The following is a 56,372-nucleotide window of genomic DNA, read 5'->3' on the forward strand; positions in this document are numbered from 1 at the left end:
GTAGCGAAAGACGGGTGAGAATCCCGTCCACCGAATGCCTAAGGTTTCCTGAGGAAGGCTCGTCCGCTCAGGGTTAGTCAGGACCTAAGCCGAGGCCGACAGGCGTAGGCGATGGACAACAGGTTGATATTCCTGTACCACCTCTTTATCGTTTGAGCAATGGAGGGACGCAGAAGGATAGAAGAAGCGTGCGATTGGTTGTGCACGTCCAAGCAGTTAGGCTGATAAGTAGGCAAATCCGCTTATCGTGAAGGCTGAGCTGTGATGGGGAAGCTCCTTATGGAGCGAAGTCTTTGATTCCCCGCTGCCAAGAAAAGCTTCTAGCGAGATAAAAGGTGCCTGTACCGCAAACCGACACAGGTAGGCGAGGAGAGAATCCTAAGGTGTGCGAGAGAACTCTGGTTAAGGAACTCGGCAAAATGACCCCGTAACTTCGGGAGAAGGGGTGCTTTCTTAACGGAAAGCCGCAGTGAATAGGCCCAAGCGACTGTTTAGCAAAAACACAGGTCTCTGCGAAGCCGTAAGGCGAAGTATAGGGGCTGACACCTGCCCGGTGCTGGAAGGTTAAGGAGAGGGGTTAGCGTAAGCGAAGCTCTGAACTGAAGCCCCAGTAAACGGCGGCCGTAACTATAACGGTCCTAAGGTAGCGAAATTCCTTGTCGGGTAAGTTCCGACCCGCACGAAAGGTGTAACGATTTGGGCACTGTCTCAACCAGAGACTCGGTGAAATTATAGTACCTGTGAAGATGCAGGTTACCCGCGACAGGACGGAAAGACCCCGTGGAGCTTTACTGTAGCCTGATATTGAATTTTGGTACATTTTGTACAGGATAGGCGGGAGCCATTGAAACCGGAGCGCTAGCTTCGGTGGAGGCGCTGGTGGGATACCGCCCTGAATGTATTGAAATTCTAACCTACGGGTCTTATCGACCCGGGAGACAGTGTCAGGTGGGCAGTTTGACTGGGGCGGTCGCCTCCTAAAGTGTAACGGAGGCGCCCAAAGGTTCCCTCAGAATGGTTGGAAATCATTCGTAGAGTGCAAAGGCATAAGGGAGCTTGACTGCGAGACCTACAAGTCGAGCAGGGACGAAAGTCGGGCTTAGTGATCCGGTGGTTCCGCATGGAAGGGCCATCGCTCAACGGATAAAAGCTACCCCGGGGATAACAGGCTTATCTCCCCCAAGAGTCCACATCGACGGGGAGGTTTGGCACCTCGATGTCGGCTCATCGCATCCTGGGGCTGTAGTCGGTCCCAAGGGTTGGGCTGTTCGCCCATTAAAGCGGTACGCGAGCTGGGTTCAGAACGTCGTGAGACAGTTCGGTCCCTATCCGTCGTGGGCGTAGGAAATTTGAGAGGAGCTGTCCTTAGTACGAGAGGACCGGGATGGACGCACCGCTGGTGTACCAGTTGTTCTGCCAAGGGCATAGCTGGGTAGCTATGTGCGGAAGGGATAAGTGCTGAAAGCATCTAAGCATGAAGCCCCCCTCAAGATGAGATTTCCCATAGCGTAAGCTAGTAAGATCCCTGAAAGATGATCAGGTTGATAGGTTCGAGGTGGAAGCATGGTGACATGTGGAGCTGACGAATACTAATAGATCGAGGACTTAACCATATAATATGAAGCAATGTTATCTAGTTTTGAAAGAATATAAAAACTTGTTGACTTTAAAAGTTAAATAAGTTAAAATGATTCTTGTCTTAAATGAATATAGTCTGGTAATGATGGCAGAGAGGTCACACCCGTTCCCATACCGAACACGGAAGTTAAGCTCTCTAGCGCCGATGGTAGTTGGGACCTTGTCCCTGTGAGAGTAGGACGTTGCCAGGCAAAATGGAGGATTAGCTCAGCTGGGAGAGCACCTGCCTTACAAGCAGGGGGTCGGCGGTTCGATCCCGTCATCCTCCACCATATATGTCGGAGGGGTAGCGAAGTGGCTAAACGCGGCGGACTGTAAATCCGCTCCTTCGGGTTCGGCAGTTCGAATCTGCCCCCCTCCACCATTCTTAATTAATGGGCTATAGCCAAGCGGTAAGGCAACGGACTTTGACTCCGTCATGCGCTGGTTCGAATCCAGCTAGCCCAGCCATTAAGAGCCATTAGCTCAGTTGGTAGAGCATCTGACTTTTAATCAGAGGGTCGAAGGTTCGAATCCTTCATGGCTCACCATTTTAAATAAATATGCGGGTGTGGCGGAATTGGCAGACGCACTAGACTTAGGATCTAGCGCCTTTGGCGTGGGGGTTCGACTCCCTTCACCCGCACTTTTAATAAAATAACTCAAACATGTCTTGCGGAAGTAGTTCAGTGGTAGAATACAACCTTGCCAAGGTTGGGGTCGCGGGTTCGAATCCCGTCTTCCGCTCCAATTTTCAATATGACATGCCGGGGTGGCGGAACAGGCAGACGCACAGGACTTAAAATCCTGCGGTGGGTGACCACCGTGCGGGTTCGACCCCCGCCCTCGGCACCATATGCGCCCGTAGCTCAATTGGATAGAGCGTTTGACTACGGATCAAGAGGTTAGGGGTTCGACTCCTCTCGGGCGCGCTTTTATTAACGGGAAGTGGCTCAGCTTGGTAGAGCACCTGGTTTGGGACCAGGGGGTCGCAGGTTCAAATCCTGTCTTCCCGATATTCCCAAAAACATGGGGCCTTAGCTCAGCTGGGAGAGCGCCTGCCTTGCACGCAGGAGGTCAGCGGTTCGATCCCGCTAGGCTCCACTTTATTTATTATATGTCTCGGAGGTATACCCAAGTTCGGCTGAAGGGATCGGTCTTGAAAACCGACAGGCGGTGAGAATCGCGCGGGGGTTCGAATCCCTCTACCTCCTCCATTTTCTTTTTAAATGGTTTAGATACGTATAATAATAAAATTTTTATTTTTTCCTTCATGGAGGTATACCCAAGTTCGGCTGAAGGGATCGGTCTTGAAAACCGACAGGCGGCGAGAGTCGCGCGGGGGTTCGAATCCCTCTACCTCCTCCATTTTTTGAAAAACATTATATTGTCGCGGGGTGGAGCAGCACGGTAGCTCGTCGGGCTCATAACCCGAAGGTCGCAGGTTCAAATCCTGTCCCCGCAACCAAATGGTCCCGTGGTGTAGTGGTTAACATGCCTGCCTGTCACGCAGGAGATCGCCGGTTCGACCCCGGTCGGGACCGCCATTTATGTTGGCTCGGTAGCTCAGTCGGTAGAGCAGAGGACTGAAAATCCTCGTGTCGGCGGTTCGATTCCGTCCCGAGCCACCATTTTTTTATGCCGACTTAGCTCAATTGGTAGAGCAACTGACTTGTAATCAGTAGGTTGGGGGTTCAAGTCCTCTAGTCGGCATCCTTTAGGGGCATAGTTTAAAGGTAGAACTGAGGTCTCCAAAACCTCCAGTGTGGGTTCGATTCCTACTGCCCCTGTAAAAGTGTATGGGCCTATAGCTCAGCTGGTTAGAGCGCACGCCTGATAAGCGTGAGGTCGATGGTTCGAGTCCATTTAGGCCCACCATATATTATTCCGCAGTAGCTCAGTGGTAGAGCTATCGGCTGTTAACCGATCGGTCGTAGGTTCGAGTCCTACCTGCGGAGCCATGGCCCGTTGGTCAAGTGGTTAAGACACCGCCCTTTCACGGCGGTAACACGGGTTCGAATCCCGTACGGGTCATAAAAAAAAGAGTCAGCAATATGCTGACTCTTTTTTATTTTGTGGAATCCTCCTTTATCAACTGATTTTCCTGAAATAAATAAAGGGATTTAGGAAAAGCTATGGTATGTATAAAAAGGAGGAGATAAAAATGACACGAGTGAGAGACTTTATGAGTACTCATGTTGTACATTGTACACCGCTAGACAATGTATATGAGGCTGCTGTAAAGATGAAAGAAGAATCGATTGGATTGATTCCAGTTGTTGAAAATGAGCAAGTTGTTGGGCTTGTTACGGACCGAGATTTAGTTGTTCGTGGGATTGCTGAGAAACATCCTGGATCTAATAAAATTACAAATGTAATGACAACAAACATTGTTTCAGTTTCTCCAGATGATTCTATTGAAAAAGCTACAGAGTTAATGGCACAGTATCAAATTAGACGATTACCAGTAGTTGAGGGTGGTCAACTCGTGGGGATGCTAGCACTAGGTGATTTAGCTATAAGAGAATCGGCAGATGATCAAGCTGGATTTGCTTTAAGTGAAATTTCGGAGCATACGGAATGAAGAGAGTCGTTCATTAGTGGAATAAGTTACGTATAAAAATCAGATGCATTATTCTAGTATATATGGATTAAACTAATATGTTAGCATGATGTATCTGAGACATTATATAATATAAGTATACAGTTAGTAATTTCGACAGTTTATTTAAATTTGTCATTCCTAATTTTAAATAAGAGAAAAAATGATATACTGATAGATATAAGTATTATGAAAGATTTCGAATATAACAATATTCATCGTTAATGATGTAATAATGGATTAATATTTCCTATGTAGACAAAAGGGAAGGGGAATTATATGAGGGCTGTACAGCGCGATCCAAATTGGAATTTGGTTACAGATACATATATAGAACCAAATAATTTCGCTGAATTATTTTCTTTACTTGTACCTTGTCATCCAAAAGGTGAAGGGAAAGAACGAACTATATTAGTGTGGAAAGAAAAAGAATTTTATAAAGAAGAAAATTTAGCGGCATTTATCGTATATGGAATGGATAAAGTAAAGAATTTACCGCAGTTTCATAAAGATGAAATTCCAACTCTAGTACGTATTCTTCGCTTATGCCAAGAGATTGGTTGGTATGAAGAAGCAAATACATTTATGATAACTCAAGGACTAGCTGAGTTTGTTCACACTTCATTGGAATATGAAACGTGGGATCTTTTGACGCAAGCGGTTGCTTTAAACTATTTAATTATTAAATATCGTATTGGTGAATTGACTGATGGGGATGTAGAAATTTGGGACAGGGTTAAATTTAATGAGAAATGTATAACGGATTGTAAACATCTATTATCTCATAAAGAAGTATTGGAATTTACATTCTTTTATATGTGTAAGAGAGCTAAATTACTATCAAAAGAGCAATTAAATAGTGATATGATGAGTCTAGCGATGTATTGTAATACGTTTGTGTATGACTTATACACACATGACTTATTACGAAAATATCGTAAGTGTACAGACTTCCTATCATATTATGGACCTAGTCAAGCGGTGTTAGCTTGTCAAAGAGCTGTACTTTCTCAAATTTCAGATCGATTAGACCCATTGAAAACTACTCATGTAGATGATTATTTATATGTAATGAAAGAAATGATGGAGCATATGACGATAGGAATAATGGATCGATATGATCATTTTATCGGAAAGTTATTATCATATGTGCCATTTTTCGAAATGATTCAAGTTCCGCAACATGCATATTATTGTGAAGAATTGCTGTATATTTGTAAGGGCATTGAATATAAAGAAGAAATATTACGCAATTATATATTTATACAATTACATGATTGTTTACCATCATTCTTTAAATTATTTCTTAAAAATAAGCGTTATGCAACAATTCATGACATTCTGTTCTATTGGTGTGATGATGAACAAAGAATGAGCTTAGAGAAAAAATATAATCTTAGCTTTATTTATGAAAAATATGCTTGTGGATAAAGAGCATTTTCTATATAAAAAATTTATATAAATTAAAAAGGATCTCAAGTTTATGTGAGATCCTTTTTTTATTAGTAAAGCAAGGAGAACGCAATTAAGACGAGAACTAACATTCCATAAAGGAGAAATTGTGCCGTATTGCTTCCTTGTATACCAAAAAAAGTATTTATTTTTGTGTATAAATTCAATATATATTTTATCGGATTATCTTTGAAAGATCGGTACACAGTGTCTCCTCTTTCTAAGCTTTTTGTTCGTGTTTTTTGTTAGTAGGGACATGAATGTATCTAGCTATGAATAATAAAACAGCCATAAAGAATACAGGAAATACGGTAGATAAATAAAAACCATTACTAATAATATTTGTTATTAGGGCACTTAATAGAAAGATGGCATTATATATATGAGCAATTTTTTGTTTTAGTTGTACTTGAAAGGATTCCATCATAATTTCTAAAGCAACAAAAGCAATGATAATAGATAAAAATACAGTGTTTGTATTGTAAATGATTAAACAACAGATTAAACCTAAAAAGGCTAAGTATTCAATTAAGAGAGGTATATTGATATTGCGTTGCATACAATTTACCTAACTAAATATGGCAGTGGGTTTACTGCATTTGTTTTTTCAAAATTCCATTCTCCATTGTGTAATTCAAAATGAAGATGTTGCCCGTATGAATGACCTGTATTTCCCATATGACCTACTAATTGTCCAGCTTGTACTTGATCACCAGCTTGTACAGTGCGATCTTTCATGTGTGCATAGACTGTTGTATATAATTTCCCGTTTATTTGATGGGCGATGAACACAACATTGCCATAGCTAGCTGAATAATATGATTTCACAACCTTACCTGCCGCTGCCGCCTGGATAGAGACATTACCCTGAGCTGCAATATCTATACCATAATGCATTTGTTCCCAACGTATATCAAAGGTTGAGCTAATTCTTCCTTGAGTAGGGAATTTGAAAACTGCTGGAATGGAAGTAGTTTGAGCCGTTTGAGCTGTTTGAGCTGTTTGAGCTTGTGATTGCATTTGATTTTGCACCACATAATGTTTCGCCACGTATCCGTATCCTGTGCCAAAACGAATCTTATACCAAGTTCCTACAGTTTCCACTACTTGTACTTGTGTACCATTTTGTAATGAACCAAGTAGCGCACTACTTGTACTAGCGTTGCCACGTACATTAAGTTTAGGTGTTGCAACTGTGTATTTCGTATTATTTTGAACTGTGATACCTTTTACTAAAGGCTGTGAACCATTAGACACGAACGCTTTTTGTACGTAACCTGTTTTGCCATTATGTAAAATTTTATACCACTCGCCTTGTTCTTCTTGAATGGTAACGTATTTCCCATTTGGTAATACATCTAGAATTGAAGATTCTAAATTAGGTTCAGCACGAACGTTTAATGCATTGGCATTAACGATGTATTGATTATTAGATTGAAGTTTGTTTTTTAGTAGAATAGCATCTTTTTGTACGTAACCTACTTTATTATTAACAGATACTTTGTACCAGCCATTAGTTGTTTCAAGTATGTTCACTTTCGTATTAAAGCGAATTGTATCAATTGAAGAGCTATTTGCGTTATCTTTTGTATGTAAGGCTACTTGATCGACTTTGACATAACCAGTTTTCACATTAGATAATTGTTCAGCGTTGGCTGTTTGTACATTTGTTTCTCCCATAGAAGGAAGTAAAGAGGCAATTGCGACAGTAGTTGCTGTTAAAGCAGTAGCTTTCATATTCATATAATAGAGACCTCCTCTAGTTGTATAGTTGTAATTTTATTATAGTATAAAGATATAATATAGTGGGTGTATTCACATAAATGTAATATGAAATCAATATAAAAATAAATTTTTTGAGGATAATGATTCCTTTTTATCCAATTAATTAGGATAATAATTTCTAAGATAGAATATAAGTATTATATAGTTTTGATATTTTGTTGACAATTGAGAAAATTAAAACAGTTGATGATGTCTTATTACGATGTTATACTGACAGTGATAATTTTATAGTTTGCTAGGAGAGCTGGTGTTGCCAGCTGAGAGTAGGCCGTAAGCCTTTGATCCTTTTCATTACCTGATCTAGATTATGCTAGCGTAGGGAAGCAATTCGGACACTAATAATGAGTCCCCGTTTCTTTGCGTATAGAAACGGGGCTTTTTTGTTAAAAATTTCATATTGAAACCACTAGGGGTGCTTGTTGTGCTGAGAGAGGAATAATCCTTAACCCTTATAACACCTGATCTAGGTAATGCTAGCGAAGGGAAGTGGAGCAACGAATAAATTATAATTTTATTTGCTGTAACCACTTCTTATTTAGAAGTGGTTTTTTATTTAGATATATAAATTGAAAGGGGATAGCGAAATGAAATTTTGCGATAGATTATTAGAAACTGTACAACCAGTTTGGGAGATGAGTCATAATCATCCGTTTGTAGTAGGTATGGGAGATGGCACGTTAGAAAAAGATAAGTTTCAGTATTACATTATTCAAGATTATTTATATTTGTTAGATTATGCAAAGCTATATGCGATTGGTGTTGTAAAAGCAACGAATCCACAAGTAATGGGGAAATTTGCTGAACAAATTGATGGCATATTAAATGGAGAAATGACAATCCATAAACAGTATGCAAAAAGACTTGGAATTTCTATAGAGGAGATAGAGTCTGCAAAGCCATCTGCTAAAAATTTAGCGTATACAAATTACATGATGTCTGTATCTCAAAATGGCACACTTGCGGAATTAATAGCGGCACTTCTTCCATGTATGTGGAGCTACTGGGAAATTGGAAAGCGTTTAAATGATATTCCTGGAGCAAGAGATCATGAGTTCTTTGGTGAGTGGATTCAAGGATATAGTTCTGAAGAATACGGTAACCTTTGTATTTGGTTAATCGATTTATTAAATGAAATGGCAGTTGGAAAGTCTGAAAAAGAGCTAGATCGATTAGAGGAGATTTTCCTATATTCCAGCCGATTTGAATATTTATTCTGGGATATGTCCTATCGTAAGGAGATGTGGGGATTTGAGGAGCAAGAACATACTACAGTTTCATAATGTTTCTTTTCATTATGATGAGAAACTAATCATCAATGAATTAAATGCTTCTATACAAGATAAAGAGTTTGTAAGTATTATCGGACCGAGTGGATGCGGGAAAAGTACTTTATTTCGCCTTATTACAGGTTTAGAAGAAGCGAGTACTGGACAGATAGAGCTGACAGAAACAAAGAGCCATCCTGTAGGGTATATGCCCCAAAAAGATATGCTCCTGCCATGGAGAACAATTATTGAGAATGCTGCCCTGCCGCTAGAGTGCCAAGGTGTACAGAAGAAAGAAGCGCAAATAAAGGCAAAGGAACTGTTACATAAATTTGGCTTACAAGGGTATGAGACAAAATATCCGAAAGATTTATCTGGTGGTATGAGGCAACGCGTATCTTTCATTCGAACTTTATTAACAGGCGGGGAGATATTGCTGTTAGATGAACCGTTTAGCGCGCTGGATGCTTTAACGAAGGCATCTTTGCAAGAATGGATGTTTGAACAATGGAAAGAGTGGGAAAAAACAATTTTATTTATCACTCATGATGTGGAAGAAGCGTTGTTTCTTTCTAATCGAATTTTAGTAGTAGAGCAGCAACCGATAACTACTTTAACCGAGAGGGTTGTACCGCTTGATCGTAATCGAACAAGAAAAGATTTATATAAGCCTGAAGTGTTAGCGCTTAAAGATGAGCTTCTTAGTATGTTACAAAGGCAGGTACTTGTATGATGAACCGGTTGAAGGAGTTGTTACCTGCCCTTACACTTTCTAGTATTTTACTTGCCTTTTGGGAAGTAGGCGCAAGAATCGTAGATGAAATGTACATTTTACCGTCACCGTCTGCAATTGTGATGAAGATATGGAAACTAAAAGATATATTATTTACGGTTCATTTGCCGGCAACTTTATCGGTCGTTTTAATAGGGGTGGCTATTTCTATCGTACTTGGGATAGGGCTAGCGATGTTAATGAATGCGAGTAATTGGATGGAGAGAGCATTTTATCCATTATTAGTTGCCTCACAAACGATTCCTATTACAGCGCTTGCTCCGCTTTTCGTTTTATGGTTTGGATATACGATTTGGAGTAAGGTCGTTGTCACGGTTTTAATTACGTTTTTCCCAATTGCGGTCAATACGTATGATGGACTACGCAGTACGAAAAAAGAATGGGAGGAGCTCTTAGTTACGTATGGGGCAACGAAAAAAGATGTTTTTCTTAAATTAAAGTTACCATCTGCTCTTCCTTATTTTTTCTCAGCTTTAAAAATTGCAGTTCCGCTTAGTGTAATTGGGGCAGCAATCGGTGAATGGCTCGGTGCACAAGCTGGGCTTGGATATTTCAGTAAAAGAATGATGACGCAGTTAGACGGAGCAGGTGTATTTGCACCCATTGTATTGTTATCATTATTAGCTATTTTCTTCGTCATACTTATCTCAGTATTAGAAAAGAAATTTATTAGTTGGAGGAAGTATTCATGAAATTTTTAAAACGCATCTTTGTGTTGACATTATTAGTTGCAATGATTACTGGATGTTCTAGTAATTCAGCGTCAGATAAGGGTAAAAAGGAAAAAGAAATAACGGTCATGCTTGATTGGTACCCAAATGCGGTACATAGCTTTATTTATGCAGCAATTGAAAAAGGCTATTTTAAAGAAGAAGGAGTAAAGGTGAATATAAAATTCCCTTCTAATCCGACTGATCCATTAACTTTAGCAGCTGCAGGAAAAGTAACGGTTGGCTTATATTATCAGCCAGATGTTGTCATGGCAAAAGCAAATGAACAAATTCCAGTGAAATCAATTGGAGCTGTCGTACGTTCACCATTAAATCATGTTGTATCGCTGAAATCAGCAGGCATTCAATCGCCAAAAGATTTAGAGGGGAAAACAGTTGGCTATTCTGGAACACCTTTAAGTGAGATGTATTTAAAAACGATGGTAAAAGAAGCTGGTGGTAATCCAGATAGAGTGAAAGTAGTCGATGTTGGCTTTGATTTAGTACCGGCATTAATTACGAAAAAAGTGGATGCGGTAACAGGGGCATATATTAACCATGAAGTACCTGTTATGCGTCATGAAGGTCATGAACCAGCGTACTTTAATCCAGCTGATTACGGTGTACCGAATTATCATGAGCTTGTATTTGTAACAGGTGATAAAACGTTGAAAAAAGATAAAGAAGCGTTACAAGCCTTCTTACGTGGTACGAAAAAAGGCTATGATTTCATGAAGGAAAATCCAGATGAAGCATTAAATATTTTATTAAATCATCAAGAAAAAGAAAACTTCCCACTTGTACCAGAAGTTGAAAAAGAAAGTATGAAAATTTTATTAGAGAAAATGGAAACGAAAGATGAGCCATTCTTATCAGATTCAAAAGAATCATGGGAGAAACAAAATAAATGGCTGAAAGATAAAGGAATGACGAAAGAAGTCGTTCCGGCCGATGAGTTATTCGAAAATATTTTAAAGTAGGCGAATGAATATGAAAAATGAGCTTCATGTAATCTCAAATGGTCACATGTCATTCGAAGAGTTAGTGAATGTAGCGATGCAAATTGAAAGTGAGATTGATTATTTGCATATTCGTGAGCATGAGAAAAGTACGAAGGATTTGTATAAAGGTGTGGAAAGTCTTTTGAAGAAAGGCTTTCCGGCATCAAAAATAGTGATAAATGATCGAATTGATATCGCAATTTTATTAAACATTCCACGCGTGCAGCTCGGATATCGAAGCGCAAATGTAAGGTCAGTGAAAGAAAAGTTTTCTTATTTGCATGTCGGCTATTCTGTACATTCTTTAGAAGAGGCGATTGATGCATTTAAGAATGGAGCGGATTCACTCGTCTATGGTCATGTATTTCCGACAGATTGTAAAAAAGGTATACCAGCGAGAGGGCTTGAAGAGCTTTCAGACATTGCAAAGTGTTTATCCATACCGATTACAGCAATTGGCGGAATTACCACGGAAAATACCGGGGATGTTCTTACTAACGGTGTCAGTGGTATTGCTGTTATGTCCGGGATTATAAGTAGTAGTAACCCGTATAGCAAAGCGAAGTCTTATAAGGAATCAATAAGAAAGTGGGCGGAAAAACATGTGTAAGAAGTATGATGTAGCGATAATTGGCGGTGGTGTAATTGGTAGTTCAGTTGCACATTTTCTAGCAGAAAGAGGACATAAAGTAGCGATTATAGAGAAGCAAAGAATTGCATCTGAAGCCTCGAAAGCAGCCGCTGGTTTACTTGGGGTTCAGGCAGAATGGGATGAATATGACCCACTATTTGAACTTGCGAGAGAAAGCCGTGCTATATTTCCACAACTTGCAGCAGTTTTACGTGAAAAAACAGGCATCGATATTGGGTATGAAGAGAAAGGCATTTATCGCATTGCCCAAAATGAAGATGAGAAGGAAAGAATTCTTCACATTATGGATTGGCAGCAGAAAACAGGTGAAGATTCTTATTTTCTAACAGGAGACCTTTTACGAGAGAAAGAGCCGTTTCTATCGGAGTCAATTATAGGTGCTGTATATTATCCAAAAGACGGTCATGTTATTGCACCGGAGCTTACGAAAGCATTCGCACATTCCGCATCATTCTCGGGTGCTGATATATATGAACAGACAGAAGTGTTTGATGTTCGTATTGAAAATAATAAAGTGACTGGGATTGTGACGAGCGAAGGTATTATAGCATGCGAGAAAGTTGTTATTGCGGGTGGTTCATGGAGCACGAAGTTACTAGGTCATTTTCACCGCGAATGGGGTACATATCCAGTTAAAGGAGAAGTAGTAGCGGTAAGAAGTAGAAACCCACTTTTAAAGGCGCCTATTTTCCAAGAAAGGTTTTACATTGCACCAAAGCGCGGCGGGCGTTACGTAATTGGAGCAACGATGAAGCCTCATACGTTTAATAAAACTGTGCAACCAGAAAGTATTACTTCTATATTAGAGCGTGCGTATACGATATTGCCAGCTTTAAAAGAAGCAGAGTGGGAAAGCACATGGGCAGGGTTAAGACCACAATCGAATCACGAAGCTCCTTATATGGGAGAGCATGAAGAAATAAAAGGTTTATATGCTTGTACTGGGCATTATCGAAACGGTATTTTATTAAGTCCTGTTTCTGGTCAGTATATGGCTGATTTAATAGAAGGAAAGCAGGAGAATCATTTGCTAGATTCATTGCTTTCTAAAACAGTTTAGAAAGGGGATGGAAGTTTGAATTTAAAAATTAATGGTAACCAACTTGAAGTGCCAGAGAGTGTAAAAACAGTGGCTGAGCTACTTACACATTTAGAGTTAGATAACAGAATTGTAGTAGTAGAGCGTAATAAAGATATTTTACAAAAAGGTGATCATACAGATACATCTGTTTTTGATGGAGACCAAATTGAGATTGTAACTTTCGTAGGAGGCGGTTGATTATGTTAAACATTGGACCATTTTCATTTCATTCTAGACTTTTATTAGGAACAGGGAAATTCCCTGATTTTGATGTACAGCAAAAGGCAATTGATGTATCTGAGGCTGAGGTTTTAACGTTCGCAGTACGTCGTATGGATATATTTGATGCAAAGCAGCCTAATTTATTAGAGAAACTTGATGTGAAAAAATATAAGTTATTACCGAATACAGCTGGAGCAAAAAATGCTGAAGAAGCTGTTCGTATTGCAAAATTAGCAAAAGCTTCGGGGCTTTGCGATATGATCAAAGTAGAAGTTATTGGTGATGATAGAACGTTATTACCTGATCCAATAGAAACGTTAAAGGCATCTGAAATGTTACTAGAAGAAGGATTTATCGTACTTCCGTATACATCTGATGATGTTGTATTAGCACGTAAATTACAAGAACTAGGTGTGCATGCAATTATGCCAGGAGCATCACCAATCGGTTCAGGGCTTGGTATTGTAAATCCGTTAAATTTAAGCTTTATTATTGAACAAGCGACAGTACCAGTTATCGTTGATGCTGGTATTGGTAGTCCAGCTGATGCGGCATTTGCAATGGAATTAGGAGCGGATGGCGTGTTATTAAATACAGCTGTGTCAGGAGCAAAAGATCCTATTAAGATGGCATACGCAATGAAATTAGGTATCGAGGCAGGGCGCATTGGCTTTGAAGCGGGGCGTATTGCATGTAAACGTTGTGCAACTGCAAGTAGTCCTTTAGAAGGAATGAGCGTAGTTGAATAATCGATATTCTCGCCAAGAATTATTTTCTCCAATTGGAGAAGAAGGGCAACGAAAAATAAGAGAAAAGCATGTACTCATTATCGGTGCAGGTGCATTAGGTAGTGCAAATGCAGAGATGTTTGTAAGAGCAGGTGTTGGCACAGTAACGATTGTTGATCGAGATTATGTCGATTGGAGTAATTTACAAAGGCAACAATTGTACGCAGAGAGTGATGTAGAAAATAATCTACCGAAGGCTGTAGCGGCAAAAAAACGTCTAGCAGAGATCAATCGTGAAGTAAGAGTAAAGGCTCTCGTTCAAGATGTAACAGCTGAGGAATTAGAAGAACTCGTTACAAACGTAGATGTAATGATTGATGCAACTGATAATTTCGAAACACGTTTTATTGTGAATGATATAGCGCAAAAACATTCTATTCCATGGATTTACGGAGCATGTGTAGGGAGTTACGGCCTTTCTTACACAATTCTTCCTAGTAAAACGCCATGTTTATCTTGTTTATTACAATCGATTCCGCTTGGCGGGGCGACATGTGATACAGCGGGCATTATATCACCTGCTGTATCTCTCGTCGTTTCTCATCAAGTAACGGAAGCTCTTAAATTGTTAGTGGAAGATTATGAATTACTTCGAGATGGACTTGTGTCGTTTGATGTGTGGAAGAATGAATATTCATGTATGAATGTGCAAAAGCTTCGTAAGCATAACTGTCCTTCGTGCGGAGAGAATGCGATATACCCGTATTTAAATAAAGAAAACACATCTAAAACAGCAGTTTTATGCGGGAGAAATACAGTTCAAATTAGACCACCTCATAAAGAGGAAATGGATTTTGAACGATACAAAGAGCTGCTGAAAGATCGCGTAAATGATTTAAATGTAAATCCATATTTATTATCATTTTCAGTTGAAGAAAAGAGATTAGTTGCTTTCAAAGATGGGCGTGTACTCGTACACGGAACGAAAGATATAAGTGAAGCAAAAACAATTTATCATCGCTATTTTGGATAGAAAAGGATGAGTGGGATGAAAGTAAATAAAGCTTTAACAATTGCAGGATCGGATAGCGGCGGCGGTGCCGGTATTCAAGCAGATTTAAAAACATTCCAAGAGCTTGGTGTGTATGGGATGACGGCAATTACGGCAATTACTGCTCAAAATACGCTTGGTGTGCAAGGGGTATATCCAGTTCCATTAGAAGGTATTAAGGAACAGCTGAATTCAATTGGTACGGATTTAACACCAGATGCTGTGAAACTAGGAATGTTATTTAGCAGTGAAATTATTCAAATTGTAGCAGAACATATTAATAAGTTTGGGTGGAATAATATTGTACTAGATCCTGTTATGATTGCTAAGGGCGGTGCATCATTATTACAGCAGGAAGCAGTACAAGCATTAAAAGAATATTTATTACCAGTAGCAACCGTTGTAACACCGAATGTTCCTGAGGCAGAAGTGTTAACAGGGATGGAGATTCATAATGTTGAAGAAAGTAAGGAAGCTGCGAAAGTACTGCATGAATTAGGTGCGAAATACGTGCTTATGAAGGGTGGCCATGCAGAGTATCAAGGTAATGAAGTAATTGATTTACTCTTTGATGGTGAGCAATTTATCGAATTTAGAAGTGAACGAATTCCTTCAAAGCAAACGCATGGAAGTGGGTGTACATTTGCTTCAGGGGTTACAGCAGGACTTGCGAAAGGATACTCGATTGAACAGGCAGTTCAAGAAGCTAAACGATTTATTAGTATAGCAATTGAAGAGCCTTTGAATATTGGAAGTGGTCATGGGCCGACGAATCATTTTGCATATAAAGTGAATAAAACGCGTGTATAAGTAAGTGGAAAGTCAGTTTTGTAACTGGCTTTTTTTCTGTTTACTTTTTCCAATTACAGGAGTAATATATCAGCCAGAATACATTTTTGTAATACGCTGAGTCCAATTGTATGGAGCGGAGGAACCAATTTGTGCAGTGCCACTAGGGGTGAATCTTTCAATTTTGAAAGTAGGGCTACTCTCAAAGTCCGAATCCGACAGCTAACTTCGTAAGCGTCTTGAGAGAGGACGGTGCCATGATGGATACATCACTTCATCGATCTGATTAGTATAGGGGAATATCAATCTATGTTTGAGTTCTTTTATGCTAAGGAGGATGAGGTACATGGAATTAACACTTATTTGTGTTGGAGAAGAAAGCAAGGTAAATAGTTTAAGAGATTTAGTAGCATTTCAACATGAGTTAATTATTTTTACAGCAAATGAAGAGATAGCTGCTGAAGTTAGGAATTGTGGGTTTGATTGGACTTATAGCTGTAGTAAGGCGCAAGATTTTACTAGTATTTATGAGTGTATTAAGAAGGTGATTTTACTAGGGGATGAGCTTCCAATCATTAGTTTCTTCACAGAACACATTCGCTTTTCTTTTCAAGCACCTATTACTGTTGTTACAAGGAATAAACGATATCCAGCGAGGCTCTATGAAACAATTGGAGCTACATTTGTCGTGTTTACGAATTGTGATAATATTTCTTTTTTATTTTTTGAATAGGGCGGGGGAAAAAAGATGAAGGTGTTGTTACTAGGAGATATAGCGAATCGTTGGGCGGTATCAGTAGAGCGAGTTCAAGAATTGGTGGTGCTTGACCCTATTTTTCCAATGCCCTATATCATATTGCCATCGAAAGACGCTTTATATTTAAAAACAGATGTTATCGAATATGAGCAGCTACATGCAGAATTGTCACAAGTTTATATTCGCGGGAGAAATTTGCGCGCGTTTTTGCGTGGAGAATAAATAGTGAAAAAAAGAGCGAATGCTAAGTGCAACAAGCTATGCACTTCATGTCATGCGCTCTTTTTATTTCGTATTTAAAAGATTATTTTTGTGAAAAAGAAAGAAAAGACGAGAAAACAGATGAAATCATATTAATAACACTCAATGTAAGCGTTTAAATAGATGGATATTTTCTTATTTTCAGTAATTTAGCTCTTTACAAGTTAAATATAGAGGAGTATATTTACTCTCATAAATCATTCATAAAATTTCCAAAAAACCTAAAATCGCTGAGTTCCAGAAATGGAGCGGGGGAACCAATTTTGTGCATCGTCACTTGGGGTGAATCTTTCAGTTTTGAAAGTAGGGCTACTCTTTAGGCCCGAATCCGACAGCTAACCTCGTAAGCGTTTAGAGAGGAGGTTTACTTTGTGTTGTTCATTTCGAACACTAAGTAGAGCTTAGTGTTCTTTTTTTGATAATTTAATGGTAAATTTTTACAGGAAAGAGGGGTAGCTATGTTAGATGTTGTAATGATCGGGATTTTTGTTGTGTTAGTCGCATCGATGGTAAGTCTTGCAAGTTGGTCAGATAAAGTTGTGAAAGAAGGGAAGCAATCATGACGGTTGCCTTATCGGTTATTGTTGCAGCAATTACGATGTACTTAGTGTATGCATTATTAAATCCAGAAAAGTTTTAATTAGGGGGAATCATTCATTATGATTTGGGTCGCAGTTGTTATTACAATGCTGTTGTTTATTCTTGTGGCAAAGCCAATGGGGATTTATTTAGAGAAAGCCTTTCAAGGTAGTAAAAAGTTAGATAAAGTATTCGGGCCTTTTGAAAAACTTATTTTTAAAATTACGGGTGTAAAAGAATACAATCAAACGTGGAAACAGTACGCATTGTCATTAGTTTTATTAAATGGATTTATGATTGTTGTCGTATATTTCATTTTCAGACTACAAGGAGTATTGCCATTAAATCCAGCACACATTGAAGGGATGGAGCCTACGCTCGCTTTTAATACAGCAATTAGTTTTATGGCTGATACAAACTTACAGCATTATAGCGGTGAAAATGGCTTATCTTATTTATCACAATTAATCGGAATTACATTTTTAATGTTTGCAGCACCAGCAACGACGTTAGCACTTGTAATGGCGTTTATAAGAGGGCTTGCTGGGAAGGAACTTGGTAACTTTTTCGTTGATTTTACGAGAGCACTAACGAGAGTATTTCTTCCTATCGCATTTATTGCGGCACTAGTCTTTGTCGCACTCGGTGTACCACAAACGTTAGACGGGGCCGTTACAGCACAAACAATCGATGGGGCAAAGCAAAGTATATTACGTGGGCCTGTTGCATCATTCGTGTCCATTAAGGAACTCGGAAATAACGGCGGTGGATTTTTCGGAGCAAACTCTACACATCCTTTCGAAAATCCAGGGCAAATGAGTAATATTTTACAAATGATGCTTATGATGTTATTGCCAACAGCACTTCCATTTACGTACGGACGAATGGTAGGAAATAAAAAACAAGGTCGTATCCTTTTCGTATCACTATTCATGGTGTTTTTACTAGGATTTATAACGATTACTACATCTGAATTACATGGGAATCCAGCGTTAAATGGAATGGGCATCGAACATGTACAAGGGAGTACAGAAGGAAAAGAAGTACGATTTGGAACAGTATTTTCTTCCCTATACGCAACAGTGACGACAGCTGCTGAAACAGGAGCCGTTAATACGATGCATGATACGTTAACACCAATTGGCGGGTTAGTACCACTCGTAAATATGATGTTAAATACAGTGTATGGCGGCGTTGGAGCAGGTTTTGTGAACATTATTATGTATGCGATTATAGCAGTCTTTATATCTGGATTGATGGTTGGACGGACACCAGAGTTTTTAGGTAAGAAAATTGAAGGTAAGGAAATGAAATTAATTGCGGTAACGATACTATTTCATCCACTACTTATTTTAGGGTTTTCAGCATTAGCTCTTTCAACAAATTTAGGAACGGATGCCATTTCGCATTCTGGTTTCCACGGTTTAACGCAAGTTGTATATGAGTATACATCGTCAGCTGCGAATAACGGATCTGGATTTGAAGGATTAGCGGATAATACACCGTTTTGGAATATTACCACTGGTTTGGTTATGTTTTTAGGACGCTATTTCAGCTTAATAACGATGCTAGCTGTTGCAGCTTCATTGAAAGAAAAGACAGTAGTACCAGAAACAGTCGGAACGTTCCGTACAGATAATAGTTTGTTTGGCGGCATTTTCATCGGAACAATTGTAATTGTCGGTGCATTAACATTCTTCCCGATGTTAGTACTCGGCCCAATTGCAGAATTTCTTACATTGAAGTAATGGAGGGTAAATGATGAGACCGGTAGTAGTAAAAGAAAAGAGAGTAAATGAGTCACAAATACATGCTGTAGAAGATGAAGTTAGACAAGCGAAAACGATGGATCGTGATATCGTGAAACATGCGATGAAACAATCCTTTGCGAAATTGAATCCGAAAGTCATGATAAAGAATCCGATTATGTTCGTTGTAGAAATTGGATTTATCATTACGTTCATTTTATCGTTTCTTCCAAGTCGTTCTAGTAGTGTACCAGGATGGTTTAATATAACAGTTTCTCTCATTCTATTATTTACAGTTTTATTTGCTAACTTTGCAGAAGCGTTAGCGGAAGGACGAGGGAAAGCGCAAGCCGATTCTTTAAAACAGTCGAAGAAAGATGTGTTTGCAAATGTTGTAAAGGAAAATGGAGACATTGTTCAAGTTTCAGCAACTGATCTGAGAAAAGATGACGTTGTTATTGTAAAACAAGGAGAAATGATTCCGAGTGATGGGGAAGTAATTAAAGGATTAGCGTCTGTTGATGAATCTGCGATTACAGGGGAATCCGCTCCTGTAATAAAAGAAGCGGGCGGCGATTTTTGTTCCGTAACAGGCGGGACCATGGTCGTAAGTGATGAGATTACAATTGTCATTACGAGTAATCCTGGTGAATCATTTATTGATAAAATGATTTCGTTAGTAGAAGGAGCTGCTCGTCAAAAAACGCCGAATGAGATTGCTTTAAATACAGTATTAACGAGTTTAACGCTTATTTTCTTAATCGTTGTTGTGACGTTGCCGATTTTTACAAACTATTTAGGATTTCAAATTGATACAGCTGTACTTGTAGCGTTGTTAGTTTGTTTAATTCCAACGACAATTGGTGGTTTATTATCAGCAATTGGTATTGCCGGGATGGACCGCGTGACAAAGTTTAATGTGTTAGCGATGTCGGGTAAAGCAGTAGAAGCTGCGGGTGATATTAATACAATCATTTTAGATAAAACAGGTACGATTACTTTCGGGAACCGAATGGCACATACATTGCTTCCTGTAGGAAATGAGACGATTGAGCAAGTAGGGAAATGGGCTGCGATTAGTTCAGTCTTAGATGAAACACCAGAAGGCCGATCAGTTATAGAATATGTAAAAATGAAATCTATATCATATAATCGAGAAATCGCAGAACAAGGTGAGTTTGTTCCGTTTAAAGCAGAAACGAGAATGAGTGGTGTTGATTTACAGGACGGAACGAAAGTGAGAAAAGGTGCTGTAGGTAGCGTAATTGAATGGGTTAGGTCACAAGGTGGAACGATTCCGAAAGATGTAAATCAAAAAGCAGATTCCATTTCCAAAGAGGGCGGGACACCACTTGTAGTTGCAGTGGATAATCGTATTTACGGTTTAATTTATTTAAAGGATACAGTAAAGCCAGGTATGCGTGAGCGTTTTGAACAATTGCGCCAAATGGGGATTAAAACGGTTATGTGTACAGGTGATAACCCGTTAACAGCAGCAACGATTGCAAAAGAAGCAGGGGTAGATGAGTTTGTTGCTGAGTGTAAGCCAGAAGATAAAATTGCGGTTATTAAAGCAGAGCAAGATAAAGGGAAACTTGTAGCGATGACGGGTGATGGTACAAATGATGCGCCGGCATTAGCGCAGGCTGACGTTGGATTAGCGATGAATAGTGGTACGACAGCTGCGAAAGAAGCAGCGAATATGATTGATTTAGATTCGAATCCGACAAAAATTATTGAGGTTGTAGGAATTGGTAAGCAATTGTTAATGACGCGTGGTGCGTTAACGACGTTTAGTATTGCGAACGATATTGCAAAATATTTTGCAATCATTCCAGCAATGTTTACACTTGCGATTCCGCAAATGGAAGCATTAAACATTATGAAACTAACATCACCACTGTCAGCGATTTTATCAGCATTAATATTTAATGCAGTTATTATTCCATTACTCATTCCATTGGCGATGAAAGGTATCGCATATAAACCGATGAGTTCGAATGCACTACTTGGCCGAAACCTACTTATTTACGGGCTTGGCGGGGTTATTGTACCGTTCATTGGAATTAAAGTAATTGATATAATTGTCGGCTTGTTCATATAAGGAAGAGGGGAAAAAGATGGCGAAGAAACAAAATATACTATCACCAATCATCCGTATTACTTTTACATTTTTAGTGTTGTGCGGGCTTGTATATCCGCTTATTGTTACTGGTATTGCACAAGCAGTAATGAAGGATAATGCGGATGGAAGTTTAATATATAATGATAAAAATGAAGTGATTGGTTCTAAATTAATTGGCCAAAATTTTACAGATCCACGTTATTTTCATGGGCGTGTTTCTAGTATTGAATATAAGGCAGAAGCATCTGGTTCAAATAACTATGCACCGTCTAATCCAGATTTAGAGAAACGAGTAGAGAAAAGTATTGAAGAGTGGAAGAAACAAAACCCAACTGTTCCAGTTACAGAAGTGCCGATCGATTTAGTGACAAATTCAGGTTCAGGGCTTGATCCTGATATTAGTCCGAAGGCAGCTTCTGTACAGGTAGAGCGTATCTCAAAAATAACGAAAGTTCCGAAAGAAACGTTAGATCAATTGATTAAAGATCAAACGGAAGGTGCGGCACTTGGCTTATTTGGAGAGAGCCGCGTAAATGTTTTAAAGTTAAATTTAGAATTACAGAAACTACTGAAATAGTAACAGTGCTACCTCAATCTAACGGATTGAGGTAGTGTTGTTTCGAAAGAAAGGTTGTGAATGTTTTGTATGCGGATGACTATAAACCAACGTTTCAAAGGCGAACACCAGAAGAGTATTTAGAATATATTCGTCAGCAAAACCGCGGGAAGTTAAAGCTATATGTAGGTGCGGCTCCAGGAGTAGGGAAAAGTTATAAAATGCTACTTGATGCTAGAGAGATGAAAAAGGATGGTATTGATATTGTAATTGGTTTAATTGAAACACATGGGAGGGAAGAGACAGAAGAAGCGATTGCTGATTTAGAAACAGTCCCTTTAAAAGAAATAGATTATAAAGGAAAGGGATTTTATGAGCTTGATGTGGAAGGAATTATAAAGCGGGCACCACAAATTGTTGTTGTGGATGAACTTGCGCATAGTAATATTCCCGGATCGAAAAATAAGAAACGTTACATGGATGTGCAGGAATTGTTAGATGCCGGTATATCTGTATTATCAGCATTTAATATTCAACATTTAGAAAGTGTTCATGACATTGTAGCTCAAATTACAAATGTAAAAGTAAGAGAGCGTATTCCAGATTTTATTTTGCAAAAAGCAAATGAAATTCAACTTGTTGATGCAACACCTGAGGTACTCCGGAAGAGATTAATCGATGGAAAGATATATAAGGAAGAAAAAATTCAACAAAGCTTACAAAACTTCTTTACGCTTAATAATTTAGGGGCACTAAGAGAATTGTCGCTTCGTGAAGTTGCAGATGATATGGATGAGAAAATTAGCCAAACAGTTATAGAACCAATTGGGGTGAAAGAAAAAATTCTCGTTTGTGTGCAATACAGTTCAACAGCAGAGAAATTAATACGGAGAGGTTGGCGCATGGCTGATCGATTAAACGCTGAATTGTATGTCTTAAACGTAGAGCGGGAAAATATTGATTCACTTTCAGTAGGGAAAAAGCAAACAATTGAAGAGTGGAAGTTGCTAACGAATCAATTTGATGCGAGTTTTGTTTTAGAAGAGGCAAAAGGAAGAAAGCCAGCGGATGTTATTATTGAAGTCGCGAAAAGACTACAAGTAACGCAAATTTTACTCGGGCAATCGGCAAGAACAAGATGGGAAGAAATTCGAAAAGGTTCAATTGTAAATGAAATTATGAGAGAAACGAAGTATATTGATATTCATATCGTTGCGGATCAAAGAGTTTAAAATAGAGACCATCTATAGGTCTCTATTTTGCTTTTTGTACAGCCTGAAAACGTAGCATTTTCATTGCGCATAAAATGATAAATAGAAATGTAATTGCACCTAGGAAGAAAATCCAAAAGTAATTTTGATTAAATACAAGAAATCCACCTACAAGTGGCCCTGTGCCCATACCGAGATAGCGGATGAAGTTGTACATACCGATAGCAGTTGCGCGTTCTTGTACGAATTTCTCCGTTAATAAAGTAGTGTGAGTTGGCATAGAAAGTCCCATACTAAAACCGTATAAAGAGGTGCCGATAATGATGAATGAGATATTGATGCTATATGTGAAAGAGAATAAAGTGACACATATAATATTGAAGAAACTAGTGATGAATAAAGCTTGCTTTGTTGTGAGGCGTTTTTGCAAAAGCTTGTAGCAATAACTTCCTAACATAATAGAAAGGGACATCGGTACAAATATAAGACCAATTTTACTGGCAGTTAAGTGAAATAAGTTTGTTAAAATGCTTGGTAAAAAAACGAGGAAGCAAAAGTAAATACAAAATTGAATGAAGCCAATAAGAGTAATAGAAAATCCAGTTTTATTTTTTAAGATAAACCAGTAACTCTTTTTTGCTTGCGGTTGTTTAATTACAGTTGATTTTGTTTCTGGAAGTAGTGAAATGTTTATAATTAATAAGAGAATGCCAAGTGTAGATAAAAATAAAAATACGGATAAATGGCCATTTATACTGCCGAGATAACCACCTATAAGAGGGCCAATTGCAGGTGCGAGAGCAAGTAACATTTGATACAGGCTCATCGCTTCTCCGCGTTCTTTTTCTTCAAATAAATCACCGATAATCGTTGCTGCAACTACAGGGATAGCTGCTATTCCTATAGCTTGAACAGCCCTAAAAAATAGAAATAAATAAATGTTCGCCGAAAAAGTACATCCGATTGAACCAATTGTACTAATGATTAAACTAGGGATAAGGACAGATTTTCTCCCTTTTGTATCAATTAAAGGTCCATATATGAGCTGCATAATTGCAAGAATGAATGTGAATAGTGAAACTGTTAAATTTACTAGATAAAGAGAAGTGTGAAAAGAAGCTTGAATCATAGGCAAGATAGGTGTGTAAATATTTTGAGCGAAGGAACCGAGTAAGGCACTCATACAGATAACGTATAAAATGAAATGTAGTTTGGATTTTTTCATTATGTTAACCTCCTTGTAATTTAGTTTCCTTGGAAACTAAATTTATTTTAACATATTTTTCTCACTTGTAAATATGAAAAAATGATTTTAAAATGGTATATAGTTAAATTGTTTCTTTGGAAACTTAGGGGGCGATCGGATTGGAACGTACAATGAAACAAATGGAAATACTTTCGGACATTCGTACACTTTTGCATAAAAAAGAAGAACATTTGAAAGGGCAAAATGAGAAGTTTCTTCGTGAGACAGGTATAAGTGGTATGTCTTTATCTGAATTACATGTGATCGAGTGTATCGGAAAAAATGCTCTGATGAATGTAACTGCTATTACGACAGAAATAGGAATGACAAAGGGGGCAATCTCTAAAATTTGTACAAAGTTGTTTCAAAAGCAATTCGTTGAGAAGATGCAAATGTTAGATAATCAAAAAGAAATTTTCTTTCGCTTAACGGAAAGCGGAAATGAAATATATAAAGCTCATGATAAACTGCATAAACAAGCTGAAGAAAAGTGGCTGCTACTGTTAGATGGATATACGGAAGAAGAGCAAGATTTTATTCAAAGGTTTATAAAGGATGTCTCCAAACATTTGGAAATATAATTGGAAGAAAAAACTCCTTTATTTCAAGCCTTTTGAATATAATTTCTAAAAAAACTCATATATAATAGAGAAAGATACTTAACATAGTGAATAATTAAAGAGTCAATATATAAAGAGGAGAGAATAACATGCTTGAAAATACGGGATTAGTATTAGAAGGCGGCGGTATGCGTGGTGTATATACGGGCGGGATATTAGAATATTTTATGGAACAAGATTTATATTTTCCATATGTAATTGGTGTATCAGCTGGTGCTTGTCATGCAGCGTCGTATCTTTCCAGACAAAGAAATAGAAATAAAACAGTAAATATTGATTATGCATCACACCCACAATATTTATCGTATAAAAATTTATGGAGAAAACGCCAATTGTTTGATATGGAGTTCATTTTTCATGAAATTCCAGAAAAACATGTTCCGTTTGACTTTGAAACATATTTTAATAGTCCAGAGCGTTTCCTTGTAGGCACAACAGATTGTGAAACAGGACAGTCTGTTTATTTTGAAAAAGAGGGAACGAATGATGATGCACTAAATTTATTACAAGCATCTAGTTCATTACCTTTCATTGCACCTGTAGTAAATTACCGTGGTAAGCAGTTATTAGATGGAGGAATTTCTGATCCGATTCCAGTTCGTAAAGCGCAAGAAGATGGATTTAAAAAATCAGTCGTTATTTTAACGAGAAATCATGGTTATGCTAAGAAAAAATCAAAGTTTGGATGGGTGGCAGCGAAAGCTTATAAAAAATATCCGAAACTTGTTAATACGATGTTGAATCGTTATGAAGTATATAATGAAACACTTCACTACATTGAAAAAGAAGAGCAAGCTGGGAACTTATTTGTTATTCGCCCAGAAGTACAGCTTCAAGTAGATCGTATGGAAAAAGATACGGCAAAACTACAAAATCTATATGAGCAAGGCTATGAAGATGCAAAGAGACAGTTTGCAGATTTACAGTCGTTTTTACAAAAATAAGTATGAGGCTGTGGAGAAGAGTTTCTCCGCAGCCTTTTTATTATTGGTTTGAATGTCGAATGCCGGTTATACACGTCTAGTGACATGGTATAATGTGGATAAAAGTATGTGAAGAGGTACAGGTGAATGAAAAATATTAATAATTTTTAACTCCTTTTATCTTTTTCATAGTTTAGGAATAGTGGAGGCTTTCGTATGATTTTCTTATTTGTAGTATATTTTGTGATCATTATGACATTAGTAATTACGTTTCTTCTTTCAAAAAAATCATATAAGAAGCCTATTATTAAATATATACCAACGTTAATATTGTTTATTTTGGCTTTCATTTCTTCTGTTATGTTTGTATTGAATAACGGAATGGGAGAGCTGATGATAGCGGTATTTTTAGGGATTACAGCGATAGTGAACGGTCTCTTACTTCTTGTATTGAAAGTAGTTCGTTTGGTTGTCGCAAAAGGAAAATAGAGCATCGAAATTCGATGCTCTATTTTTTATGTATAAAAAAATCCCTCTTTATGAGGGATTTTAATGTGGTAAGAAAATTAATTGATAAGCGAACAAGATTCCGAATACATACACAAGTGGGTGAACAGAACGGAATTTACCTTTTGCCACTTTCATAAGTGGGTATGAAATAAATCCAAGTGCGATACCTGTTGCGATACTTGATGTAAGTGGCATGCTTAAGATTACTAAGAATGCTGGGAATGCTTCATCAAATGCGTCCCAATCGATGTGGCGAACTGATCCCATCATAAGACTACCAACGATAATTAATGATGGTGCAGTAATAGCTGATACACCAGAAACGGCACTTACTAATGGTCCGAAGAATGCTGCTAGTGCAAATAGAACAGCTACTGTAACAGTTGTTAAACCAGTACGACCACCAGCTGCAACACCAGCAGATGATTCAATGTACGCTGTTGATGGTGTTGTTCCAAACATAGAACCGATTGTTGCTGAGAATGAGTCAGATAGAAGAGCTCGTCCAGCTTTTGGAAGCTTTCCATCTTTCATAAATCCACCTTGTTGAGCAACGCCAAGTAATGTACCTGTTGTATCGAATAATGTAACAAGGAAGAATGAAAATACAACGCCGTATAATCCGTAGTTAATTACATCAGATACAGCAGTAATTGGATTGGAAACGATGATTCCTTCTGGTAATCCAGGCATTGATGTAACGCCGTTTGAGAACGATAATTGTCCTGTGAAGTAAGCGATAATACCAGTTAATAGCATTCCGATAAATAGTGCACCATTTACATTTAAAGACATAAGGACAATTGTAATTCCAAGTCCGGCTAATGCTAGTAGTACTGGAGCAGAGTGAAGATCACCAAGTCCAACTAAGTTTGCATCGTTTTTTGTAACGATACCTGTTAAACGTAAACCGATAAAGGCGATGAAAAGACCGATACCAGCAGTAATTGCATGTTTTAAGTTTTCAGGAATTGCTTCCATTAATTTTGTACGGAAAGATGTGAATGATAACAAAATTAAAATCATACCTGCTACGAATACAGCAGAGAATGCAATTGCGAAAGTCATGCCTTCATGAGCTTTTACAACAGAATAAGAGAAGTAAGCATTTAATCCCATACCTGGTGCAATTGCGATTGGTAAGTTTGTAAAGATTGCCATAAATAATGTTCCGACAACAGCAGCGATAATTGTTGCTGTAAATGCTTGTTCAAATGGAACACCTGCATCCCCAAGGATAACAGGGTTTACCACAATGATATATGCCATTGTTAAGAAGGTAATAATACCTGCCATAATTTCAGTTTTAATAGAAGTTTTATGTTTTGAAAGGTTAAACATATAAACATCCTTTCTGTTTACGAATAATTTTCACAACAGTTATATATAATATTCGTTTTTTAACTATTTTGCAATAGTTTTGCTTAAAAAGTTTACAACAATTCATATTTTGTGTCTTAAATTCGAATATTAATCGTAACATGATGTGTGAATTTCAGTTTTTATTATGCACATTATAAGGAAAAGGAGTTGAAAGAAGATATGCCACAGCAAAAAAACTTTGTAACAATGCCTGCGCAACATCAAAATAAACAGCCTGGCATTGAATCATTAATGAATCCTCTACCGCAGTTTGAAGATCCCAATTATAAAGGAAGCGAAAAGTTAAAAGGAAAGAATGTATTAATTACAGGTGGAGATAGCGGAATTGGACGAGCTGTTTCCATCGCTTTTGCGAAAGAGGGAGCAAATATTGCGATTGCGTATTTAGATGAGGAGGAAGATGCAAATAAGACGAAACAATATGTTGAGAAAGAAGGGGTAAAGTGTGTATTGTTGCCGGGTGATTTAAGTAATGAACAGCATTGTAAAGATATTGTAGAAGAGACCGTTCGGCAGCTAGGTAGTTTGAACGTCTTAGTAAATAATGTCGCGCAGCAGTATCCGCAGCAAGGGCTAGAGTATATTACAGCAGAACAGCTAGAAAAGACTTTTCGTATTAATATTTTTTCTTATTTTCACGTTACGAAAGCAGCACTTTCTCATTTAAAGCAAGGGGATGTCATTATAAATACAGCGTCTATCGTTGCATATGAAGGAAATGAAACGTTAATTGATTACTCGGCAACGAAAGGAGCAATCGTAGCTTTTACAAGATCACTTTCTCAGTCGTTAGTGCAAAAAGGAATTCGTGTAAATGGTGTTGCGCCGGGACCAATTTGGACACCACTTATCCCGTCAAGCTTTGATGAGAAGAAAGTATCACAGTTTGGGAGCAATGTCCCGATGCAAAGACCTGGTCAACCATATGAATTAGCGCCAGCATACGTATACTTAGCGTCTGGCGATTCATCCTATGTTACCGGACAAATGATACATGTAAATGGGGGCGTTATTGTAAATGGATAGTTTTCATTTATAAGAGCAAAGTAAAGCTAATTCTACTTATTATATTGAGCGCTAGGGGAGGGATATAGATAAAAAAATTATGTTTCGTCATACTATTATTTTTCATCCTACCGGTTAGTGCTTTTGCTGATACAGATCATCTAATATTAGTGAATCTTACGACAAACCAATTATCTTTTTTTGAAAATGGAAATTATACAAAGACATTCCCCGTAACAACTGGAAGAGACCGTACACCTACGCCTGAAGGTAGTTTTTGTATTATAACTAAATTTAAAAATAAAGAATATCATCGAAAAAAAATAGCTGGGGGTGCACCGAATAATCCTCTCGGTACGCGTTGGTTAGGTTTGGATAAAAAGGAGTACGCGATTCATGGAACAAATCGGGAATGGACGATTGGAAGCCGAGAATCGAATGGCTGTATTCGCATGCATGACAGGGATATACAATGGTTATATGACCGAGTCCAATTGCAAACAAAAGTGATCATTTCTCGTTTTCATACGAGCCCCGAATATGAAGCGAATAAGCTTGGTTACCGCGTTGTGAGCTGGAATGGTCGTAAAGTAGAAGAAGAGCAAATTGGCATGCTTACGTTAGTAGACCGTGCCGATATATATTGGCAAGAACCAAATGGGCAGTTAACAAAAGTGAAAACGGTATTGCCAAACGAAAGATATCCAGTGTATTCAAAACGAAAAGATGGAATATATTATATAGGAAACAATTTGTATATTGTGGATGAAACAGGAGAAAAAATTCGTTATGAGCAAATTCCTTCTTCGGTTTTAAGTAATATATATAAACGGAAATATAATGTTCCGTTATAGGCTACCGTATTATAGACGGTAGCTTATTTCTACTTCGAGTTTAACTGCAACTATTGTATTTTGCTGAATATAATACAGTACAGATAGGGGGACGGTTACATTATGAAAAGTGAATTTGCTTTTAAAATTTTCTTAGTAACGACCTGTTTATTTATCGTGTATTTGTATGCGTTTCTCGTTTTTTCTTTTTATGTTCCATATGTTGATTTAATATTGTTCTTCGGATTTATTTGGGCATTTGTGAAAGCGAGAGAAGGAGAGAAGAGTATATATCGGCGCATTACCTTATGTGGGACAGTTGTTCTCGTTATTTTGTACTTTTTTATCATGCATGATTTTTGGAGGGGAATGTAAAAAAGCATACGAGTAATCGTATGCTTTTTATGTTTAATACCTTGGTTTAAAAGTATGACAACAAGTTTCTACACTCGTTGCTACAGAACTTTCTAGCGTCTCGTTTGTTAAAACCGCGCTTGTATATGAATCATTTGTATTCGAACCAGTTTCTTGTGCATCTGGTTGAACAATGATTGAACTTGCTTGACAAAAGTTACCTTGTCCCCAAAATGAGCAATTGGAAACAGAACATTTCACTTCTGGCATAAAACCCCCTCCTTATACATTAGTTTGGGACTTTACGCCCATTTCATGTGTAGAAGGAGTTTCCTTTTCTCGTTATTTCTTCGTTTGCTCAAGCCATTCTTTTAATTTGTCTTCCGGTTGTTCACCACTAATACGGCTTACTTCTTTGCCATCTTTAAAGTGAATGATTGTTGGAGTTCCTTTAATTTTATATTCATCCCAAGGAGCATCTAGTTTTTCAATATCCATAACTTTCATATCAACGTTCAAGTCTTTAGCCATTGGTACTACGACAGGAGATAGCTTTTGACAATGAACGCAAGATGTTTGATAAAAGTATACCGTTTCTTCTTTGTTCTCTTTTAAATTCTTTTGAAGATCTGAAAGAGAGATTTTGTTGGCATAGTAGTCAGGACCATTTGTCTTACTCTCAGTAGGATTATCAATTTTTTGGCTAGTAGCGTTTTTTTCTTCCATTTGTGTGACAGCAAAAATTGCTGCAAACAAGGCGATAATAATACCACCAAATATAAGCATTTTTTTCATTCTTTCATCTCCTTATTTGTTTTTTATTACAATAAAACTACAAACTGCGATTGTAATAAAGCCGATAAGCGCTAAAAACGGGATTGTAATAAAACCAAACCAGTTTATGAATTCTCCGGTGCAAGGTACACGGCCGCAAGCTGCCCCAGCAGCTGAAAATGCTGCGACTTTTTGAATTGCATAGTGATATAAAGAAATACAAGCACCGATACTTGCAATTGGTAAAGAATAACTTGCGATGCGATAATCTTTCTTTGCTACAGCGATACCAAGCCATAAAACGAATGGATACATAAAAATACGTTGATACCAACAAAGTACACAAGGCTCAAATTTCATGATTTCGGAAAAATACAGACTTCCTAGTGTAGCGATAAAAGAAGCTCCCCATGCGGTAAGTAAAGCATATTCTTGCTTTTTTTCTCGTCCCATATTTTATACCTCTCTTATAATAGTTACATACTAAATTATAGTATGAAGTAGCACAGAAAAGAAAGAAAAAATATGTTTATCAATAAAAGTTTTATAAGAGGAAACTTTTATTGATATCAATATTTAAAAAAGCGCCATTCTCCTGAAGAGAATAGCGCTATATTTTACATTTGAATTTGTTCTACTTCTTCTATATGTGACTTTTGGGATGCATGGTCAATATATTGAAATAGGAGCTGCAATTGTTTATCAACTTCTGGTAGTTCTTTACTGTATTGATAAGCGTGTAAAAAATGTTCAATACGCTTAGAAAATAGTTGATCGTTCGTTTGAACCATAAGAACGAGTAATTTATCCCAATTACAGCTATACGTGTAATAGAGAGCTTTATCATAGTCGTTATATGTTTGCACTGTGTACCCTCCTTACCGAGAGTTATATATAGTGTGTGATAAGTAAGGAGAAATACACTTGAAAGAATTTGTTAAGAAAAAAAATGAATGAAAAAAAACGAGGTGTTTCCTCGTTTTTAAGCTTTTGGCATTGGCGTAGGTGTTGGTTTGCCATAGCCTTCTTTGTATTTATTATCGATATAGTTACGAATTTCAAGCGTTGATTTTCCTTTTTGTTTCATTGAAGCAGATTCAACTGCGATTTCTAGACAATTGACGCAAGTCGTTGCATGGGAATCCCAAACAACTTCACCATTCTTTTTAATTTCACGAATAAAGCAATTTTTATTATTTTTATGCCCTACACTTTCACCGCAACCGCAGTAACATGGAATCCAATCTAATAGCTCTGCATTTTGTCCAGCGACAGTGTAGATATCTTTCATTTGTGGATCAAGCTTGTCTAGGAAGGTAGGAAGTGTGTCGACTCCTTTTGTTTTCTCTTGAATGTCAGCTTGCTGAGTGTGCGATGCGTGGTCATGCTCTTCTTTTGATTCAGATGATTTTTTTTCATTTGTACTAGTAGCTCCGCAACCAGCAAGAATTAAACTCAGTACTGCAAGTAAAGAAAATACATATTTCTTCATACGCTTGTCCCCTTTACAAATGTATTAATCAAATTGTATCAGAGATTATGGTGTATCGGTTGAAGATTTTTTCGACTGATTTTTGAAGCGCCATCGTAGTGAATGAAATAGAAATAAAATTGGGATATAAGCGTATACAATATATAAACCAGCTTGAGATAGTACCGTATTTAATGCATTGATACTTTCGCGGTTTGTGAAAAATAAGGATGAAATAAATATGACTGCGATAAACAATGGCAGTGTAATTTTAAACGGTATGCGAAACGATTTTTTACTAATGCAACAAGAAGACCAAATGGTTAAACAAAGATTTGGTAAAATAATTAGATACCATAGGAAGATAATGATGTACTCAAACCTTTGGATAAAAGGAACTTTAATGATTTTTAGCATTGTTAATGTTGGCCAAATGGTATGGTGTAGTTGTCCTTGGCTATAGTACATAAGAGAAACCATGGCTAGTATTACGTATAGAATCGTTGTAAAAGCAATACCACCATGTGCCCATTTTTTTAACGATTTTCCTTTTCTAATAAATGGATAAAAAACAAGGATTGCTTCAAATCCAAGAAACTCTAATGCAGAGGCTTTCGTTGCAGTTAAAATGTCTAAAGGTGAATGAGTAAGAATTGGAAAAATGTTACGAACATGTGCGTATTTCATTGGGAAAACTAAGAAAAGTAGTACGAAAATGGGGATTATGACGCCCCAAAAACATATTCCTGTTACAGAACGAAAGCCGCCTCTAATTATGTAATAAGTTACAAATAAAAATAGTAAAGTTAATTTCCATGGTTTAATTGTAGGAAAGACCCAAACTTGAATAACTTCAATATATGTACGAAGAACAGTAAGGCAAAATAATAGAAGGTATGCGGCAAAGCATACGGAAAAAATTGTTCCAATCCACTTTCCGAAACATGTCGTATGAATATTCATTAAATCATTATCTTTTTCTAACATTTTCAGCATGCAAAATAACACGATGTGAGTTGCAATACCAGCGATAATAAGAGAAATCCAAGCATCATAACCGGCAAATTGCGCAATAATCCTTTGGTATCCTAACACACCTACTCCAATTTGAAGGGAGTGTAATAGAAGGAATGTGAAATAAGGGGAAACAGTATGTGTTTTATCTTGTCCTGCCATGATAGCACCTCACTATTCTCCGATACCAGATTGTACGACATTAATCTTCACACTAACAGCAACGTCTACGTCAGGATACATGTCTTGAATTTGTTTTATGTTCCATTTTCTTGAATGACTACGAATTTCTTCACGTATACCAATTGGATCGATTTTATTTTCTTGGAATTGTTTTATTAATTCGTTTAAATCCTTCTCAAGTGTTTTTTCTACATGTCTTTTTACGTAAGTTACATTTTTACTCTTTGATAAATCAAGCCAGCTGGGAGCATTTTTTACGAGTCCATTTAATTTTAAGTGTATGTTAACTTTCGGAATATCACCGTTTGGCGAAAGAGAACATACACTTTTTCCAGATAAGTTTTGAGTAGCAATTAATCCTTTATGTTTACCTTGGCGTATTGGAACTTCGTAACGCCCATTTTTCGTTGGATTAATGAGTAATTTAAATAAAAAAGACTTTTCCTTATCTGTATACATAGCCACTTTATCCTTTTTTAAAAAAGCGAGTCCTTTAATGGAAGCAGATTTGTCTTCTGATACTTGAATGTAAGGAAGAAATGGATCGCATCCAGATGAATAGAAGTTATATAAAAAAATATTTAAAGCTGTCCGCGGGATTGTCTCGTTTTTTATATTTTGCTCCAGTAAATCAGATAAATAAAGTGATCCATTTGTTTTGACATGTTTCAGTAATTCCTCTGCTGAACCATCTACAAGTGCTAGCTGCACATCTCGCCCAATGTTAGGATCACGTTGTAAGTTGTTAATAACATCTCCAAGTCCATGTTCACCAAATGCTTTTCCAAATAGGACAACACGCATTTGCCCTACAGCAATCGTATGTGGAGATTTGGCGTTTAGAAGGGAAGAGATTGTTTCAATTGTACCTGCATGAGTTGATTGAGTTTCTGGTTTCGATTGTACTCCTTTTGTGTAATCGGGATATAAAATTGTCCCGCGAAATTTTTTATCTTTTATTATATCGAATCCACCTACGTGAATCATTCGCTGTGTATCAACTATATGTGATTCTGTACAACCAGATTGAACAATTAAAATGATAATGGAAAAGCATAATAAAATATTTTTCATTTCTCTTCACCGTCACGTTTTTCTTTCGCTTTGTTTGGGTCATAGCGCCATTTCTTTTTTGGTCTCAGAAAAGAGGCGCGTCCAGCAGTTTGACTAAACGGCAAACGAAGGAGTCCTTCTGCTGTACCTAAACCGCGGAATGGATATAGAGGTAATAAATAAGGTGATCCAAGTGATTTTAAGCGAATTAAATGAGCTAATATGAGTACGAATCCTACAATGAGACCTAAGCCCCCAAATGCACCAGCTAAAAGAATAAGTGGAAATCGTAGTATCCGGATAGTAGAAGACATTTTTACAGTTGGTGTTGTAAAAGAAGCGAGTGCTGATAAAGCAACTGCAATTAATAAAATGTTACTCGTTAAAGCAGCTTGAACAGATGCTTGGCCAATTACAATCCCGCCAACGATGCCGATTGTTTGTCCAACTTTTGTAGGTAATCGTGCTCCAGCTTCACGGAGCAATTCGATTGTGATTTCTAAAAAAAGTGCTTCTAAAATGGGTGGAAAGGGTACATTAGCTCTTGAAAAAATAATCGGACCTAGTAAATCCGCAGGAATCATTTGATAGTGATACGTTAATACAGCTGTATAAATAGCTGATGAAAATAGCGAGAATGCTGCTCCGAAAAAGCGAACCATTCGAAGAAATGAGCCTGCTATCCATGGTAAATAATAATCTTCTGGCGAGACGAAGAAATCAAGTAACGTCGCTGGTCCAGCTAATGCGTAAGGTGAACCGTCTGTTAAAATAACAACGCCTCCATTCAGTAATGCGTACACAGAGCGGTCTAGCCGCTCTGTAGGTAGTAAAACAGGGAAGGGTGAGTTACTATTATCGCTAATAAACTGTTCAATCATAGTTGCATCAAAAGGAACATCAAAGTCAACATCTTGTAAGCGCTGTATTGCAGTATTGATGTGTTGTTCATTTGTAATGCCTTCGATGTAAGCAACTATAACCTTTGTTTTTGATATAGAGCCAACTATAACTTCTTTGAAAACTAATTGCTCTGTTACTATATTTCGGCGAAGTAAGTGTGTATTTGTATCAATATTTTCAACAAATCCGACTTTTGGACCGATTACACTATATTCATTTTCGGTATCGTTATATAATCGTGTACCTAAAACTGAACTTTCAGCACGAATAAGTACATATTCTGCTGTTTGAGAATCGTTTTTAAGCTGTATGAGTACATACCCAACTAATAATTTTTCACGAATATCATCAATAGAAGGGTTGGTAATAATCCCTTCGAGTGTGACGATATTTGCTATATCATTTATAGTTTCAATGTGATCCAATTCTCTTTTTATAGGTGTTAAAATGAATCGATTAATGAGGAGTGATTCAGCTGTAGATTTATAATAAAACAAACATAGCGTCCCATCTTCTACGATGTTATAAGAAACGAAATCACTAGATTCTTTCATAGTTTGGATAAAATCTGGAATGGAACAGATTGTTTTTTTCTTCTTTTTAGACGATAAACGAAACACTTTCTCACCCCTTACTACATCATTTGCTTATGTTAGTTTTTGGGAAAGACGGAAATTTATACTTGAAAATTGAAAGTTCATAAAGAAAAGGAAGAGTATTGAAAATCTCTTCCTTTTTGGCATGTTAATTTGTTTTTTTTCTTTAATAGACTTCACTAATTTAATCATTTCAGCTCGTATATCTTCTTTTTTTACATTTAATTTTTCTGCAATTTGTTTAATGTCCATTCCGTCTTTTTTCATTTTCAGTACATCATCGAGAGGGGTATTACTTTTTTGAGAGATAATTGTTAATACCGTGAGCTGACGTAATCCGATATTATAATCTTTCATTTTTTGTTTTAGGCCGTCTGGTGTAGATTTTTGCATATTTGCTAATTCTTGCAGCAGTGCTTTTTTCGTCTCTTTATTCATATGATGCTTTTTCAACTTACTTGGATCCACACCGAAATGCTGGGCTGTTTTCTCCCAAGATTTATTTTGCTTATAGTAAGCTAAAACGTCTTTTATTTCTTTTTTACCGATTCTTGCAATATGAGCAGCTTTCCAAATTTCATGTTTGTTATAACCGAGTTTTTCGAGCGACTGCATTTCTTCTTCTGAAATAGGCTTATGATGATGGTGCAATGTTACTTCTTTTGGCGTGGTAGCGGAAGCAGAAGCAGGGAAGGTAGATATCCCGCATAATAATGCTGCCATAGTCATACTTACTACGATTTTTTTGTACATATAAATTCCTCCTAGATGGATAATGTGGAAAACTGTACACATATCATTTCCATAAAATGTGAAATACTTGTGAACAAATGAAGTTTTTTTATTCACAGTATAAAATGACGTTTTTGGAAGTTTTCCAACATAAAACATTGATTAATAGTAAAAAACTAAGGTATAATCGAAATTGAAAATCAATATCAATAACAAATGTATACATATAGATGAAAATAAGGGAGAGAAAAATATGACTACATATACTTCCATCGCAAATGTGATTAAAGAAAGACGCTCTGTACGTACATTCACAGATCAAGCTGTAGATAAAGAGTTATTAATTGAACTATTAAACGACGCAACGTGGGCACCGAATCATAAACACCGTGAACCATGGAATTGTAAATTATACATTGGAGAAGGTCGCAAAAAATTAGTAGATGCAGTATTAAACTCTTTCACAGAAGAAGAAAGAGCAAAACGCGGCAAAATTTTATCAGATCGTTTCTTAAGCACGCCTGCACAAATTGTTGTTTATATTAATGAAGATCCACGTCAAATTCAACGCGACGAAGATTACGCTGCAACATGTGCATTTATGCAAAACTTCCAACTGCTTGCTTGGGAACGTGGATTAGGTTGTGTTTGGAAATCGGGCGGATTAAACTACAATCCATTATTTATAGAAGGACTTGGTTTAACAAGAGGTCAACGCATTGTTGGAATTCTTCACCTTGGCTATTTCGATAAAGCACCAGAAGGAAAAGCTCGTACACCGATTACGGAGAAGATGGAGATTATTGAAGGTTAATAGATAAGACATTCTCGTTTTTATGAGGATGTCTTTTTATTATGCAATCAATCCTCATGAAAGCTTGTTCCTCATCATACACTTTCTTAAGGGAAAGTGTAAGGAGGGAAAATAATGAGAGCAAGTGACGATAAAGCACTGCAATATGCGATTGCGGAAATTACGGAAATTGCGACTGGATTTGGGCTTGATTTTTATCCGATGCGTTATGAAATATGTCCAGCGGAAATTATTTATACATTTGGTGCATATGGGATGCCGACGCGATTTTCACATTGGAGTTTTGGAAAACAGTTTTTCAGAATGAAATTACAATACGATTTAGGTCTTAGTAAAATATACGAACTCGTTATTAACTCTGATCCATGTTACGCCTTTTTATTAGATACGAACTCGTTAATTCAAAACAAATTAATTGTAGCGCACGTTTTAGCACACTGTGACTTCTTTAAAAATAATATTCGTTTCTCTAATACGAAACGAGATATGGTGGAGAGTATGGCGGCAACGGCTGATCGAGTGAAAGCATATGAGCATAAGTACGGAAAGGCAGAAGTCGAAACATTTTTGGATGCCGTACTTGCCATTCAAGAGCATATTGATCCATCGCTTATGCGTCCAAAACTTGCGTGGAGTATTGAAGATTTAGAAGAGGATGTAGAAAAGAAAAAGATATCACAGTACGATGATTTATGGAATTTAGATGATCGAAACAAAAAGAGAGAACGACCTAATATGCATAAAAAGAAGAAAATCCCGCCGCAACCAGAAAAAGATTTACTACTCTTTATTGAAGAATATAGCCGTGAGCTAGAAGATTGGCAGCGCGATATATTAACGATGATGCGCGAAGAAATGTTATATTTCTGGCCGCAGCTTGAAACGAAGATCATGAACGAAGGTTGGGCTTCGTATTGCTAAGGTGCTTAATACAAAATTCAGCTATGTAACTTAGTTAAAACCTAACTTCTTTAATTTTTTCTTTATATATTCTGCCCCTGCTGTTTGCTTCATGTCCTCCCAATTTAGAAATTTAGTGACCTTCTGAATATATTCATCCCACTCTTGATTAGGTGATTTTTGAAAGTATTCAGTTGATGAAAATGAAGAGGTTCATACGTTATTAAAAGAGAATTAAAAAGATTCTCTTCATGTGTTTTGTAATAAAGCATATGAAGAGGATCTTTTGTGCATTAGAAATAATTTTGATTTAATATTATCGTGGTTTTATATCTTGATTTTAAGAAGCTTATTATGAATTCACTAGATGAAAAAGGAAAAAATATTTCTTGTACACTTTAAATCAATGCAGGGAGAAGGCAAATTCTATCCCATGTACTTTAAATACTTATTTAAGAAATTATTATTTATTAACGAGGGACCTGTTAATGCACGAAGAACATTTGAAGGAGTTTAATAAAAAAGGAATTGATAAACAAAGGATAGATGGAAAAATATGATTTTCATTTGGAATGTATATAAGTTACACAAAAAACTTCTGGTTATTCAGAAGTTTTTTGTGTGAATAGAATGAAATTATTTTTATTAAATGTCTAAATACAGTCGGTATTGATCTCCATTCCAAGGGATGAATTGCTGTCTCAGCCAAAAATTGAGCGCAGCTTCAGATTCAGGAATAACTATAATGCGTTTAATAGGTGTTGTACGTAATGTACTCACTAAGGTTTGAAACAATTGACTCCCTAATCCTTGGGATTTTGGATTCACTTCTAAATAAGAGATTTTTACCAGCAATCGATCGCGTGGAATTGAGGTGTTTTGTACATATTTTGAAGCAGGATTATGAATCCACAAGTTTAGAATAGAGCTATCTTGTTGTGATGTATAAATAACATTAGCATCTTCTAAATCAGAGTTAAAATGAAATTTTGCTTTCAGTTGAAGAATGTTCTCAAATTGGCTGTTAAATTGTTTAAATAAAAGCTGAGTATTGCTGTTTGTTAAGAAATTTGATTTTGGATTCAATGGGTATCTTCCTTTTCACTTTATGCTAATTAGTATAAGCGTTTTGAAAAATAAAATAAAATAAAATAAAAAGACTAACCGGAAAAAAGAACGAAGAATAAAAATGAGGTGAGGAAAATGAAAAGAAGCAATGAAATTGATCTTCAAAATTTGATAATTAGAATTAAGAAACACGTAATGTCTTCTAGTATACCAATTTCAATCGAAGCAAATTTAAGGTGTTCCCTGGATGGTTTAGATAATTTACCTATTTGTACATATAGTATTTGTGTATATAAAGGAGGAGAAGTGTTGGTGGAAACCATTCAATTATTTGAAAGCGGCGACGCAATTGGAAGTCAATATGTTCAACGATTACACATGCAGATGACAATCCATTTTGTGAATTATATTGTAGAAATACTATCATTTCAATTGTTAAATACTCCATATAAAATGAGGAAAGAAATTAAAATGGAGAAAGAAATCAATTATTTAAAAATTCCAGAAGGTTTTATTATTAGGCACAATTGAAAAAAATAAGTCGAATAGCATATTTAAGGTCGAAAATCTCTTGGTGATGAAAGAGGTTTTTTGTTGTATTTAGATGATGGAGTAGGGAGAAAAAAGAGCTGAAATATTTATTACAAAATGAACTTCTTATTCAAAATGGAACAAGAGGAGGAACATTTTATACTTTAGCTTGTAAAGAAGGTATACAGCATAATGAAGAAAACAGTAAACCATTAAATGATGAGGATTTGAACTTAGGTAGTAAGGATTTGAACTTAGGTAGTAAGCAGTATAATGGAAACTTATCAGGAAATGAGATAAGTATGCTAGAAAAAATTTCGAAGAGAGCAAAAGAAAGTAAGCGATTAAATCCGGAAATAATAAAAGGAATTATTCTTGAATTATGCTCCCAAAAACCTTTGACTGTTAATCAGCTGGAACAACTCCTATCTCGTTCTGAAAAAGCGGTTCGAAATAGAGTAAACGAATTATTAAGGGAAGGAAAATTAATTTTACTTTTCCCGGATAATTTAAATCATCCTCGGCAGGCGTATATGACAACAGAAAAAGTAAATCCTAAGTGAACATTAGCGTAGGGTTTACTTTTATTCTACTGAAAAAGTTAGTTTGACATATATACGATGTACGTAGGAGCGGTAATATTTGATAACAGGTGTTTTTGAATAAGTAATGGAATTACTTAGAGGAATGAGAGGGAAAAGTAGTATCGAAGGATATTTATAAGAGTAGACTTTTTCAGTGCCCTGGAATAACCATAAGTCTTTTCCAATATTAAATAAGCAACCACACTTTTAGCGGGTGGTTGCTTATTTAATATTGGAAATCAGAGAAATATTTGAAATGCACTGGAGATTTTTTACGCATATATGGAGTTCTATGTTTTCAAATGGTTTACACAAAGGACCCCATATTTCATCAGAATGATAGGGAGCTCTTACAACATCAAATCCAAAAGGCTGTTCTCCTTTTGCCGCTGTAACCATTTGTGCAAGAACTTTTCCATAACGGTCAGCCTGATTGTTATTATTATTAATAGACAATTGTTGAGTCCGCTGTTTCAAATATTTCTTTCCATCAAAAGAAAAACAATCTAGTAATAAATCTTGTTTTACATAAATATCAGCTCGAATTACTACATTCCCATAGTTTAAAGCAGAAGAAAAATTATCATAAAAATAAACACCCTGACCTAACCAATGGTCCTTTTTAGACGGTACAAACCCTTCTCTACGAATTTTTTCAGCATTTTCAAGAGTAGTTCCATGGTAACCGACATAATGAGTCATGTTATTTCCTCCTTTAATTCCTTCGTCTCTATTTATTATGAAACGATTACTTCCAAAACAATTCGCTAAGAATTTTTATACATCCATAATAGCATGTAATAAATGATTTTCTTTATTTTAATTGAAATGTTTACAGAAGGGGAGTGATTTTTTATGTATGAAGAACTTTTGGATATTTATATATCGGAAATAGAAGGAATTCTAGAAGAATTGTCTATTTTTACAAATGATTTGAAAAATAAAAGAAGGTTACATGTTGTTTTTTATGATCTTTTTCGTACCTTTCGGATGTTAAAAGACATTTCAGCATCTGCACATTATATCCTTAATGATTGTAAAAATATCAAAAAACATACGTTAAGATATTTTAAACAAATTAAACAATTAGCATTAGCTTCGGAATTATTAATTTCGCACATCAAGGAACAAGAATTGAATATGACACATGAAATTTTAAATTTAATCATTGTAGTAGAGAAAGATTTGAACAAAATTTTTCTGTGTATTAAAAATAATAAAAGTAGATGTAGTAATATTCAAAGTACCTATCAGGAAATTCTATTATTAATAGAGTGATTTTTATACTTAATTTACATAAAAAGGGATGTAATAGTGCGTTGGTTAGCGTTTCTAAGTTATTATTTGTTAATACTCATAAACTCCAAGTTCCTATTTTATCGTAAACTTGGTGAAAGTGTATAAAGCGGTAAAAAAAATCTATTAGTAAAGATGAAGTTGAAATAACAAAAAAATTATATAAATCACCTCAAAATGAAGTAGCCATTTAAAAAGGGACACACATCAAAACACCTAAACTACCTGTTCTTTATATTCTTTAGGGGACAGGTAGTTTGATTTTTCTTGAATTCACACACAATTGTAGTAATGAATGTATTCTAGTACAATCTCTCGCGCAGTTGTGTTGGATACTTTTGTGAATAGAAAGTTTCGCTAAACGGTTGAAGAAGCTTTCCATCAAGGCGTTAGTGTATAAGAACGAATGTATGTTGTATATACCTTGTTATCGAACGTTTGTTCGTTGTATAATGAAAATAAATTATTTTTGTCGAAACGCTAAAGTTAATTTGATCTTAAAGAAGTTTTAAAGGTATTAAAATCAGATTGTAATTTTAATAAACAATGTAAACAAAAGTTGGAAATATACAATTTTACTATATGTTGATTTTTTTAGTTGATTAATAACTATATATCGGTTACTATGTTAATGGATATCTTTGGAATATTATAGTGAATCTGTTTTTGAATTACTGGAATAGCATAGGATATAAGGGGGATTTAGAGGGGAATTAATTTTACATTATTAAAATTAATTATTACTTAAAACCGAAGGAGAAGTAATTCGAGTGTTTTTTTAATATTCAATATTTTTCTTTGACTTTTTTTGACCAATTGGAGTATGCTTAAAATAAATATCTTGATTGTACCAACGAAATGAGGAAGGAAGATGCATTTTGTTATTTACCAATAAGGATTTAAAAGGTTTTATTGAGGAAAAAGTAAATGTTGAAAAAGACAAAGTTGATGAGTATCGAGGGCAAGTAAATCGTTTAAGGGATAATTTAAAAGATTACATAAAAAAGAATCCTGATTTTGGTTTTGTAAAAATGTTACATTCTGGATCCGTAAGAAAAGGAACGGCAATAAGCACTTTAAATGATATGGATGTCGCACTCTATGTAACACCTGATAAGGTTGAAAATTATAGCGAGGAAGAAGTATTAGAATATGTTCGGGATGGTCTTGTGAAAATTTATACTCGCTATAATATGAAAGAAGAACAATTTAGTATTGGACATCATTGTGTTAAGGTTTCATTTAAAAGTTCTGGATTAGATGTAGACGTTGTACCAGTTATTCCGAATGGGGAACCAAACGATTTAGGTCACCTCATTACGAAAGATACCGGTGAACGAGTTCTAACTTCAATCCCACTGCATTTAGAATTTATTCGTAGCAGAAAAAAAGATAACCCTAACTATGCAACAATGGTTCGTGTTATCAAATGGTGGCGAAATCAAAGAGAATTTAAGATGAAATCATTTTTAATTGAGTTAATTTGGGCGCATATAGCTGATACAGAAGGGATTTCAGATGATATAGTCACTGCTTTGCGACAGTTTTTCCGTTTTATTGTTAACACTGAATTAAAGAAAGACATTGTGTTTGAAGATAACTATAGTAGCTCTGATGTAACTCTTGAAAGCGATGGGTGTAATATTTTTGATCCAGTAAACCCTGAAAATAATGTAGGTGATAGTTTGGATGATAAAAAACGGGAGCTTATTATTGATGAAGCGGATGAGGCATTAGGCTACCTGTCACATGCTGTACAAGCTTCTACAAAAGGTGTTGCTGAATCATCACTTAAGCAAATTTTTGGCAGTTCATTTTCTTTTTAAAGGAGTCAGGAAGATGTCATATTCATACACGAGGGCAGATACTCGTTCTTATACTTATGCAAATGTGCGATATATCAATGATAAAATTATTGCAGATTTAGATTACCTATTGGCTAGATTCCCAGGTTTATTTACAGATGAACGCTTAAAAAAGTGGAAAAACGATTTTTACAATTGGATGAATGATGGCTATGCAAAAGCAATCAAGATCCAATTTAAGCGGGAAGATGAGTGCTTCTGTGAAATAAAATATGAATTAAAAGATGATGGAACATTTTCATTGGATGATAATGTTGGACGATTGAGAGTTAATTTATCAGGAGCTTCTACTAGTATTGTTATAGAGAATACTCAAAAATGGCATGATTTATCTGAAGAGCAACAACAAACTTATAGGGGGAACCTTGAATTAAGTTGGGGTCCAGTAGCAAAAACAAATTATTCAAGTGGACTTGATCTAAAAATCGATAAACAGTATTCAAGTGGTTCTCTTGGAGTTCAACGTTCCATTTTGGGTGGTGCTTAATAATATGAAAATAAAAATAGTAGATACATATGGTCATCCAATTAAAGAAATGGACCATAATTTTGATTCAATTATGTTGGAAGCGGAAGAAAAAGGGGGAGACCCCTTTTTTAATGCAATTGAATGGATTGGAAATTCAATTAGAAAAAATGAAGGTTTTCAGATTGATGAAAGTTGCCATAGTAACATTAACAAATATTTACGTAAATATGCAGCTTTTGGATATGTGAAAGAACCATTGATTATTACTGCAAAAAAAGAAGTGAGGGATATTCCTATTATGCTTGATATAGCATCTACCAATTTTGAAGAAATTATTACCTTTCCCAATGATACATTTCAGCAGAGATATAATCGTTTAGTAGGATTAGATGATTTGAAAATGCGTATACAAAAAGAGGCAGCTATGATTATAGCACCTGAACGGTTAGAAGAATGGAGTAGAAAATTTCATCATCATCCTATACAAGCATTACAGGCTTTTCATGACCGCTATCCTTTTTTTATTTTTGAAGGAGATGTAGGAACTGGAAAAACGGAGTTTGCTATGACATTTGGGAACGAACTTGCTCATTTTATAAAGAAAGATGTTATCTTGACGCGTATGAGTATGAAATCTAGAGGGAATGGCGTAGTAGGTGAAATGAGTAAGTTAATAACTAAATCGTTTCAGGAGGCAAAAACGTTGGCTTCTACTACAAAAAAACCAGTAATAATGATTTTAGATGAAGCAGACAGTCTTGCCCAATCTCGTGAAGAAAATCAAATGCATCATGAAGATCGAGCTGGTGTAAATGCCTTGATTCAGGGGATTGATCATATTCGTAATGTTGAAATACCGATTTTGGTTGTTTTTTGTACTAATAGGGTGCAAGCCATTGATCCAGCAATTAAAAGACGTGCAGCGTTCATTTACACTTTTTCTAGACCGAATTTAGAACAACGTTATGAACTATTTCGTTTTTATTTTTCAGATATAGCCTTAACAGCTACACAATTAGATTCTCTTGCACATTTGACAGGGGAAAATGAAAATCAAGATTATGCGTTTACGTATTCGGATTTAATTACACGCGTTATCCCACAAGCAGTTTTAACTGCTTATCCTCATCAACAGTTAACGTACGATGTCATTACTGAAACTGTAAAGATGATAAAGCCAACACCACCATTTAAAGAAGGGTAAGATAGGAGGAAACATTGATGGGGGTAGAAAAGTCTATATTACATCCTATGGTCAAGAATAATAAGAATATAGCGGTTATATTTATTCATGGTTTGAATGGAGATTTAGTAGATACATGGAAACGCGATCGCTTAACAAAAAGCCTTCCAGAGTTACTTGGACATGATGAAGGGCTTAAAGAATTTGATTTTTATAGCTATGGCTATAAGACTGGTTTAAAGCCATCACAGTATGATTTTTCGGCTGTTGCAGAGATACTTTATTCTGATATTCAAGCGCAGCTACCAGGACAAGATATCGTTTTTGTAGCTCATAGTATGGGAGGATTAGTTGTTCAACAGTATATTATCAACAGGTATGAAAGATTTGATTCAGAAAACCTTAAACGCGTTAAGGGTGCAGTGTATTTATCAGTACCGTTTTCTGGAGCTGGATTAGCTTCTGTGTTACCAAAGTGGTTGATTAATAAGCAAATTCTTTCTTTAAGAAAAGAAAGCCCCCTGCTAGAAGCATTAGAAGAGAAATGGAATAAATATTTTTTTAGAGGGGGGATAGATAGTTTGCCGGAAAATTTAAGGCATAAAATCCCTCAGTTAGCATTTCATGGTGCACAAGATCGTGTTGTTTCTAAGATTTCAGCATCACCCCTTCATCTTGATGCAACAGTTTATAAGGTAGATGAAAATCATACAAGTATTTGTAAAGTCGATAAAGATAGCACCATATTCAAACATATTCAAACCTTTTTGCTTGAGTTAGCCGAAGGAAGGAAAGCTACGGCTATGGTACTCTATGTTCATGGGTATGATAAACAAGAATATGAATTTCAACCAGATGTTGAATTGGATTGGACTAGCTTTTTTAACTTGTCGCAATCTCCACGTATTCTTCCTAATTCTAAAATATGGGAAGAAAAGTTTGCTTCTGATTTAGACTTTGCCACAAATACTTGGTCACAAGATTGGGTGAAAAAAGGAGGGAGAGTACGAGTTTATTCAAAACTCTGCCTTCCTGGAGGGATTTTAATTGGAAGTCGATTCTCTCGAACAAAAGGGGCAATAATTGAGGTGGATCATTATAAGGAAATATGGTCATCTGAAAAAGCTGATCCGAATTTTAAGGCAGTAGGTAAGAAAACACCAGGCAATAATTCAAAAAGTTTAAGGGCTGTTATGATATTAAGTGTTACAAATGATATTCAAAATACAGTGAAGCATCATTTAGAAACTACCAATATAGATTATCAAGTGGCTGTTAATATTTTGCCTCCTAATGGTTCTGGTCAGACAAGTATTCAAAATGCAGAACAAGCTGTTGCATATGCCATGGAAGTTAAGTCCATAGCTGAGGATTTAAAGAGATCAGGAATTGAGGAAATTTATTTGTTTTTGAACTGTCCATTTAGTGTTTCTACTTTTGTGGGGCATTATCTAACGGCGATATCTCCAGTGAAAGTTTTTGATTTTAAAAATCCTGGATATGTTGAATCCTGTTGTTTGTAGGTATCAAGAGAGATTTTTGGAGATGTTCAATTTTTAACAAGCTATACGAGTTTAGGTTTTGGGTATGTTGTAAAAATGAGAATGCAGTAAAAGATTTTTTTGATTCATTAAAGAGAATATTATGTGTAAAATTATCTTCGTACAGATGTCATATAACCTTTATAGCAGGAGCGTTGTCTTTTTATAATTCTGTTATAAAGGTTATATTAATTTTCTTACAAGATACGTGTTATATAAGAAAATAAACATTGCATTTTTTTGTATGAGCAAACAGCCATCGCTATATCGATGGCTGTTTCATTTGGAAAGTGGCAACCTCAAAGAGGATCATCATTTGTATAAGCTAAATGTTTTGTGTAATGTAAAATCAAAATAGAAAAATAAATGAGATAAGTATGGCTTTTTTACTCATGAGTCATCTATATATGAAATGATTGTGCTAAATAATGATGTTAATCTTAAAGATGAAGGGATTTGACGAATTTGTTAATGATTTTCACTGAAAGTGGGAAAGAATACTATTTAACAGTTTTCAGTGACCGCGCTATTTTTAACATTTTATCTTTTGTTATTCTTGAACTATTCATTTGTATATACGTTCCTTTTTGTGTCCAGCTAAGTAATCCACCAGTAACGAGTTCTCCTTTTTTATCTAATTCACCGCTGTTTCCCCATTCTTCAAAATAACCTGTATAACCATTAATATTTACTTGGTTCGCATGTGGATGTATTTCCTCTTTGTTCGAAGTTTCTTTTCGTTGTTCAATGCCGAGTAATAATTTTTTGTCTTTCTTATCCATATAATGCATCCTGAAATAGTTGATATTTTCTGTTTCTTCCCAGGGATATGTTTTAATTTCTAGTGTCCAATTATTAGGGAGTTGTTGTGGAACATAAACCTTAAATCTGACTTTCTCACGAACTTCAGATATAGTAATACTGCTGTGATTATATTTAATTACACTGGCTTGAACTATGACTGGAGTGATTGATATGAAAGTGAAAATAACTATTAAGCGAATGCAAAACTTCAAGTTATCACCTCTGTAGAATCCATATTTGGATAGTTAGTTTTCTGTATCGAGCTTGTTTTTATTAGGGGAGAATCGTCACTTTAACATAAAATTAATATGCTCTTATTTATTGTTTATAATATTGTACGTTCTGTAACAATGGGTTTTGTTGTAATTATTTTCATGTGTTTTGGAGAATACCAATAATATTATGTAACAAGGACTAGATAAAAAGCTCTGCATATTTGCAGAGCTTATTCTTCAGTAAATACAAAAGTTTGTTTGTATACTCTTCCTGCGCACTCTGGATGTTTATTATGGTTATATTGTTTTTCTTCCCACTTTACAACTACTTCTATTTTACCTGCCCTTACATCAATAGGGAAATTTTCATGAGTAAAAGTGGTTGAGTGATTAGATATTGGACTGTCTGTAGAATTAAAAAGGAAATAGAGGGTTTGGGTATTGGGTTCGTTTCGATATACTTCAATGGTTGTATTTTTAACATTTTTACCGATGTTCTCTATAAACAAACTATATGTGTCAAATATGCCTTTTTTTGGTTGTAATGAACCAGAGGCAGTGTTTTTTGCTTTGTCTATTTTGACATACCATTGTTCTGATTTTTTTGCGGTCGGTAATTCTTTGAATGTAAAAGCATGTGTTTGCAAAGGTATTCCGAGTAATAAAAACATCATACAAGCTAAGGTAGTTATTTTTCTTTTCATGATTTAGTCTCCAATCGATTTTACTGTACTCAACCACTGGTTTAATCTAAAGTAAATTTATCTAGAAGTATGTTGTGTTTCTTTTTAATAAAACATACATGTATTTGCAAAAGCTACATATCACATTTGATATGTAGCTTTTGCAAATAATTTCTTATGATAAAAAACTGACTGCTTTTTGATGCGCTTAATGAATAATCAAGCTATTTTAATATTTTATAGATGTTGTTCTCCATAGAATCGATTTCTTGGTATAATTGTTTTTATTATAAGTAGAAGGGTTGTGAAAGGTTGGCATCATTAGAAGATTTTCTTAATTTGTATTTTCAATTGTCCGAAACGGACCGTTCTAAAGTAATCCAAGAATTAATGCATTATATGAATGAACCTGATTTCAAAACAAGTATTGGAGCTATCTCAAATTTACAAGAAAGTGAACGTAAAAAGCATTCTAAAGAACTTGCTGTTACGATTCCTGAAAAAGTTTTTAGAGATATAGTTGCTAATTTAGCTATTGTACAAGGGGAGTTTGGTGAGGAAGATGCTAGAAGCACATTAGAAGGAGTACATCTATATAGTAAATCTGCGAAAGAACTTCATCAGTATTTACCAGATTCAAAAAGGTTTAAGATATCGCTTAGTAAGGGACAAATGATACATGTTGATTTTTCAGGTTTAGGTAGTGAACATTTAGGTGAACATCCAGCCATTGTGTGGGATACACAGCATACGAGAGATCATGTGTTAGTAATCCCTTGTACAAGCTATAAGTTGGATACCACTGTGGAGAGTGAAATAGCATTTGATATTGGTCCTGCAAGGTTTTTTGATACAAACGGAGCAATAACAAGTCATTTAGCTATAAGAACAGTAGTATTATTGGATCAGATACAACCTGTGAGTAGAAAAAGGATTGTTCGTCATAAAACAATTGATCCGTTAACTCGTAAAGGCGGAATAGCCAAATTTGGTCAAGACCAATTAAGTAGGATAGAAGCGGGTTTAAAGGTTCTGTTTTTTGCTGAGAAAACATTCTTCGAGAAAGAGTTGCTAGATATTAAAGGGGTACTACCAGAATTTTTGACTAACCCTGATCAATATCTTCATATGCATCGTAGTGATTATACGATAATTTCTGATGATGACATTAATATGAAGTATGAGATAGATGGTAATGAATTTGAAATGAAACGTAGACAAACCAGTATGCTTAATAAAGATCGTAAGCGTTTGTTGAAAGGGTGGAACAATCCAAGAGCTATTAAAAATAAAGTTGGAGACATAATTAAAAACACTCCAAGTGTTCGACAAGATAAATATACCTTGATTCAAAATTCTTATTTACCTGATGAATTTTCAACAAATGCAGTAAAATAATAAAAAAGATGTTGCATTATTATGGGATTTTGGTTAAGATGTAAATATAACATTGCCGAAAGGCTTCAAGCAAGTACATTATACCCTTTGATGGGTTTGAAAAAGACCTCTGTTAATTTAACAGAGGTCTTTTTCTTTAAGTATCATTCGCTTCTTGTTCAAACGTTTCGTCTAGATCGGGAAAATAAAGAAGATCTAATCCACATATTGGACACTGTGCAGGCGTAAATAAATTAAAATGGTTAGCTGTATTCCAAGCGGCATTTTCATTTATTGCTGTTGCAATGTGTTTAACCTCTCCATTTGAACAATTTTTATTCTCACAACAAGACTTTACACAATAAATCATGTCCTCACCTCACTGTGGATTTTTAATATCGATATTTTAGTATGTTCAATAACTTACCAAGAAGATACAGATTATAAGTTTATTTATATTAAATTGTATTGAAGAACACAGAAAAAATTCTAATGCTATATCTGTTTTTAAAAATTTAAGGGCAATCCTTTTTATTTTGATACAAATAGTGGGGATGGGGTGATGATAAATATCTAAAAAATATCTCTACTCAAACTTGGAAACGAAATGTACGGAACAATAAAGATAGAGACAACATTCCTGGAAGCTCTAGAAGTGTATTTTATAAAACTGAAAGACAAGAACCCCTCTGGTTAATCTGGGGTTTTTTTCATATTTTTGAAATAAAAGTTATAAAAACAGAAATTCGAATGATGACTTTTTATGTCTGTAATTAATTGGATATAGTATAATAATCCATGAAGTAACAGTAAAAATATGTAATAGTAGCAACAGTTAGAGATGGGAGTCGATTTTGTGAATACAAAAGGGGAATTAAATATATTAAACGATATTTTAGAGTATGCGGATGCTTTAAAAGGAGAGTTTTCACGGGAAGAGAGGCGACGAATAACAGGTGTTGTAATAGATGGTTTGTATGAATTAGACGTAACTGTAGCTACTAATAATCTAGGAGTTGTTAGAAATATAAGTGCGTTGGTTGACTATAGTTTTTATGTATTAGAAGATTATGAGAAATTAAAACATATTTCAGATGAATTTTCATTGAGATTTCAAAAGGAAACCATTGAAATTGCTATTCAAGATACATTTAAGTGTATCTTATATCTTTGTATGCTATACAAAACAGAAGTGGATGATGAATGGCATTCGAATATTACCAAGTTAGGTATGGAAGAAATCCGGAAAGGTCTTGAGTATAATGCGTATAAAGAAGGATGGATATATCCTTTTAAAGATTTAATTGATCTGTTATGTGAATACGTGGAAAAGAAAAATAATAAGCAGGTACGCATGGCATTTGCTACACTGTTATTAAGCTTTGGACTGCGAGATGCATTCAGTGGAGCATTTGCGTCCGAAGAACAAATGCAGTTTATCCTTGCGGTTTTTGGAAAAGTTATAGCTATGGAAGAAGATTCTGTATATAAAGATATATATGTAATATACGAAGCGTGTATTATTCAAGAGAAAAATCGTCTATATACCATGACTGAAGAAGCCTCTGTATGGATGCCACTATTACATAATTTTTTTGAAAATCTAAATAAAAAAACGTTTGATAAATATAAAAAGGAAATAGAAAGTTTATTTCAAAGGATAACATATATGCCGGACTTTTCAGAAGGGATATGTCCTTTACTTACGAATTCATTTTTTCCAAAATACAAAGAAAAATTTCTACACCAAATAATTACTACAGGCATAGTTTCGAGAAAACGGATCGAAATCATTGAAAAATTGTTTGAAAACAAAAAGTATAAAAAAGTTGCATCATTTTATCAATATTGCAAAGAAATAGAAATAGAAATAGAAATAGAAATAGAGTCTTTGCGTTTTGAACTCGCATTTTCTTTAGATTACATTGGTAATTGGCAAGAGGCAAGAATATTATATGAAGGATTTGAAAAGAAATCAGGTGCTGTTTTAAACAATTTAGCAGTAATTTACAGAGATAAGTTGGGGGAATGGGAGCAGGCGCTTACTATGTTTGAAGAGGCGCTTCTGACACACTCTGAAAGTGATCTATATAAAAGAAATGTTACAGAAACTAAAGAAATGATTGAAGAAAGAAGAAAAAAGGAAGAAGAGCGACCTAAGCGCATGAAAGAGGCGTATTTTAAAAAAACAAAGCCGTGGCATAAGAAAATTTTATTTGTGTTGTATTCATGGGAAGAAGATGAGTTGTTTGATATAGAACGACTTGCGACAATAACTAAAGCGACTTCACACGCTACACAGAGAAATTTAGATTTTATTGAGAATCTAGGAATGATAGCAATCGAGAATGGTAAAATAACTTTCGATCCTACAGTTTATGAATTAGTAAAGAATTGGGTATCTCCCGAATTACAAAGTCAGATTGTAAAAACAAGTGGAAGTATTTGTTTCCAACCAATATTCTTCCATGAATCAGAAAAAAGATTATATCGTACGCTAATAGAGCTTTTTCCACAACATCTAGTATTTCCGAATATGAGCTTACAAACGATTTTTTCATTTGATAAATTAAAAGAGCTATTGGATGAGGATACATTTACTTATTATTTGAGAACACATGTAGATTTCGTTGTAGTCAATACAACAAATTATTTGCCTATTATTGCTTTTGAAAAAGACAGTGATTTTAATGATACGCCTTCTCAAAAAGAAAAAGTGAAACAAAAGGACTTGATATTTGAATGCGGTGGTATTCCATTAGTGCGTCTTCGTTTTAATGGTGCATTGGGTTTAGAAGAATTAAAGCAAAACGTTATGGAAAAGACAAAGCAACTTCTTCTACATTATCATGAAGAAGACAGTTTATATAAACGAGCATTATTTGAACAAATCGATGTAACAAACTTTGGTCTTCATGTTCAGGAATTATCTATAGATGAAGTAGAGGAATATTGGCATGAGCTAGTGGGAGAACAACTTGCTAATAACTCCAAAATTGAGGGAATAGATAATGGAATAATGCATATTGAAATTAATAAAGGCTTTCAACAAATTATAGAAATGATGTATACAACGTTGTGTTCAAAATTTATAAATAAATATCCGAGTATTAAGGATATAAAAATCAAATGGAGTAGCTGAAATTAGCGAAATTATCCAGTTTAATTGTTGGGTATTTTACCGGTAAGTAATATATCTGTTGTGAAAATAAGACCTTGTTCTCCTAAGAACAAGGTCTTATTTTGTATTCAATATATCCAAAATTATTTTTATTTTATTAATGAAATCTAAACCAAGCAAACCATTTCTCTTCCTTGTTTTTAGTTACAAAAATTTGTCTATGTGAAGCATCATATGCTGGTAAATACTGTGGAAATACAACCTCTACAAACCAAGAATTATTAGCTATTTCCTCTCCGCAATAATGTTTTGCCATTGCATAGTAAGATTCTGGATGTGGTGACTTTGGAAGAGGTGCTATAGTTTCTATTTTCCAACCTTTATACTTATCACCTTTATAGACATTAGGAATAATTGTATTCAATGCTTTTATAAGACCTTTATCAGAATCCGCATGTCCTAATTCTTGTGGGTTAGGGCATTTACCGTTGTGAATTAAAAATGGTACATCGGAATTTGCTGAAGCGAATGATGTTTGAGGATACATAAAAATTTCTAATATACACAAATAAATCATAATCCTTAAATATTTCATCTTATCACTCCTACATAGTTATCATCCACAAGGCATATGTATATTATTTATCCTTGTTTATAAGCATATATATTATTCATGCGAAGTGATTAGATGATACAGGTCGGCAATAAATAGAGGATTGTGAAAACAGAAAAGTCAAAAGTATTCATGAGCAATAAGTAATTTGCAGATGCAAACATACTTGCCCCAAGGAAAGTAGTATGTAAATGTAGGATAGTCCAAAGGCGGCGTCCGCATATAGTGGTAGTGAGGTGATGGTTCATGACTGTTAAAGCATCCCCACTTAAACTTGGAAATGAGATATACGGTAAGATGAAAATTGAGAAAGCATTTCTCGAAGCTTTGGAACTGTATTTTATAAAACAGCAAGATAAAAAAACTCCTGGTTAATCAGGAGTTTTTTTATTTTAATGAGGAGCATACATGATAGAAATAATTATGTAGTTTTGTATATCCACACATACTTTTCACCTATATAAATATCCCAATCTTTCCACTTCCAAGGGGGCGGAGGGGTATCTTGATAATATAATTGATAAAAAATATTTAGCCATTTAAGGGAGTGATGGTCAATTTGTAAAGAGTTGTACAACACACTGGGAATAGGAAAAGAAAGTTGGTAACCGCCGTTACCTTTTTTTGAATGATGATAAATATGAAAAGGTTCATCCAAGGACAAATTTTTCAAATCAGCCGTGTAAAAAAGAATACCGTAGTCTTTAGCTGCTTCAAAAAACTCAATAAGTGATGTGACATCTGAATATTGTGTGCTTTGTATCCCGGTATTTAATGTAAGAATCTTCATTGAAGAACCTCCTAATGTAATAAGGATTCTTTCTATTATGTTTTCCGTATGTAAGAAAAATATTCACTATAATAAATTAATTTTATAAAAATGAATAAAGTTCATTCAACTCATAAAGTAATGAGACAAAATTTCTTCCTCATATATTAAAGGAAATAGTACGAAGAGCAAGAAGGGGGAGATGATATGAAAGGTACAGTTATGACTGTTCGTGTAAAACAAATTGTACCGATTTATACAGAAAATGTTTCTGAAGTGGTCAAGAATAGAATGGTGAAGTGTTTACAAAATGGTGAAAGTTTGTCACAATATCTTGTTTTGGAACAAGATCCAGATAAAAAAAGATATTATTTAATATCGGGATATACAGCATATGAAGCTTATAAAAAGGCAGGATTAAGCTGTATTGATTGTATTGTGAGCCCTTTTTCAGATAGAACAGAGGAGATGGTCCAGTTACTTCAAAACATGTTTCATAATTCGGGCAGCAATTGGATAGATAAGTCTATTATAATCTCACAACTGTTGGATAAAAGTGTGGGGATAAAAGAAATCGCGAAGCGAGTCGGAGTAGAGGGACGGGATTTGGAACGGTATTTACTTCACCCAGAAATTCCAATTGAAATAGCGAATAAGGCATATGAATTACAATGTGTACCATTAGTAGATAAAGTAAGGCGCTTATGTATTTCTGATATAATAAAGTATCGTTTATATGAGAAAGCAGTATTGAATAAGGGTAATATTGAAAAATTAACGCATGATCAGTTAAATAAAGTAAAGTGGCTATTGAATCACACAAGATTTTATGAACTCTATGATATAGAATCACAGTGGAGTTATATTTTAAAAATGCTGGACTATAAAACGGTATTAATAAGCATGCTTCAGTTTGAAATTGAAACAGAGTTATTCCAATGGGGAAGCAATTCAGGTGATGATGACTTTCCAAGATTGCCAAATTAAAAAAGAGAGAGTCTCTATAGGAAGAGATGCTCTCTTTACTTTGTTTAATTATTGTTTTTTATTTTATTAAGTTTGGTTGTTGTCCTTTTCTAGGGTAGCCACATTTTCAGTGTAAACCTAGCCTCTTCATCGATTTTCTGTCTTTTTCTTCAATGTAATTATTAGATTATATTGAAGAAAATTAGAATAGAACGTCCGGGCATATGGGATTGATGTTTAAGAAAGTAAAAATCTATATGAAAATAGCCGAAAAGTAAAAGACACTCAAACGAGTGTCTTTTACTTGGGAAGATTACTTGTCACAAGCTAATCCATCGCCATCTCTATCTAAATTAGATGAGTATGCAGGATGTCCTTTAGGGATATTAGAGAATCCAGCTGCCTTAGCTTCCTTACAACTTTTAAAGTTATAATTCCCTTGTGGTAAGCTATTGTTTGGTTGCTGCTGTGTAGTTTGCTTTTGTTCAGGTTGAGCTTGTTGTTCTTGTTGTTTTTTTTGCTCTTCTTGTTTTCTACGTTCTTCGTCTTGTTGCTTTTTAATTTCTTCCTGTTTTTTCTGTTCTGCTTCATGTTGTTTTTTCAATTCTTCTTGTTTTTTTACTTCTTCCAGTTTACGTTGTTCTTCCTCTTGTTTACGTTTATCTTCTTCTTTCTTTTGTTCTTCTACTTTTTTCTTTTCTTCTTCATCAGCTTTTTTGCATTCTTTGGCTTTTTGGTCTAGTTCTGTTTCTTTTTCATGCAGCTTTTTTTCAAGTTTTTCTAAGTCTTTTTCTTTATTACTTAACTGTCGCTCTTTCTTTTTCAATTCAGTTGCCTGAGCACTACTTGTACCATTGCCGCATGCTTTAAATAAAATGGCAATCAAAAAGAATAAGGTAATAATGACACGTACTGCTTTTGGGAAATGTTCATTTTTCCACATTAACCAGATTCCTACAGGAAAGAAAATAATTAAAAAGAGAATAGT

58 protein-coding genes, 20 tRNA genes, 2 rRNA genes, 3 pseudogenes and 4 riboswitches (2 of these 87 running past the window's edge) are annotated in these 56,372 nt (G+C 35.6%); of the genes and pseudogenes, 61 read left to right on the forward strand and 22 right to left on the reverse strand.

The window, feature by feature from the left end:
- The 24 genes from J0835_RS03720 to J0835_RS03835 all read left to right on the forward strand — a co-directional run.
- Positions 1-1,613, forward strand: a 23S ribosomal RNA gene (locus tag J0835_RS03720); it begins 1,309 nt to the left of the window's first position.
- Positions 1,614-1,713: 100 nt separating this feature from the next.
- Positions 1,714-1,829: ribosomal RNA gene (gene rrf, locus J0835_RS03725) — 5S ribosomal RNA — on the forward strand.
- A gap of 5 nt (positions 1,830-1,834) precedes the next feature.
- Positions 1,835-1,910: transfer RNA gene (locus tag J0835_RS03730), tRNA-Val, on the forward strand.
- Between the two features lie 8 nt (positions 1,911-1,918).
- A tRNA-Tyr gene (locus J0835_RS03735) sits at positions 1,919-2,002 on the forward strand.
- Positions 2,003-2,013: 11 nt separating this feature from the next.
- Positions 2,014-2,088: transfer RNA gene (locus J0835_RS03740), tRNA-Gln, on the forward strand.
- Positions 2,089-2,092: 4 nt separating this feature from the next.
- Positions 2,093-2,168: transfer RNA gene (locus J0835_RS03745), tRNA-Lys, on the forward strand.
- A gap of 14 nt (positions 2,169-2,182) precedes the next feature.
- Positions 2,183-2,263: transfer RNA gene (locus tag J0835_RS03750), tRNA-Leu, on the forward strand.
- Between the two features lie 29 nt (positions 2,264-2,292).
- Positions 2,293-2,367, forward strand: a tRNA-Gly gene (locus J0835_RS03755).
- A 16-nt stretch (positions 2,368-2,383) separates the two neighbouring features.
- A tRNA-Leu gene (locus J0835_RS03760) sits at positions 2,384-2,472 on the forward strand.
- Positions 2,473-2,475: 3 nt separating this feature from the next.
- A tRNA-Arg gene (locus J0835_RS03765) sits at positions 2,476-2,549 on the forward strand.
- Between the two features lie 10 nt (positions 2,550-2,559).
- Positions 2,560-2,633, forward strand: a tRNA-Pro gene (locus J0835_RS03770).
- Between the two features lie 15 nt (positions 2,634-2,648).
- Positions 2,649-2,721 (forward strand) — tRNA-Ala (locus J0835_RS03775).
- Positions 2,722-2,741: 20 nt separating this feature from the next.
- Positions 2,742-2,834, forward strand: a tRNA-Ser gene (locus J0835_RS03780).
- Between the two features lie 58 nt (positions 2,835-2,892).
- Positions 2,893-2,985, forward strand: a tRNA-Ser gene (locus J0835_RS03785).
- Between the two features lie 23 nt (positions 2,986-3,008).
- Positions 3,009-3,085 (forward strand) — tRNA-Met (locus tag J0835_RS03790).
- A gap of 3 nt (positions 3,086-3,088) precedes the next feature.
- Positions 3,089-3,164: transfer RNA gene (locus J0835_RS03795), tRNA-Asp, on the forward strand.
- 8 nt (positions 3,165-3,172) lie between these two features.
- A tRNA-Phe gene (locus tag J0835_RS03800) sits at positions 3,173-3,248 on the forward strand.
- Positions 3,249-3,257: 9 nt separating this feature from the next.
- A tRNA-Thr gene (locus J0835_RS03805) sits at positions 3,258-3,330 on the forward strand.
- A 6-nt stretch (positions 3,331-3,336) separates the two neighbouring features.
- Positions 3,337-3,407: transfer RNA gene (locus J0835_RS03810), tRNA-Trp, on the forward strand.
- An 11-nt stretch (positions 3,408-3,418) separates the two neighbouring features.
- Positions 3,419-3,495 (forward strand) — tRNA-Ile (locus J0835_RS03815).
- A gap of 8 nt (positions 3,496-3,503) precedes the next feature.
- Positions 3,504-3,578 (forward strand) — tRNA-Asn (locus tag J0835_RS03820).
- A gap of 1 nt (position 3,579) precedes the next feature.
- Positions 3,580-3,651: transfer RNA gene (locus tag J0835_RS03825), tRNA-Glu, on the forward strand.
- Between the two features lie 130 nt (positions 3,652-3,781).
- Positions 3,782-4,201, forward strand: a complete 420-nt coding sequence (locus J0835_RS03830; RefSeq protein WP_048562522.1) for a CBS domain-containing protein — start codon at positions 3,782-3,784, stop codon at positions 4,199-4,201.
- A gap of 297 nt (positions 4,202-4,498) precedes the next feature.
- Positions 4,499-5,650, forward strand: a complete 1,152-nt coding sequence (locus J0835_RS03835; RefSeq protein ID WP_046956752.1) for a DUF3965 domain-containing protein — start codon at positions 4,499-4,501, stop codon at positions 5,648-5,650.
- Between the two features lie 241 nt (positions 5,651-5,891).
- On the opposite strand, the gene J0835_RS03840 is transcribed toward J0835_RS03835, so the two are convergent.
- Positions 5,892-6,230: a hypothetical protein gene (locus J0835_RS03840; protein ID WP_087979487.1), complete on the reverse strand. Its 339-nt coding sequence runs from the start codon at positions 6,228-6,230 to the stop codon at positions 5,892-5,894.
- Positions 6,231-6,235: 5 nt separating this feature from the next.
- The gene (locus J0835_RS03845; protein WP_087979488.1) at positions 6,236-7,414 is read right to left on the reverse strand and encodes an SH3 domain-containing protein; all 1,179 of its coding nucleotides are present in this window, start codon (positions 7,412-7,414) and stop codon (positions 6,236-6,238) included.
- Positions 7,415-7,683: 269 nt separating this feature from the next.
- Positions 7,684-7,795, forward strand: a riboswitch (TPP riboswitch).
- Positions 7,796-7,854: 59 nt separating this feature from the next.
- A riboswitch (TPP riboswitch) is annotated at positions 7,855-7,958 on the forward strand.
- Between the two features lie 82 nt (positions 7,959-8,040).
- On the opposite strand from J0835_RS03845, the gene tenA reads away from it, so the two are divergent.
- The 18 genes from tenA (at position 8,041) to kdpDN (ending at position 23,006) form a co-directional block, all read left to right on the forward strand.
- The gene (gene tenA / locus J0835_RS03850; protein ID WP_000666826.1) at positions 8,041-8,736 is read left to right on the forward strand and encodes a thiaminase II; all 696 of its coding nucleotides are present in this window, start codon (positions 8,041-8,043) and stop codon (positions 8,734-8,736) included.
- Positions 8,705-9,454, forward strand: coding sequence for an ABC transporter ATP-binding protein (locus J0835_RS03855; protein ID WP_087979489.1), 750 nt, complete (start codon positions 8,705-8,707; stop codon positions 9,452-9,454). Before tenA ends, J0835_RS03855 begins: the two co-directional genes overlap by 32 nt.
- Positions 9,454-10,206, forward strand: a complete 753-nt coding sequence (locus J0835_RS03860) for an ABC transporter permease (RefSeq protein ID WP_087979583.1) — start codon at positions 9,454-9,456, stop codon at positions 10,204-10,206. Before J0835_RS03855 ends, J0835_RS03860 begins: the two co-directional genes overlap by 1 nt.
- Positions 10,203-11,204 carry an ABC transporter substrate-binding protein gene (locus tag J0835_RS03865; protein ID WP_087979490.1) on the forward strand — a complete coding sequence of 334 codons (1,002 nt, stop codon included), beginning with the start codon at positions 10,203-10,205 and terminating at the stop codon, positions 11,202-11,204. The genes J0835_RS03860 and J0835_RS03865 overlap by 4 nt, the downstream gene beginning before the upstream one ends.
- A gap of 10 nt (positions 11,205-11,214) precedes the next feature.
- Positions 11,215-11,835, forward strand: coding sequence for a thiazole tautomerase TenI (gene tenI, locus J0835_RS03870; RefSeq protein WP_087979491.1), 621 nt, complete (start codon positions 11,215-11,217; stop codon positions 11,833-11,835).
- Positions 11,828-12,937 carry a glycine oxidase ThiO gene (gene thiO, locus J0835_RS03875; RefSeq protein ID WP_087979492.1) on the forward strand — a complete coding sequence of 370 codons (1,110 nt, stop codon included), beginning with the start codon at positions 11,828-11,830 and terminating at the stop codon, positions 12,935-12,937. Before tenI ends, thiO begins: the two co-directional genes overlap by 8 nt.
- A 15-nt stretch (positions 12,938-12,952) precedes the next feature.
- On the forward strand, positions 12,953-13,156 hold the full coding sequence (gene thiS, locus J0835_RS03880) for a sulfur carrier protein ThiS (RefSeq protein WP_087979493.1): 204 nt from the start codon (positions 12,953-12,955) through the stop codon (positions 13,154-13,156).
- A gap of 2 nt (positions 13,157-13,158) precedes the next feature.
- On the forward strand, positions 13,159-13,929 hold the full coding sequence (gene thiG / locus J0835_RS03885) for a thiazole synthase (protein WP_333728058.1): 771 nt from the start codon (positions 13,159-13,161) through the stop codon (positions 13,927-13,929).
- Positions 13,922-14,941, forward strand: a complete 1,020-nt coding sequence (thiF, locus tag J0835_RS03890) for a thiazole biosynthesis adenylyltransferase ThiF (RefSeq protein ID WP_087979495.1) — start codon at positions 13,922-13,924, stop codon at positions 14,939-14,941. The genes thiG and thiF overlap by 8 nt, the downstream gene beginning before the upstream one ends.
- A gap of 6 nt (positions 14,942-14,947) precedes the next feature.
- Positions 14,948-15,769 (forward strand): bifunctional hydroxymethylpyrimidine kinase/phosphomethylpyrimidine kinase, encoded by an 822-nt coding sequence (thiD, locus tag J0835_RS03895; protein WP_140386671.1) that lies wholly within the window; start codon positions 14,948-14,950, stop codon positions 15,767-15,769.
- A gap of 84 nt (positions 15,770-15,853) precedes the next feature.
- Positions 15,854-16,001: riboswitch (cyclic di-AMP (ydaO/yuaA leader) on the forward strand.
- A gap of 93 nt (positions 16,002-16,094) precedes the next feature.
- Complete coding sequence (locus J0835_RS03900) at positions 16,095-16,481, forward strand: hypothetical protein (RefSeq protein WP_140386672.1); 387 nt, start codon at positions 16,095-16,097, stop codon at positions 16,479-16,481.
- Between the two features lie 15 nt (positions 16,482-16,496).
- Complete coding sequence (locus J0835_RS03905) at positions 16,497-16,727, forward strand: hypothetical protein (protein WP_087979498.1); 231 nt, start codon at positions 16,497-16,499, stop codon at positions 16,725-16,727.
- Between the two features lie 257 nt (positions 16,728-16,984).
- A riboswitch (cyclic di-AMP (ydaO/yuaA leader) is annotated at positions 16,985-17,130 on the forward strand.
- A 94-nt stretch (positions 17,131-17,224) separates the two neighbouring features.
- Positions 17,225-17,329 (forward strand): SipW-dependent-type signal peptide-containing protein, encoded by a 105-nt coding sequence (locus tag J0835_RS03910; RefSeq protein WP_000887892.1) that lies wholly within the window; start codon positions 17,225-17,227, stop codon positions 17,327-17,329.
- Positions 17,326-17,406, forward strand: coding sequence for a K(+)-transporting ATPase subunit F (gene kdpF, locus J0835_RS03915; RefSeq protein WP_087979499.1), 81 nt, complete (start codon positions 17,326-17,328; stop codon positions 17,404-17,406). Before J0835_RS03910 ends, kdpF begins: the two co-directional genes overlap by 4 nt.
- A gap of 19 nt (positions 17,407-17,425) precedes the next feature.
- On the forward strand, positions 17,426-19,093 hold the full coding sequence (gene kdpA / locus J0835_RS03920) for a potassium-transporting ATPase subunit KdpA (protein ID WP_087979500.1): 1,668 nt from the start codon (positions 17,426-17,428) through the stop codon (positions 19,091-19,093).
- A gap of 13 nt (positions 19,094-19,106) precedes the next feature.
- Positions 19,107-21,197: a potassium-transporting ATPase subunit KdpB gene (kdpB, locus tag J0835_RS03925; RefSeq protein WP_140386673.1), complete on the forward strand. Its 2,091-nt coding sequence runs from the start codon at positions 19,107-19,109 to the stop codon at positions 21,195-21,197.
- 16 nt (positions 21,198-21,213) lie between these two features.
- On the forward strand, positions 21,214-21,795 hold the full coding sequence (gene kdpC / locus J0835_RS03930; protein ID WP_087979502.1) for a K(+)-transporting ATPase subunit C: 582 nt from the start codon (positions 21,214-21,216) through the stop codon (positions 21,793-21,795).
- Positions 21,796-21,851: 56 nt separating this feature from the next.
- Positions 21,852-23,006 (forward strand): KdpD-like non-kinase potassium sensor, encoded by a 1,155-nt coding sequence (gene kdpDN / locus J0835_RS03935; RefSeq protein ID WP_087979503.1) that lies wholly within the window; start codon positions 21,852-21,854, stop codon positions 23,004-23,006.
- A gap of 22 nt (positions 23,007-23,028) precedes the next feature.
- Here kdpDN and J0835_RS03940 read toward each other — a convergent pair whose 3' ends face one another.
- Entirely contained in the window at positions 23,029-24,210 is a 1,182-nt protein-coding gene (locus tag J0835_RS03940) for an MFS transporter (protein WP_087979504.1), read from the reverse strand.
- A gap of 152 nt (positions 24,211-24,362) precedes the next feature.
- On the opposite strand from J0835_RS03940, the gene J0835_RS03945 reads away from it, so the two are divergent.
- From J0835_RS03945 to J0835_RS03955, 3 genes are all read left to right on the forward strand, one after another.
- Positions 24,363-24,812, forward strand: a complete 450-nt coding sequence (locus J0835_RS03945) for a MarR family transcriptional regulator (RefSeq protein ID WP_395940794.1) — start codon at positions 24,363-24,365, stop codon at positions 24,810-24,812.
- 128 nt (positions 24,813-24,940) lie between these two features.
- On the forward strand, positions 24,941-25,795 hold the full coding sequence (locus tag J0835_RS03950) for a patatin-like phospholipase family protein (protein WP_002010670.1): 855 nt from the start codon (positions 24,941-24,943) through the stop codon (positions 25,793-25,795).
- Positions 25,796-25,990: 195 nt separating this feature from the next.
- Complete coding sequence (locus tag J0835_RS03955; protein ID WP_087979506.1) at positions 25,991-26,263, forward strand: sugar ABC transporter ATPase; 273 nt, start codon at positions 25,991-25,993, stop codon at positions 26,261-26,263.
- A 60-nt stretch (positions 26,264-26,323) separates the two neighbouring features.
- Here the strand turns inward: J0835_RS03955 and J0835_RS03960 are convergent, their stop codons facing one another.
- Positions 26,324-27,625: an NCS2 family permease gene (locus J0835_RS03960; protein ID WP_087979507.1), complete on the reverse strand. Its 1,302-nt coding sequence runs from the start codon at positions 27,623-27,625 to the stop codon at positions 26,324-26,326.
- A 201-nt stretch (positions 27,626-27,826) separates the two neighbouring features.
- Between J0835_RS03960 and J0835_RS03965 the strand changes: the two genes are divergently transcribed.
- The 3 genes from J0835_RS03965 to J0835_RS03975 all read left to right on the forward strand — a co-directional run bounded on the left by J0835_RS03965 (position 27,827) and on the right by J0835_RS03975 (position 29,880).
- Entirely contained in the window at positions 27,827-28,693 is an 867-nt protein-coding gene (locus J0835_RS03965; protein WP_087979508.1) for an SDR family oxidoreductase, read from the forward strand.
- A gap of 68 nt (positions 28,694-28,761) precedes the next feature.
- Positions 28,762-29,526, forward strand: coding sequence for a L,D-transpeptidase (locus tag J0835_RS03970; RefSeq protein WP_046960268.1), 765 nt, complete (start codon positions 28,762-28,764; stop codon positions 29,524-29,526).
- A 102-nt stretch (positions 29,527-29,628) separates the two neighbouring features.
- A complete protein-coding gene (locus J0835_RS03975; protein ID WP_000834190.1) occupies positions 29,629-29,880 on the forward strand; it encodes a hypothetical protein in 252 nt (83 codons plus the stop codon).
- A 33-nt stretch (positions 29,881-29,913) separates the two neighbouring features.
- Here J0835_RS03975 and J0835_RS03980 read toward each other — a convergent pair whose 3' ends face one another.
- The 9 genes and pseudogenes from J0835_RS03980 to J0835_RS04020 form a co-directional block, all read right to left on the reverse strand.
- Positions 29,914-30,129 carry a DUF1540 domain-containing protein gene (locus J0835_RS03980; protein WP_087979509.1) on the reverse strand — a complete coding sequence of 72 codons (216 nt, stop codon included), beginning with the start codon at positions 30,127-30,129 and terminating at the stop codon, positions 29,914-29,916.
- Between the two features lie 72 nt (positions 30,130-30,201).
- Positions 30,202-30,654: a thioredoxin family protein gene (locus tag J0835_RS03985; protein WP_087979510.1), complete on the reverse strand. Its 453-nt coding sequence runs from the start codon at positions 30,652-30,654 to the stop codon at positions 30,202-30,204.
- Positions 30,655-30,666: 12 nt separating this feature from the next.
- Entirely contained in the window at positions 30,667-31,086 is a 420-nt protein-coding gene (locus J0835_RS03990) for a disulfide formation protein C (RefSeq protein ID WP_000532262.1), read from the reverse strand.
- A 164-nt stretch (positions 31,087-31,250) separates the two neighbouring features.
- The gene (locus J0835_RS03995; protein ID WP_048562501.1) at positions 31,251-31,499 is read right to left on the reverse strand and encodes a YhdB family protein; all 249 of its coding nucleotides are present in this window, start codon (positions 31,497-31,499) and stop codon (positions 31,251-31,253) included.
- 116 nt (positions 31,500-31,615) lie between these two features.
- Positions 31,616-32,125: a PCYCGC domain-containing protein gene (locus J0835_RS04000; RefSeq protein WP_000761019.1), complete on the reverse strand. Its 510-nt coding sequence runs from the start codon at positions 32,123-32,125 to the stop codon at positions 31,616-31,618.
- 45 nt (positions 32,126-32,170) lie between these two features.
- Positions 32,171-33,280, reverse strand: coding sequence for a GerAB/ArcD/ProY family transporter (locus J0835_RS04005; protein WP_087979511.1), 1,110 nt, complete (start codon positions 33,278-33,280; stop codon positions 32,171-32,173).
- A gap of 12 nt (positions 33,281-33,292) precedes the next feature.
- Positions 33,293-34,375: a spore germination protein GerYC gene (gene gerYC / locus J0835_RS04010; protein WP_087979512.1), complete on the reverse strand. Its 1,083-nt coding sequence runs from the start codon at positions 34,373-34,375 to the stop codon at positions 33,293-33,295.
- Complete coding sequence (locus tag J0835_RS04015; RefSeq protein WP_087979513.1) at positions 34,372-35,877, reverse strand: spore germination protein; 1,506 nt, start codon at positions 35,875-35,877, stop codon at positions 34,372-34,374. The genes gerYC and J0835_RS04015 overlap by 4 nt, the downstream gene beginning before the upstream one ends.
- A gap of 132 nt (positions 35,878-36,009) precedes the next feature.
- Positions 36,010-36,606: pseudogene (locus J0835_RS04020) on the reverse strand (hypothetical protein); the annotation flags it as partial.
- 232 nt (positions 36,607-36,838) lie between these two features.
- Here J0835_RS04020 and J0835_RS04025 point away from each other — a divergent pair.
- Entirely contained in the window at positions 36,839-37,399 is a 561-nt protein-coding gene (locus tag J0835_RS04025; RefSeq protein WP_087979514.1) for a nitroreductase family protein, read from the forward strand.
- Between the two features lie 114 nt (positions 37,400-37,513).
- Positions 37,514-38,314, forward strand: a pseudogene (locus J0835_RS04030) (SpoVR family protein); the annotation flags it as partial.
- A gap of 630 nt (positions 38,315-38,944) precedes the next feature.
- Here J0835_RS04030 and J0835_RS04035 read toward each other — a convergent pair.
- Positions 38,945-39,385 carry an N-acetyltransferase gene (locus J0835_RS04035; protein ID WP_001068444.1) on the reverse strand — a complete coding sequence of 147 codons (441 nt, stop codon included), beginning with the start codon at positions 39,383-39,385 and terminating at the stop codon, positions 38,945-38,947.
- Positions 39,386-39,502: 117 nt separating this feature from the next.
- On the opposite strand from J0835_RS04035, the gene J0835_RS04040 reads away from it, so the two are divergent.
- Together J0835_RS04040 and J0835_RS04045 are read left to right on the forward strand one after the other, a co-directional pair.
- A complete protein-coding gene (locus J0835_RS04040; protein ID WP_333728059.1) occupies positions 39,503-39,898 on the forward strand; it encodes a hypothetical protein in 396 nt (131 codons plus the stop codon).
- Positions 39,899-40,125: 227 nt separating this feature from the next.
- A complete protein-coding gene (locus J0835_RS04045; protein ID WP_002078612.1) occupies positions 40,126-40,461 on the forward strand; it encodes a hypothetical protein in 336 nt (111 codons plus the stop codon).
- Between the two features lie 243 nt (positions 40,462-40,704).
- On the opposite strand, the gene J0835_RS04050 is transcribed toward J0835_RS04045, so the two are convergent.
- A complete protein-coding gene (locus J0835_RS04050; protein ID WP_000150280.1) occupies positions 40,705-41,184 on the reverse strand; it encodes a hypothetical protein in 480 nt (159 codons plus the stop codon).
- 153 nt (positions 41,185-41,337) lie between these two features.
- Here J0835_RS04050 and J0835_RS04055 point away from each other — a divergent pair, with 153 nt between their 5' ends.
- Positions 41,338-41,760, forward strand: a complete 423-nt coding sequence (locus tag J0835_RS04055; RefSeq protein WP_000272776.1) for a hypothetical protein — start codon at positions 41,338-41,340, stop codon at positions 41,758-41,760.
- Between the two features lie 291 nt (positions 41,761-42,051).
- On the opposite strand, the pseudogene J0835_RS29170 reads toward J0835_RS04055, so the two are convergent.
- Positions 42,052-42,175 (reverse strand): annotated as a pseudogene (locus tag J0835_RS29170) (IS3-like element ISBt2 family transposase); the annotation flags it as partial.
- Positions 42,176-42,656: 481 nt separating this feature from the next.
- Between J0835_RS29170 and J0835_RS04060 the strand changes: the two are divergent.
- Genes J0835_RS04060 through J0835_RS04075 form a run of 4 tightly spaced genes read left to right on the forward strand, consistent with a single transcriptional unit; the run spans position 42,657 to position 46,818 of the window.
- Positions 42,657-43,604, forward strand: a complete 948-nt coding sequence (locus tag J0835_RS04060) for a CBASS oligonucleotide cyclase (protein ID WP_000899618.1) — start codon at positions 42,657-42,659, stop codon at positions 43,602-43,604.
- A 13-nt stretch (positions 43,605-43,617) separates the two neighbouring features.
- On the forward strand, positions 43,618-44,130 hold the full coding sequence (locus J0835_RS04065; protein ID WP_000122586.1) for an HORMA-1 domain-containing protein: 513 nt from the start codon (positions 43,618-43,620) through the stop codon (positions 44,128-44,130).
- A gap of 4 nt (positions 44,131-44,134) precedes the next feature.
- Positions 44,135-45,316: an ATP-binding protein gene (locus J0835_RS04070; protein ID WP_000694216.1), complete on the forward strand. Its 1,182-nt coding sequence runs from the start codon at positions 44,135-44,137 to the stop codon at positions 45,314-45,316.
- Between the two features lie 17 nt (positions 45,317-45,333).
- On the forward strand, positions 45,334-46,818 hold the full coding sequence (locus tag J0835_RS04075) for an alpha/beta fold hydrolase (protein WP_000537858.1): 1,485 nt from the start codon (positions 45,334-45,336) through the stop codon (positions 46,816-46,818).
- 518 nt (positions 46,819-47,336) lie between these two features.
- Here J0835_RS04075 and J0835_RS04080 read toward each other — a convergent pair.
- Complete coding sequence (locus J0835_RS04080; protein WP_204335884.1) at positions 47,337-47,852, reverse strand: DUF4367 domain-containing protein; 516 nt, start codon at positions 47,850-47,852, stop codon at positions 47,337-47,339.
- Between the two features lie 233 nt (positions 47,853-48,085).
- Complete coding sequence (locus J0835_RS04085; protein WP_000823384.1) at positions 48,086-48,559, reverse strand: hypothetical protein; 474 nt, start codon at positions 48,557-48,559, stop codon at positions 48,086-48,088.
- 291 nt (positions 48,560-48,850) lie between these two features.
- On the opposite strand from J0835_RS04085, the gene J0835_RS04090 reads away from it, so the two are divergent.
- Positions 48,851-49,936 carry a type II toxin-antitoxin system PemK/MazF family toxin gene (locus J0835_RS04090; protein WP_000157486.1) on the forward strand — a complete coding sequence of 362 codons (1,086 nt, stop codon included), beginning with the start codon at positions 48,851-48,853 and terminating at the stop codon, positions 49,934-49,936.
- Between the two features lie 136 nt (positions 49,937-50,072).
- Here J0835_RS04090 and J0835_RS04095 read toward each other — a convergent pair whose 3' ends face one another.
- Positions 50,073-50,285 (reverse strand): hypothetical protein, encoded by a 213-nt coding sequence (locus J0835_RS04095; protein ID WP_000638647.1) that lies wholly within the window; start codon positions 50,283-50,285, stop codon positions 50,073-50,075.
- Between the two features lie 486 nt (positions 50,286-50,771).
- Between J0835_RS04095 and J0835_RS04100 the strand changes: the two genes are divergently transcribed.
- Positions 50,772-53,057: a DciA family protein gene (locus J0835_RS04100; protein ID WP_001092800.1), complete on the forward strand. Its 2,286-nt coding sequence runs from the start codon at positions 50,772-50,774 to the stop codon at positions 53,055-53,057.
- 136 nt (positions 53,058-53,193) lie between these two features.
- Here J0835_RS04100 and J0835_RS04105 read toward each other — a convergent pair whose 3' ends face one another.
- Complete coding sequence (locus tag J0835_RS04105; RefSeq protein ID WP_000876362.1) at positions 53,194-53,631, reverse strand: hypothetical protein; 438 nt, start codon at positions 53,629-53,631, stop codon at positions 53,194-53,196.
- 264 nt (positions 53,632-53,895) lie between these two features.
- Between J0835_RS04105 and J0835_RS04110 the strand changes: the two genes are divergently transcribed.
- Complete coding sequence (locus tag J0835_RS04110; RefSeq protein WP_000216281.1) at positions 53,896-54,024, forward strand: hypothetical protein; 129 nt, start codon at positions 53,896-53,898, stop codon at positions 54,022-54,024.
- A gap of 46 nt (positions 54,025-54,070) precedes the next feature.
- On the opposite strand, the gene J0835_RS04115 is transcribed toward J0835_RS04110, so the two are convergent.
- Positions 54,071-54,439, reverse strand: a complete 369-nt coding sequence (locus tag J0835_RS04115) for a hypothetical protein (RefSeq protein ID WP_000699090.1) — start codon at positions 54,437-54,439, stop codon at positions 54,071-54,073.
- Positions 54,440-54,625: 186 nt separating this feature from the next.
- Between J0835_RS04115 and J0835_RS04120 the strand changes: the two genes are divergently transcribed.
- The gene (locus tag J0835_RS04120; RefSeq protein ID WP_000679223.1) at positions 54,626-55,405 is read left to right on the forward strand and encodes a hypothetical protein; all 780 of its coding nucleotides are present in this window, start codon (positions 54,626-54,628) and stop codon (positions 55,403-55,405) included.
- 292 nt (positions 55,406-55,697) lie between these two features.
- On the opposite strand, the gene J0835_RS04125 is transcribed toward J0835_RS04120, so the two are convergent.
- Positions 55,698-56,372: the 3' portion of an excalibur calcium-binding domain-containing protein gene (locus J0835_RS04125; RefSeq protein WP_002074625.1), read on the reverse strand. It continues 60 nt past the right edge of the window; the window shows 675 of its 735 coding nt (coding positions 61-735); the start codon falls outside the window, past its right edge; it ends in the stop codon at positions 55,698-55,700.

The sequence above is a fragment of the Bacillus cereus group sp. Sample62 genome, from assembly GCF_036851315.1.
Taxonomy (GTDB): domain Bacteria; phylum Bacillota; class Bacilli; order Bacillales; family Bacillaceae_G; genus Bacillus_A; species Bacillus_A wiedmannii.

Coding starts and splice junctions, on each gene's coding strand:
- J0835_RS04070 (WP_000694216.1), top strand. CDS start 44,135: ATGAAAATAAAAATAGTAGATACATATGGTCATCCAATTAAAGAAATG.
- kdpC (WP_087979502.1), top strand. CDS start 21,214: ATGGCGAAGAAACAAAATATACTATCACCAATCATCCGTATTACTTTT.
- J0835_RS04120 (WP_000679223.1), top strand. CDS start 54,626: ATGAAAGGTACAGTTATGACTGTTCGTGTAAAACAAATTGTACCGATT.
- J0835_RS04040 (WP_333728059.1), top strand. CDS start 39,503: ATGAAAAGAAGCAATGAAATTGATCTTCAAAATTTGATAATTAGAATT.
- J0835_RS03865 (WP_087979490.1), top strand. CDS start 10,203: ATGAAATTTTTAAAACGCATCTTTGTGTTGACATTATTAGTTGCAATG.
- J0835_RS04105 (WP_000876362.1), bottom strand. CDS start 53,631: ATGAAATATTTAAGGATTATGATTTATTTGTGTATATTAGAAATTTTT.
- J0835_RS04110 (WP_000216281.1), top strand. CDS start 53,896: ATGACTGTTAAAGCATCCCCACTTAAACTTGGAAATGAGATATACGGT.
- gerYC (WP_087979512.1), bottom strand. CDS start 34,375: ATGAAAAATATTTTATTATGCTTTTCCATTATCATTTTAATTGTTCAA.
- thiD (WP_140386671.1), top strand. CDS start 14,948: ATGAGTGGGATGAAAGTAAATAAAGCTTTAACAATTGCAGGATCGGAT.
- J0835_RS03975 (WP_000834190.1), top strand. CDS start 29,629: ATGAAAAGTGAATTTGCTTTTAAAATTTTCTTAGTAACGACCTGTTTA.
- J0835_RS03990 (WP_000532262.1), bottom strand. CDS start 31,086: ATGGGACGAGAAAAAAAGCAAGAATATGCTTTACTTACCGCATGGGGA.
- thiG (WP_333728058.1), top strand. CDS start 13,159: ATGTTAAACATTGGACCATTTTCATTTCATTCTAGACTTTTATTAGGA.
- J0835_RS03835 (WP_046956752.1), top strand. CDS start 4,499: ATGAGGGCTGTACAGCGCGATCCAAATTGGAATTTGGTTACAGATACA.
- J0835_RS04055 (WP_000272776.1), top strand. CDS start 41,338: ATGTATGAAGAACTTTTGGATATTTATATATCGGAAATAGAAGGAATT.
- J0835_RS04095 (WP_000638647.1), bottom strand. CDS start 50,285: ATGATTTATTGTGTAAAGTCTTGTTGTGAGAATAAAAATTGTTCAAAT.
- J0835_RS04065 (WP_000122586.1), top strand. CDS start 43,618: ATGTCATATTCATACACGAGGGCAGATACTCGTTCTTATACTTATGCA.
- J0835_RS04025 (WP_087979514.1), top strand. CDS start 36,839: ATGACTACATATACTTCCATCGCAAATGTGATTAAAGAAAGACGCTCT.
- J0835_RS04075 (WP_000537858.1), top strand. CDS start 45,334: ATGGGGGTAGAAAAGTCTATATTACATCCTATGGTCAAGAATAATAAG.
- J0835_RS03945 (WP_395940794.1), top strand. CDS start 24,363: ATGAAACAAATGGAAATACTTTCGGACATTCGTACACTTTTGCATAAA.
- J0835_RS04115 (WP_000699090.1), bottom strand. CDS start 54,439: ATGAAGATTCTTACATTAAATACCGGGATACAAAGCACACAATATTCA.
- kdpF (WP_087979499.1), top strand. CDS start 17,326: ATGACGGTTGCCTTATCGGTTATTGTTGCAGCAATTACGATGTACTTA.
- J0835_RS03845 (WP_087979488.1), bottom strand. CDS start 7,414: ATGAATATGAAAGCTACTGCTTTAACAGCAACTACTGTCGCAATTGCC.
- J0835_RS03950 (WP_002010670.1), top strand. CDS start 24,941: ATGCTTGAAAATACGGGATTAGTATTAGAAGGCGGCGGTATGCGTGGT.
- J0835_RS03960 (WP_087979507.1), bottom strand. CDS start 27,625: ATGTTTAACCTTTCAAAACATAAAACTTCTATTAAAACTGAAATTATG.
- J0835_RS03955 (WP_087979506.1), top strand. CDS start 25,991: ATGATTTTCTTATTTGTAGTATATTTTGTGATCATTATGACATTAGTA.
- J0835_RS04085 (WP_000823384.1), bottom strand. CDS start 48,559: ATGAAAAGAAAAATAACTACCTTAGCTTGTATGATGTTTTTATTACTC.
- tenA (WP_000666826.1), top strand. CDS start 8,041: ATGAAATTTTGCGATAGATTATTAGAAACTGTACAACCAGTTTGGGAG.
- kdpA (WP_087979500.1), top strand. CDS start 17,426: ATGATTTGGGTCGCAGTTGTTATTACAATGCTGTTGTTTATTCTTGTG.
- J0835_RS03940 (WP_087979504.1), bottom strand. CDS start 24,210: ATGAAAAAATCCAAACTACATTTCATTTTATACGTTATCTGTATGAGT.
- thiO (WP_087979492.1), top strand. CDS start 11,828: ATGTGTAAGAAGTATGATGTAGCGATAATTGGCGGTGGTGTAATTGGT.
- J0835_RS04005 (WP_087979511.1), bottom strand. CDS start 33,280: ATGGCAGGACAAGATAAAACACATACTGTTTCCCCTTATTTCACATTC.
- J0835_RS03900 (WP_140386672.1), top strand. CDS start 16,095: ATGGAATTAACACTTATTTGTGTTGGAGAAGAAAGCAAGGTAAATAGT.
- J0835_RS03830 (WP_048562522.1), top strand. CDS start 3,782: ATGACACGAGTGAGAGACTTTATGAGTACTCATGTTGTACATTGTACA.
- J0835_RS03985 (WP_087979510.1), bottom strand. CDS start 30,654: ATGAAAAAAATGCTTATATTTGGTGGTATTATTATCGCCTTGTTTGCA.
- J0835_RS03980 (WP_087979509.1), bottom strand. CDS start 30,129: ATGCCAGAAGTGAAATGTTCTGTTTCCAATTGCTCATTTTGGGGACAA.
- J0835_RS03965 (WP_087979508.1), top strand. CDS start 27,827: ATGCCACAGCAAAAAAACTTTGTAACAATGCCTGCGCAACATCAAAAT.
- tenI (WP_087979491.1), top strand. CDS start 11,215: ATGAAAAATGAGCTTCATGTAATCTCAAATGGTCACATGTCATTCGAA.
- J0835_RS04050 (WP_000150280.1), bottom strand. CDS start 41,184: ATGACTCATTATGTCGGTTACCATGGAACTACTCTTGAAAATGCTGAA.
- J0835_RS03840 (WP_087979487.1), bottom strand. CDS start 6,230: ATGCAACGCAATATCAATATACCTCTCTTAATTGAATACTTAGCCTTT.
- J0835_RS03860 (WP_087979583.1), top strand. CDS start 9,454: ATGAACCGGTTGAAGGAGTTGTTACCTGCCCTTACACTTTCTAGTATT.
- J0835_RS04000 (WP_000761019.1), bottom strand. CDS start 32,125: ATGAAGAAATATGTATTTTCTTTACTTGCAGTACTGAGTTTAATTCTT.
- J0835_RS03905 (WP_087979498.1), top strand. CDS start 16,497: ATGAAGGTGTTGTTACTAGGAGATATAGCGAATCGTTGGGCGGTATCA.
- J0835_RS03910 (WP_000887892.1), top strand. CDS start 17,225: ATGTTAGATGTTGTAATGATCGGGATTTTTGTTGTGTTAGTCGCATCG.
- kdpB (WP_140386673.1), top strand. CDS start 19,107: ATGAGACCGGTAGTAGTAAAAGAAAAGAGAGTAAATGAGTCACAAATA.